Genomic DNA, 57,671 nt, shown 5'->3' with positions numbered 1-57,671 from the left:
GCCCTCCTGCTTTCGCTTGGCCAGCTTACCGATCCGCCGGTGCTGCGCGTGTTCGTCAAGTCGATGATCGTCACGCTGCTCGTCTTCGCGCTGCTCGGTGTCGGCACGTGGTGGGGCACGCAAGCCGCGCTGGCCGCGTGGCTCGACTGGCACGCGGACGGACTCGCGGCGGCGTTCGCGCTGTTCGTCACGATCCTCGCGCTGTGGCTGTTGTTCCGCGCGGTGGCGATCGCAGTCGTCGGGATTTTCGCGGACGAAGTCGTCGAAGCGGTCGAGGCGCGGCATTATCCGGAAGCGCTGAAGACCGCCCGCCCCGTCGCGTTCGCGCGCAGCCTAGCAATGGGGCTCCGCTCGGCCGCCCGCGTTGTACTCGTCAACCTAGTGATGTTGCCGGTCTATATCGCGCTGCTCGTCACCGGGGTCGGCACGGCAGCGACGTTCTTCGTAGTCAACGGCTGGCTGCTCGGACGCGATCTGGGCGACATGGTCGCGGCGCGGCATATGGATGCGGCGGCGATGCGGGGCTGGCGTGCGACGACCAAGGGGAGCCGGTTCGTGCTGGGGCTTGCGAACACCGGGCTGTTCGTGGTTCCGATCCTCAACATCGCTGCGCCCGTCCTCGGCGCGGCGATGGCGACGCATTATTTCCACAGCCAGTATTCCCGCACCCCGTATTCCCGCAAAGGCCGACCATGACGCGACTGATGACGATAGCGATCGCCTTGGCGCTCAGCGGCGGGCTGGCAGGTTGCGCCGCCCCGGTCGCGAAGCCCGCGGTCGGGCGTCCGGCGATCCCCTATACGAGCGTCGGCCTGGAGCGCGTCCTCGGCCAGGATGCCGCCGGCCTGACCAAATTGTTCGGCCAGCCCGATGCCGACGTCCGCGAGGGCAGCGCGCGGAAACTTCAGTTCCAGAGCGGCATCTGCGTGCTCGACGCGTATCTCTATCCCAAGGGATCCGACGCCCCCCGCGTCACCTATCTCGACGCACGCGAACCCGACGGCAGCACGATCGACCGCGCCAGTTGCGTCGCCGCACTGACCCGGCGCGAAGGGGGCAAATAGCGTTAGAAGGCGCCGCAATACGGACATCGCCAAAATTCGATCGAAAAGGGCGACGTCGATTTTGAGAGCAATGAACGGGATGCCGACACTCACCGAGCGCGCCAGGATGGCGGCTGCACCGTAGGAGTTCGGCATGTCGTTTCGCGTACTGGGAATTGATCCGGACCAGTTCAGCCATCTCTACGAACTGGCCGATGACGATCTGGCGGCCGCCGGGGCAAAGCGGTATGTCGTGAATGCAAAACCCGGTTTTCCTGACCGCGTCGAGGTCCGCGATATGGAGATTGGCGAGTGTGCCATCCTGCTCAACTACGAGCATCAGCCAGCCGACACGCCGTATCGGTCGCGGCACGCCATCTTCGTTCGCGAGGGCGCAAAGGTCGCGCTGGACATGATCGATGCCATTCCAGAGGTGATCCGCATTCGGCCCATCTCGCTGCGTGCCTTCAATGAGCACGGGGAGATGGTAGACGCCGACCTATCGGACGGTGAAGTCCTGGTTCCGCTGATCGAACGCTTCTTCAGCGATCCCGACGTCGCATATCTGCACGCGCATTACGCGAAACGAGGGTGTTACGCCGCTCGTATCATTCGGGCCTGACCTTCTCGATCGAGGATCACTGTCTGCAAAACGGCTAACGCCGCTTGGCGCTGGAAAGCCGCCTCTCCGCTGTCCTCCCATCCGCGGACAGGCCGATAACCAGGCTTGCACTGGCTACGATATATGACCCCACTCCGCGACGACGGTGCGGTCGTGCTCCAGGATCGCGATTCGCGCGTGCTCGCTGTGGCAACGCGCCAAGTTCAACCGGCGGAGCGCCCATATTGCCGCACCCCGAACCACCGGGGACTCGTCGGCCAACACCTTTACGACGAGTTCGACCAACGCCTGATCGCCGCTGTTGCCGGCTGCGATCAGGGCGTTGCGGACCATCCGGTCGCGGCCGATGCGTTTGATCGGGGAGCCGGCGAAGACCTGGCGGAAACCGGCGTCGTCCAGCGCAAGGATGTCGGCGAGTTCCGGCGCGACCAACTCCGCGCGAGGATGGAAGGCGAGGTTCGCGTTGGCGGCGGCAGCGAACTTGTTCCAGGGGCAGACGGCCAGACAATCGTCGCAGCCATAGATGCGGTTGCCGATCGCGGCGCGGAACTCGTGCGGGATCGGCCCGGCATGTTCGATCGTCAGGTAGGAGATGCAGCGGCGGGCATCGAGCTGGTATGGCCGTGGGAAGGCGTCGGTCGGGCACGCGGTCTGGCATGCGTCGCAACTGCCGCAGGTGTCGACGCCGCCCTTGTCGGGTTCAAGATCGAGCGTCGTGTAGATCGCGCCGAGGAACAGCCAGCTGCCATGCTCGCGGCTGACGAGATTGGTGTGCTTGCCCTGCCAACCGAGCCCCGCGGCTTCGGCGAGCGGCTTCTCCATCACAGGCGCCGTGTCGACGAACACTTTCAAGTCGAACGGCGGCAAGTCGCGCCCCGCCTCCGCCGCCAGCCACCGTCCGAGCGCCTTCAACTGCCGCTTCACGACATCGTGATAATCCGGCCCCTGCGCATAGACCGAGATCCGCCCTACCCCGCCCTCGTCCGCCAGCCGGAGCGGATCGTCCTTCGGCGCATAACTCATGCCGAGCGCGATCACGCTGCGAACCTCAGGCCAGAGGCCGGCGGGGCTTTCGCGGTGGTGCTTGCGCTCCTCCATCCAGATCATGTCGCCGTGACGCCCGTCGGCGAGCCACTGGTGCAGCCGTTCGCCCGCGCGCGGCGCCGCCCCCGCATGCGCGATCCCGCACGCGACGAAGCCCAGTTCCGCCGCTTTGGCCTTCAGCCTGTGTTCCAGCTTGTCTTGCGCCACGTCCGCCCGCTACCACGACGCCACCCTCGGTAGGAAGATTGCGCGTGAACGATGAATGGGCGGTCACCGCGAACGGGATCGTGAAGCGGTTCGGTGATCGGCGCGTGGTCGACGGGGTGGACATCATGGTGCCGCGCGGCTCGGTGTACGGCGTGCTCGGGCCCAACGGCGCGGGAAAGACGACGACGCTGCGCATGCTGCTCGGGATCATCGAGCCCGACGAGGGATCGCGCACGCTGCTCGGCTACGACAATCCGCGCGATGCGAGCGACCGGGTCGGGTATCTGCCCGAGGAGCGCGGACTGTATCCGGCGATGAAGGCGCGCGAAGCGATCGCGTTCCTGGGGGCTCTGCGTGGGCTTGACTGGAAGACGGGCCGCGAGCGGGCGGTGGTGCTGATGGAGGCCGCCGGACTCGGTCATGCGGTCGACGAGAAGATACGCAAGCTGTCGAAGGGCATGGCGCAGCTGGTGCAGTTGCTCGGCTCGGTGGTGCATCAGCCCGACCTACTAGTGCTCGACGAACCGTTTTCGGGACTCGATCCGGTCAACCAGGAGCGGCTCGAGAAGCTGATCCTCAACGAACGCGACCGCGGCGCGACGATCCTGTTCTCGACGCATATCATGAGCCATGCCGAGCGGCTGTGCGACCGGCTGGCGATCATCGCGGGGGGGAAGCGGCGCTTCGAGGGCACCGTGGCGGACGCTCGGGGTATATTGCCGCAGCGCGTCCACTACACGCCGCATCGCCCCGATCCTGCGATCCGGGGTGTGCTGCCGGTCGATGCGGTGGCGGACGGGGATAGCTGGCGCTTCGAGCTGCCGAACGAAGGAATCGAGAGCTTGCTCGTGAGGCTGATCGACGCGGGATACGGGATTTCGGGGCTGTCGATCGAGCGGCCCGGCTTGCACGAGGCGTTCGTCCGGATCGTCGGCCAGCATGCCGACGTCGCAAAGGAGGACGCGGCATGACCCGCTTCCGCCGCACCCTCCGCCAGACCTTCACGATCGCGCGACGCGACTTCATCGCCACGGTGTTCACGCCGATCTTCCTGCTGTTCCTGTTCGCGCCGGCGATAATGGGCGCGTTCAGCGTGATCGGTGGCATGGGCGCGCGAAGCGCCGCCACTGGCGGACAGGACAAGACGCGGATCATCGCGATCGTCCCCGCAGCCGTCACGCGCCCGATCGCCGAGGCAGATACACGGCTGCGCAGCGTCTTCGGCGAAGACGACATGCCCCCTGGTCTGACGACCGTTGCGCCGACCAACGATCCGAACGCTCAGGCGCGCGCGGCGTTCGAGACAAAGGACATCGATGCGGAGGCTGTGCTCTACGGCCCGCTCGATGCACCGCAAATTCTGTACGGGCCACGGGGACGTCCTTCGGCGGATTATCTCGGGTTGCTCGCGCAGACGACGCTGGCGGCGCAGAAGCTCGGCGGCACGCTGCCGACGATCGCCGCGACCAAGACGCAGATCAAGCGCTCGACCACCTCGGTCGGCGGCCAGCACCAGTCGGCGTTCTTCGCGGTGTTCGGGATCTTCTTCCTGACGCTATTCCTGTCGGGCCAGGTCGTGGGCACGATGGCCGAGGAGCGCAACAACAAGGTGATCGAGGTGCTCGCCGCCGCGGTGCCGCTGGAGTCGGTGTTCTTCGGCAAGCTGATCGGGATGTTCGGCGTCGCGGTGCTGTTCGTCGCGTTCTGGGGCACCGTCGTCACGCAGATCACGTCGCTGATGCCCGCCGCGGCCGCGGTCGCGCTGGGCGACCTGACGCCCGCGGTCGGCGCGCCGATGTTCGCGCTGCTGTTCGCGGCGTATTTCAGCATGGCGTATCTGCTGCTGGGCTCGGTGTTCCTCGGCGTCGGGGCGCAGGCGACGACGATGCGCGAAATCCAGATGCTGTCGCTGCCGATCACGATCCTGCAGGTGGCGATGTTCGGGCTGTCCTCGGCAGCGGTCTCGCACCCCGGCAGCTGGATCGCGACCGCCGCCGAGCTGTTCCCGTTGTCGTCGCCGTTCGCGATGGCTGGGCGCGCGGCGAACTCGCCGGAGCTGTGGCCCCACGTCGCGGCGCTGGCGTGGCAGGCGTTGTGGGTGACGATCTTCATCACGGTCGGCGCGCGGCTGTTCCGGAGGGGCGTGCTGCAATCCGGCAGCGCGCGACCGTTCTGGCGACGGAAGGCGAAGGTGGTGGCGTAGACCCTCACGATCCTCCCCCGCCAGGGGGAGGTGGCTGGCGCTTGCCAGACGGAGGGGGAGGAATGGGATAACCTCTGCTCCGTGTCCTCCCCCTCCGTCGCCTTCGGCGCCACCTCCCCCTGGCGGGGGAGGATCATTCGATCACAACCTCGGCATTCTATTGACATAAGTGTCAGCAAAGCCTCTCCTGCGGCAAAACACGGGAGAGAGACGATGGCGACTCTAGCGAGAAACGTGGCGCAACAGACGGTCGATCCGCTCGACGTGAGCCGCGCCGAACTCTACCGCGACGACCTCTGGCAGGCGCCGTTCGCCCGGCTTCGCGCCGAGTCCCCGGTCCACTATGTCGAGCAGTCCGACTATGGCCCCTATTGGTCGGTCTCCTCCTACAAGGGCATCGTCGAGGTCGAATCTCTCCCCGACCTATACTCCTCCGAAGCAGGCGGGATCACGATCGCCGATTTCGTCGCCGAGCGCGACGTATCGATGCCGATGTTCATCGCGCGCGATCGCCCCGTGCATACCGGCCAGCGCCGCACCGTCGCGCCGGCCTTCACCCCCAGCGAGATGACCCGGATGTCGGGCGATATTCGCAGGCGGACCGCCGACATGCTCGACAGCCTGCCGTGGAACACCCCGTTCGACTGGGTCGATACCGTCGCGATCGAACTGACGACGCAGATGCTCGCGATCCTGTTCGACTTCCCCTGGGCGGACCGGCGGAAACTGACGTTGTGGTCGGACTGGGCGGGCGATATCGAGATCGTGAAGAACGAGGAACTGCGCGGCCAGCGGCTCATGCACATGTTCGAATGCGGATCGTACTTCAAAGGTCTGTGGGACGCGAAGATCGACAAGGCGCCGACGCCCGACCTGATCTCGATGATGATTCATTCGGACGCGATGAGCCACATGGATCACAACGAGTTCATCGGGAACCTCATCCTGCTGATCGTCGGCGGCAACGACACGACGCGCAATTCGATGTCGGCGCTCGCCTATGGCCTCGACAAGTTTCCGGAGTCGCGCACGAAGCTGGAGGCGGACCCCACGCTGATTCCCAACGCGGTGAGCGAAATCCTGCGCTGGCAGACGCCGCTCGCACACATGCGCCGCACCGCGACCGCCGACGCGGAGTTGATGGGGCAGCAGATCAAGGCGGGCGACAAGCTCGCGCTCTGGTACATCTCGGCGAACCGCGACGAGAGCGTGTTCGGCGACGATGCGGACGCGGTCGTGGTGGATCGGCCGAACGCACGTCGGCACCTGGCGTTCGGGCACGGGATCCACCGCTGCGTCGGCGCGCGGCTGGCGGAGATGCAGATCGCAATTTTGCTGGAGGAGATGGCCGCCCGCCGCATGCGGATCAACGTGCTCGCCGAACCGACGCGGGTCGCTGCGTGCTTCGTCCACGGCTATCGCACGCTGCCGGTGGAAATCAGCAAATACTGAAGCTTGGCGTAACCTTATCGGGTGGTTCGGCCGTACCTATATCCGAACCATGGAGACGAACATGACCCAGGACCGCCGCGCTTTCCTCACGCTTGCCGGAGCAGGCGTCGCCGGCTTCGCGCTCTGGGGATGCACGTCGCAACCCGCGCAGGCTGCCGAGCGGTTCGAGGTGACGCTGACCGACGCGCAGTGGCGCAAAAAGCTGTCGCCCGACGCCTATGATACGTTGCGCAAGGAGGGTACCGAGCGGCCCTATTCGAGCCCGCTCAATGGTGAGCATCGTGCGGGGATCTTCTCGTGCGGCGGGTGTGCGTTGCCGAACTTCTCGTCGAAGACGAAGTTCGAGAGCGGGACGGGGTGGCCGAGCTTCTGGCAGCCGCTGCCGAACGCGGTCCGGACCCGGGTGGACTCGACGATGGGGATGGCGCGAACCGAGGTGCATTGTCGGCGGTGCGGCGGGCATCTGGGACACGTGTTCGACGATGGGCCGAAGCCGACGGGGAAGCGGTATTGCATGAATGGCGATGCGCTGACGTTTAAGGCAGCCTGAAGGCGTTCATTTGCCAGGCGGCCACTGCGAATCGCTGCTGAGCAAATAGAGTGTTCCCCCGCGAAGGCGGGGGTCCAGACTGGGCTCCCGCCTTCGCGGGAGAACAAGAAGTTTAGTAGAACAGTGATCTGCCCTAAAGCGCCGCCCCGGCGAAGGCCGGGGTCCAGTTGGGGGACGTCGCTAATGGAGGTGGCGGTCTGTTACCGCGACCTTTCCAACTGGGCCCCGGCCTTCGCCGGGGTGGTGTCGTTAGGATAAGGTCGGTGCACTGAACCGTCGAAGTGTGATCGGAACCGAGACTTCGAGTATTGAGCGTCGACTGTCGATAACGTCAGGCGACCGTCGCAAAGACGAACTTCAGTTCGCCTCGTTCACCAGCGTGAAGATCCCGCGCGGATCGGTCGGGCCATGCTGGATCGTCGCAAGCTGCGTAGCATTGGCGCGCTGCGTTGCAGACACGGTGTGGGTCGCACTCGCCATCTGGAACGACGGCTGCACCGGCGCATCAAGCGTATCGCCAGCAGGCGCGTGGCCCGAATAGATGAAGCCCTTGGTCGGGTAGGCCGAGGTGCCGAGGTCGCCCTGCGGACCGTACCAGACCTTGACCATGCTCCAGTCACCGGCAGCCGAAACGTCGACCGCACGAACGTTGGTCTCGATCGCGCCGGGGCGGGACCAGTTGGCATGCGTAAGGAGGACTTCGCGGTCGCTGACGACCTTCGAGACCATCGCGACATGGCCGACGCGCATCCGCGAGGTCGGCGAGAAGGCGAGGACCGAGCCGGCCTTCGGGGTGTGGCCGCGCTCGTAGCGACCCTCGGCCTGGCCCCACCAGGTGTTGGCGTTCCCGCGGATTTCGATGCCCGACACCGAGCGAGCGAACGTCACGCACTGCCAGAACTGGGCTGCTGCCGGTGTGGCCGTCATCAGGCCGCACGATACCACCAGCGCAAAACGCGCTGCTAACGCCTTGAAATTCATCGAGACCCCCCGGCCAAAACCCGTTTGTCGCATTCTGGCTACGGGAGGTTCGATTTAATTGGAACCCGTGCGGGAACCATATCCGACGAAGCGTGTTACCGCGCCGACCAACGCCCGAAATGGCGTCCAGGCAGGCTCAGTTCATGAGTTTCCAACCGGTTATGCGGTCCACAGTGACCTGCGTGACCGCGTGATAGCCCGGCCGCGCCTTGCCGTAGATGTCCATCGCCAGCTTGTGACCCCAGTCGCCCGAGTCCATCATCTGCTGGAACAGCGGCGCGACGAACTTGCGCCTGCCCTGCGACGTCAGGAACTGCTCGGCCGAGGCGTCGGCGGGCGCATAGTGATTGGCGAGCGCGAGTTGCAGCCAGGCGAAGCGGATCTCGGCATTGCCGGTGGTGTTCCAACCGAACGCGGTATCGAGCGTCTTCAACCGCTCGGCCGGGAGTTTGCGCGGCAATTGCGTGATGAACCGCGTGATCTCCTGTGTGGTCGCCTTGCCAGGGACTGCGGAAACTGGCCCACCTGCTGCGTATGCCTTGGCCGCCGCGTCGACCGCGGGGAACGCGGCGGACGTCACATGCACCGCGTTCGCGGGGATGCCAGGGCTGTAGACCCACGTATCGACGCCGATCGTCCTGGCTTCGGCGGGAGTCAGCAGCTTCGACTTGAGGTCGGCGAGGAAGCCGGCGCTGGTCTGCGGCTGGAAGGCGTGGCGGTCGAAATAGCTGCGGAGATAGGCGTCCCAGCGCGCGCGGCCGACCTGCTTCTCGATCGTGCGGAGGAAGGCGGCGCCCTTGTCATAGGCGATCTGCGTCATGCCGTCGTCGGGATCGCGCGCGGCGTCGAGATCGAGGTGGAGCTGCGTGTCCTTCGCGGCGGGTCCGCCAGCATCCTTCACCGCCGCGAGCATGTCGGTCCAGGCGAGGTCGGCCTCCATGTCGGCGCGGCGCTTGCCGTAGAGCGCCTCCATGATCCGGTTCTCGAAATAGCTGGTGAAGCCTTCGTTAAGCCAGAAATCGTCCCACGTCGCGTTCGTCACGAGATTGCCCGACCAGCTGTGCGCGAGTTCGTGCGCGATCAGCGAGACGAGGCTGCGGTCGCCGGCGATCGCGGTCGGCGTGGCGAAGGTGAGCGTCGGGTTCTCCATGCCGCCGAACGGGAACGAGGGCGGCAAGACCAGCACGTCGTAGCGGCCCCAGCGATACGGGCCGTACAGTCCCTCGGCGGCGGCGACGAATTTCTCGAGCTCGCCGAACTCGTACGCGGCCTTGGGCAAGGTCGCGGGCTCGGCCCAGATCCCGGTGCGCGGCCCGGTCGACTTGAACGCGATGTCGCCGACCGCGAGCGCGATCAAATACGGCGCGACGGGCTTGTCCATCTTGTACTGGAACGTGCAGCGATCGGCAGCGCAGGTCGGCTTGCCGGTCGCGAGCCCGCTCATGACGGCGGTGAGTTGTTTGGGGACGGCGATCTTCGCTTCCCAGGTCTGGCGGATGCCGGGGGAGTCCTGCGTCGGGATCCAGCTGCGGTTGAGGATCGCCTCGCCCTGGCTGAACAGGAACGGCTGTTTCTTGCCCGCGGTCTGCGCAGGGGTCAGCCATTGCAGCGCCTTCGCGTCAGGCGACGAGGCGTAGGCGATGCGGATTTTCTTGGCCCCGTTGAGCGTGACGGTCAGCGGCGCGCCGTGGATCTTGTCGACCGCGCCGACCGAGTAGGGGAGCGGCTTGCCGGCGGCGTCGGTGATGTTGACGATCTTCAGGCCGTTGTCGTCGAGCACGACCTGTTTGGCACCGGGGGCCGCGAGGATATCGAGCGTGGCGATGCCGCGAATGACGTGGGTGTCGAAGTCGGCGGCGAGATCTAGCGCGATATGCGTGACGCGCGCCTCGGCGGGGCGGGCGTAGCTGTGCGAGTCGTGCGCGTCGGGGGTGGTTAGGACGGGAGCAACCGTCTGCGCGACGGCGGGGGATGCGAAGACGAGACCGAGGGCGGTGGCTAGAGCGGGGATGCGCATGGGAACTCCGATGTCGCCGTTCCGAGGGGGAAGGCCAAGCGTAGGTCCTACCGCGCGGGTCCCGTTGCTGGAAGGGTGGGGTTAGCGTGACCTCGCGATCCTCCCCCGCAAGGGGGAGGTGTCGCCGAAGGTGACGGAGGGGGAGGACACGGAACGCACGTTTCGCATGCCCCCCCCTCCGTCTGGCAAAAGCCAGCCACCTCCCCCTGGCGGGGGAGGATCATCGGAAGCCGTGGCTCCTAGCTCTCGTGAACTGTGTTCGTTGCCAGCCGCGCCAACCGTGCCTCATGCTCGACCCGGCCAAACGGAAACCGCGAGAAGAAGAACGCCGAGACGCACGCCAGCACGATATAAAGGCCGGCGTAAATAAACGTCAGCCGGTCGATCGTCCCAACCGGCACCGTCCCCGGCGTCGCTTTGGCCGGGAAGCCCGCCACCGCGAGGATCATCCCCGCGAAGAATATCCCGATCCCGCTGGTGCATTTCTGGACGAAGAACGAGCCGGCGAAGAACACGCCTTCGGAGCGCCGCCCCGTCTTCGCCTCCGAATCCTCGACCACGTCGGCCATCATCGAGGCGCCGAGGATGAACCCGGTGACGTTCGACGCGGTGCCGAGGATGAAGAACCCGAACAGCATCGGCAGCAACGAAGGGTCGCCGACTTCCGGAAACACGCCCAGCATCCGCAGCCAATAGGGCGACGTGTTGAGCGCCGCGCCGAGCAGCACCGCGCCCATCGCCGCCTTGGGCTTGCTCCCCGTTTTGCCGAGCCGGGGCGCGGCGAGAAACGCGAGGAACACGCCCGAGAACAAGGCGATCGTCAGGTAGACGAACACCGGCCCCTTGAAGCCCCACACATAGGTGTAGAGGTAGTTCGACATCGCATAGCTGATGCCTTGGATCGTGTACGCGCAGACGCCCGCCGCCATCAGGATCGCGAACGCGCGGTTCCTCACGGTCTGGCGCAGTTCGGCGAAGGATTCGCGCAAGGTCTGCTTGGCGGTCGGCGGGTTCGGCAGATGCCTGATCTCGTGATGCGTGCCGAGCGCGGAAACGAGGATCGCAACGCCGATGAACAGCGCGCCCGCCAACGCGAAGCCGCCATAGCCGGCGCGGTTGAGCAGGCCGTTCGGGAACGCCGCGGTGGGCGCGAGGAAATACTGGTACGCCGACAGCAACATCAGCAGCCCGCCGACCCAACCGAACAGATAGCGATAGGCCATGATCCGCGTGCGCTCGTCATACCCCGACGTCAGCTCGGGGGTCAGCGCTACCGAGGGGACCTCGTAGCAACTTACCGCGCTGCGCACGATCACCGCCATGACGAACAGCCAAATCAGCGTTTGTGGCTCGGACATCACCGAGGGCGGGTTCCACAGCAGCAGCCAGCCGATCATGATCGGCAGCGCAGACGCGTACATCCACGGATGCCGCCGGCCCCACCGCGTCCGCGTGCGATCGGAGAAGAAGCCCACCGCAGGATCGACGAACGCGTCGATCAGCAGCGCCATCATGATGACGAGCCCGACGGTGGCGGAGGGCAGCCCGACGACCTGGTTGTAGAACAGCAGCAGGAACGTGCCGAACCCGGCGTCCTTCACCCCGTACGCGACCGCGCCGAAGCCGTAGCTTGCCATCGTACCGTTGGAGAGGCGGCGGGCGGGTGCGCTCATGACGCGGCGGTCACTTCAATTTGTCGAGCATGGCGAACAGCGAGGGTTGCGCAGGATCCCAGCTCGGTCGCGTGCCGATCGTCATGCCGCCATCCACAAGGATGTGCGTGCCGGTGATGAAGCTGGCGTCGTCGCTCGCGAGGAACGCGACCGCAGCGGCGATGTCTCCGCCAGTGCCGGGGCGGCGGATCGGCTGCGCGTCGGCAGCGATATGCCCGATCATTGCGTCGGCCTTGCTGGTGTTCGCCGCGTCGAGATCGAGTGCGCGGGTGAAGATGTTGGTGACGATGAAGCCTGGGACGACGGCGTTTACGCGGATCTTGTGCTGGGCGAGATCGGCGGCGGCTTGCTTGGTGAGGTGGAGGACGCCTGCCTTTGCGGTGGAGTAGGCGGTCGGCGCGTAGCCGGTGCCGAGCGCGGACACCGACGAGGTGTTGACGATCGCGCCACCGCCGCGTTTTGCCATGAGGGGTGCTGCGTAACGGATGCCGAGGGCGACCGAGCGGAGGAGAAGCGCCTGGGTGCGGTCCCAATCCTCCGGGGAAATCTCGCCGATCGGGTCGCGCGAGCCGCCGGCGCCGGCATTGTTGAACAGGATATCGAGCCCGCCTGCATCGTCCGCGGTCTGCATCAGCGCCTCGATATCGCCGGCCTGGAGGACGTCGGTGCGCTGGAAGAGGATGCGGCCGCCGGATGCGTCGGCGAGCGCGTGGCCGCCGGCCTCGTCGATGTCGCCGATCAGGACGGTGGCGCCTTCGTCGGCGAGTCGGAGCGCGGTCGCCCGGCCGATGCCGGATGCGCCGCCGGTCACGACGGCACGCTTGCCTGAAAACCTCACCCGCACTCTCCTGCTCTTTTTTGCGAGCATAGTATGGCTTCTGCACTCGTCAATGATGGCGCGTTCGAAAAACGGGTTTGCGGCGGGCGGCGGGCGGGGATACCAAGCGGGCAAACATTCGGAGGATGCGTGATGGATACGACCAACCTGTTCCGGCTCAACGGCCGCGTCGCGCTGATCACCGGCGGCAGCCGCGGGATCGGCAAGATGATCGCGGCGGGGTTCATCGCTCAGGGGGCCAAGGTGTATATCTCGTCGCGGAAGGCCGATGTGTGCGAGGCGGCCGCCGCGGAACTCGGGCCGAACTGCATCGCGTTGCCGCAGGACGTCTCGACGGTGGCGGGGTGCAAGGCATTGGCTGCGCAGTTCGCCGAGCATGAGTCGAAGCTCGACATCCTCGTGAACAACGCGGGCGCGGCGTGGGGCGTGCCGTTCGAGGAGTTTTCCGAGGTCGGCTGGGACAAGGTCATGGACCTTAACGTGAAGTCGCCGTTCTTTCTCACGCAGGCGCTGCATGCGGCGCTGAAGGCGTCAGGCTCGCGGCAAAAGCCCGCGAAGGTGATCAACATCACGTCGATCGACGGGCAGCGGCTGAACCCGTGGGAGACGTACAGCTATCACGCGTCGAAGTCGGCGCTGATCTATTTGACGAAGCGGATGGCGGCGCGGCTGGTAACGGATTCGATCAACGTCACCTCGATCGCGCCGGGGGCGTTTGCGAGCGACATGAACAAGGCGGCGCGCGATCATGGGGACGCGGTGGCGCAGGGGATCCCGGCGAAGCGAGTCGGGGTGGACGAGGATATGGCCGGCGCGGCGATCTATCTCGCCAGCCGCGCAGGGGATTATGTGATCGGGGAGACGATCACGGTAGACGGCGGGTTGGTGCACGCTTCGCTGGGCACAAGCATAGATGCCTGAGCTAATTCCCTCGCCCCTCCGGGGAGAGGGAGGGAGGAGCACTTGCGACGGAAGGGAGAGGGGCCGTTGGGATGAACCGTCCCAAGCCTCACTCCCCTCTCCCTTCCCACGGCAAGCGCCGCGGGCCCCTTCCCTCTCCCCGTAGGGGCGAGGGAGATTAGCGGGCGATGCCACCCGCGGCGAGGACGGCCAGGGTTACCAGTTCGCTCGCGGTCGACGTCATCGGCGCAACCTGCACCGGCTTCTCCATGCCGATCAGCATCGGCCCGATCACCGAGTCCCCACCCAGTTCCCGCAGCAACTTCGCTGAGATGTGGGCGGACTGGAGCCCCGGCATGATCAGCACATTCGCGGGCCCGGAGAGGCGCGCGAAGGGGTAGTTCGCCAGCTGCTTCGGATTCAGCGCAACATCCGGCGCCATCTCGCCCTCATACTCAAAGCCGACCTTCCGCCCGTCCAGCACCGTCACCGCATCACGGATATTATCGAGCCATTCGCCCTTCGGATTGCCGAAGTTCGAATAGCTCAGGAACGCCACGCGAGGCTCATGCCCCATCCGCCGCGCGACTGCCGCGGTCTGCTCGGCGAAGTCGGCGAGTTGCTCGGCGGTCGGGCGCTCGTTGACCGTAGTATCGGCAATGAACACCGTGTGGCTCTGCCCGACGAGCAGGTGGATACCGAACGGCGTCTTCCCCGCGGCCGGATCGATCACGCGGTAGATCTGGCGCATCGTTTCGCCATAGGTACGCGTGATGCCGGTGATCATCGCGTCGCCTTCGCCGAGCTGGAGCAGCAGCGCGCCGAAGATGTTGCGGTCCTGGTTGACCATCCGCTCGCAATCGCGGCGCAGATAGCCGCGCCGCTGGAGCCGCGAATACAGGAAGTCGACCATCCGCGGCACGAGCGGCGAGACGCGGCTGTTGTGGAGTTCGAAGCTCTCGGGATCGGTGACGCCGAGCGCGCGCAACCGGTCGGGTACGTCGTCGCGGCCGACGAGGACCGGGGTGCCGTAGCCGCCTTCCTTGAACGCGATCGCGGCGCGGAGGACGACTTCCTCCTCACCTTCCGCGAAGATCACGCGCTTGGGATGCGCGCGCGCGCCCTCGTACGCCATCGACAGCACCGACGTGGTCGGATTGAGGCGAGCCCGCAAGGAATGGCGATACGCTTCGATGTCGAGGATCGGCTTGGTCGCGACGCCCGAGGCCATTGCGGCTTTCGCGACCGCAACGGGGACGACTTCCATCAGGCGCGGGTCGAACGGCGCGGGGATGATGTATGCGGGGCCGAAGCTGTGGCTGACGCCGTATGCCGCGGCGACTTCCTCGGGCACGCGTTCGCGCGCTAATTCCGCGATCGCGTTGGCGGCGGCGATCTTCATCGCGTCGTTGATGCCGGTCGCGCGGACGTCGAGCGCACCGCGGAAGATGAACGGGAAGCCGAGCACGTTGTTGACCTGGTTCGGATAGTCCGAGCGCCCGGTCGCGACGATCGCATCGGGGCGCGCGGCCATCGCCAGTTCGGGGCGGATTTCCGGCTCGGGGTTGGCCATCGCGAAGATGATCGGTGCGGGGGCCATGTCCTTTACCATTTCCGGCGTCAGCGAGCCCGCCGCGGAGAGCCCCAGGAATACGTCGGCGCCAACTAAGGCCTCGGTCAGCGTGCGCGTTTCCGTCACCGCTGCATGGGCGGACTTCCACTGGTCGACGCCGTCGCGCCCCTGGTAGATCACGCCTTTCCGGTCGCAGAGTATGACGTTGTCGCCGCGCACGCCCATCGCTTTCACGAGTTCGGTGCAGGCGATCGCCGCGGCGCCGGCGCCGTTGACGACGATCTTGACCTCGGACAGTTTCCGCCCCGTCAACAAACACGCGTTGATCAGGCCGGCGGCGGTGATGATCGCGGTGCCGTGCTGGTCGTCATGGAAGACCGGGATGTTCATCCGTTCGCGCAACGCCTGCTCGATGATGAAGCATTCGGGCGCCTTGATATCCTCGAGGTTGATGCCGCCGAAGGTTGGCTCCATCAGCTCGACCGCGTCGATGAAGCGGTTCACGTCCTCGGTCTTCAGCTCGATGTCGATCGCGTCGACGTCGGCGAAGCGCTTGAAGAGGACGGCCTTGCCTTCCATCACCGGCTTGCTGGCGAGCGGCCCGAGATTGCCCATGCCGAGGATCGCGGTGCCGTTCGAGATCACCGCGACGAGGTTCCCCTTCGCGGTGTAATCGTAGACGGTCGCGGGATCGTCGTAGATCGCCTGCACCGGCACTGCGACGCCGGGCGAATAGGCAAGCGCGAGATCGCGTTGCGTCGCCATCGGCTTCGACGCGATGATCTCGATCTTCCCCGGACGGCCTTCCGAGTGGAAGAGCAAGGCTTCGCGTTCGGAGAATTGGAGCGTTTCGTCGGACATGGGCGGGGCCTCGCACGGTCGTTAGGTTTGGAGGACCTTCTAGGCAGGTGGTCGCCGTTCGTCACCCCGGACACTTCGCCCTAGTGGGTCGCCGCCTACCAGCACCACCCGGCGAAGGCCGGGGCCCAAGTGGCAAGGCCGGAGTAACGACGGACTGCGCTTCGTTATTACCGTCCCCCAATTGGGCCCCGGCCTTCGCCGGGGTGGTTCAGGTTGATCTGGGGCAGTAACAACTCCTTCTCCCCCTCGGGGAGAAGGTGGCGCGCCTGCGCCGGATGAGGGGCGGTTGGGGTGCGCGCCCGAGCCTCACTCCCCCTCACCCTCCCACGCTGCGCGCGGGCCCCTCCCTCTCCCCGAGGGGAGAGGGGTTTTATGGGGCGCGGCTTTTCGCTACCCGCACCGTGATGTCGCATCCCGCTCCTACCCCCATGATGACGCAGTATCTCGGCCTGAAGGCGGAGGCGCAGGATTGCTTGTTGTTCTACCGGATGGGCGATTTCTTCGAACTGTTCATGGACGATGCGCGCGTCGCGGCAGGGGTGCTCGACATCGCGCTGACCGCACGCGGCGAGCATGAGGGCAAGCCGATCCCGATGTGCGGCGTGCCGGTGCATGCGGCGACGGTGTACCTGCAACGCCTGATCAAGGCCGGGCACCGGGTGGCGATCGCCGAGCAGGTGGAAAGCCCGGCGGAAGCGAAGGCGCGCGGTGGCTCTAAGGCGCTGGTGGCGCGCGCGATCGTGCGGGTGGTGACGGCGGGGACGCTGACCGAGGAAGCGTTGCTCGACGCGCGGTCGGACAATTGGTGCGTGGCGATCGGCGAGGCTGGGGGGTCTGTCGCCATTGCCGCGGCGGACGTGTCGACCGGGCGGTTCGAGATCGTCGAGGTTGCGGGCGACGCGGTCGAGGCGGAACTCGCGCGGCTGGGCGCTGCCGAAGTCGTGGCATCGGAGGCGAGCCAGTTCGAGGAAGCCGCGACGACGCTGCGTCCCAAGACCGACTTCGACAGCGGCGCGGGCGAGGCTCGCCTCAAGCGACTGTACGGCGTGGCGACGCTCGACGGATTCGGACAGTTCGGCCGCGCGGGGCTCGCCGCAGCCGGAGGCCTGGTCGCGTATCTGGAGCATAATGCGAAGGGCACGATGCCCTTCCTCCGCGCCCCGCGGATCGGCCGGGCGGCGGAGACGATGGCGATCGACGCCGCCACCCGCGAGAGCCTGGAGCTGACCTGCACCACCGGCGGCGTGCGCAAAGGCAGCCTGCTCGACGCGGTCGACCGGACCGTGACGGGGGCCGGCGCGCGGTTGCTCGGCGCGGATCTCGGCGCTCCGTTGATGGACAAGGCGGCGATCGATGCGCGGCTCGATCTGGTACGGCTGTTCCATGACGACCAGGCGGCGCGCGAGCGGTTGCGCTCGACGTTGCGCGCGCTGCCGGACATCGGCCGCGCGCTCGGGCGGCTGGCGGCAGGGCGTGGTGGCCCGCGCGATCTCGGGCAGTTGCGGGACGGGCTGGACGGGGCGTGGAGCCTCGGCGAGCGGATGGACGCGATCGTCGATCCGCCGGTGCTGCTCCGGGACATCGCGCCAAGATTGCGTGGACACGGCGCGCTGATCGACCTGCTCAAGCGCGCGCTGGTGCCGTCGCCGCCGATCGAGGCATCGGATGGCGGCTATATCGCGGCGGGCTATGATGCCGCGCTCGACGACCTGCGCGATGCCGGCGCTGGCGGGCGGCGGGCGATCGCCGCGCTGGAGGCGGAGTTCCGCACCGCGACCGGCGTCACCGCGCTGAAGATCCGCCACAACGGCGTGCTCGGCTATCATGTCGAAGTCCCCGCGCGCGCGGCGGACCCGTTGATGAAGCCGGAGAGCGGCTTCACGCATCGCCAGACTCTCGCCGGCGTGGTCCGCTTCAATACCCCTGCCCTGCATGAGGTCGCGGCGAAGGTGTCGCAGGCCGGCGCGCATGCACTGGCGGCGGAGGCGGCGCATCTCGAGGAACTGACCGCGCAGGCCCTCGCGGGGCGCGATGCGATTGCCGCGACCGCGGATGCGCTCGCGCGGCTCGACGTCGCGGCAGGGCTGGCGGAGCGTGCAGCGGAAGGCGCCTGGGCGCGGCCGTCGCTCGTGGATCACGCGTGCTTCGAGATCGAGGGCGGGCGGCACCCGGTGGTCGAGGCGGCGGTGGCGAAGTCGGGCGACCGGTTCGTCGCCAACGACTGCAACCTGTCTGAGGCGTCGCGGCTGTGGCTCGTCACCGGGCCGAACATGGGCGGTAAATCGACCTTCCTCCGCCAGAACGCGCTGATCGCGGTGCTCGCGCAGGCCGGATCGTACGTGCCCGCGACCAAGGCCACGCTGGGCCTGGTCGATCGCCTGTTCAGCCGCGTCGGTGCGTCGGACAACCTCGCGCGCGGGCGGTCGACGTTCATGGTCGAGATGGTCGAAACCGCGGCAATCCTCGCGCAGGCGACGCCGCGGTCGTTCGTGATCCTCGACGAGGTCGGGCGCGGCACCTCGACCTATGACGGCCTCGCGATCGCCTGGGCGGTCGTCGAGGCGATCCACGAGGACAACCGGTGCAGGTGTCTGTTCGCAACGCATTATCATGAGCTGACGCGGCTCGCCGAACGCTGCGAGGCGCTGTCGCTGCACCACGTCCGCGCGCGCGAGTGGAAGGGGGAGCTGGTGCTGCTCCACGAACTCGCCGACGGGCCGGCGGATCGGAGCTACGGGCTGGCGGTCGCGCGGCTGGCGGGGATGTCGCCGGTGACGGTGGCGCGGGCGAAGGCGGTGCTGGCGAAGCTCGAGGCCGGACGCGCGAAGACCGGCGGGCTGGCGGCGGGGCTCGACGACCTGCCGTTGTTCGCGGCGGCGGCGCAGGTCGAGGAGGCTGCGTGCGACGTGCTGCGCGAGGATCTGGCGAAACTCGATATCGATGCGATGAGTCCGCGGGATGCGCTGGACGCGCTGTACCGGTTAAAGGCGCTGGCGAACGAGGGCTAACCCCCGCCCCGCCCACACCGTCATCCTGGGCTCGACCCAGGATCCAGAGCCAAGAATGTTGCGGTTCGCGGCTCTGGATCCCAGCGTTCGCTGGGATGACGACACTGAAATAGCCAGAGCGTAGGTTCTTGATCCCGCGTCCTAGTATCTCACGATACGTCGATGCTAGGCGGCGGCGGGATTTAGCGGAGTGCCGAGCGTTGGGCGGACATCATCACGGGCACGACCATTCGCATGGTCACTCACACAGCCACGGCGGGGGCCACTCGCACGGCGGCCACAGCCACGCTCCGGCCTCGTTCGACCGCGCCTTCGCGATCGGCATCGGCCTCAACATCGTGTTCGTCGTCGTCGAGGCGATCGTCGGCCTGCGCATCGACTCGGTCGCGCTGCTCGCCGACGCCGGCCACAATCTGTGCGACGTGCTCGGCCTCGTCGTCGCGTGGGGCGGCACGATGCTCGCGCGCACGGCACCGACCAAGCGCTACACCTACGGGCTGAAAGGCTCGACGATCCTCGCCGCGCTGGCCAACGCATTGCTGTTGCTGGTCGCGCTCGGCGCGATCGTGCTGGAGGCGTCGCAGCGCTTCTCCGATCCCGCCCCGACTGCCGGTCTGACCGTGTCGATGGTCGCGGGCATCGGCATCGCCGTCAACGCGTTCACCGCGTGGATGTTCGCACGCGGCCGCAAGGGCGACGTCAACATCCGCGGCGCGTACCTCCACATGGCTGCCGACGCGCTGGTGTCGGCGGGCGTAGTAATCGCCGGCTTCGTGATCTGGCGCACCGGCCTGACCTGGATCGACCCCGCAGTCAGCATCGTCATCGCCGTCCTGATCTTCTGGCAGACCTGGGGCCTGCTCCGCGAGACCGTCGAGATGTCGCTGTCCGCCGTCCCCCGTGGGATCGAGTTCGACCATGTCGACCAGGCGCTGTGCAGCCTGCCCGGCGTCACCGAGATCCACGATCTCCATATCTGGCCGATGAGCACCACCGAACCCGTCCTCACCGCGCACCTCGTGATGCCCGCCGGCCACCCCGGCGATCGGTTCCTCAGCGACGCCAGGACGATGCTCCACGACAAATTCGGCATCGGCCACGCGACGTTGCAGGTCGAAACAGGCAACGGCCACGACTGTTCGATGGCGGACTCGGCGACTGTTTGAATTTCGCCGTTCGAACTTCGGCGTCTGAACTTGGGATTCCAAACCTAGCTGTTTGAACTTTCCGGTGCCGCACGGGTTACTCTGTCACGCATCAGGAGCAAAGTTCATGAAGAAGCATCTTATCGCAGCGTTGATGTCGGTCGCCGTCGCAGCGCCGGCCATGCTGCCGACCGCCGCGACCGCGCAGCGTTACGACGATCGGCGCGACAACAACGATCGTCGCGATCGTGACGATCGCCGTTTGAACAACGACCGCCGCGGTAACGATCGCAACTGGCGCGGCGACGACCGCAACTGGGATCCGTCGCGCAGCTATCAGGACGGCAAGTACCGCGAGCGCCGCCTCGGCCGCAACGACCGGATCTATCGTGGTCGCGACGGCCGCGCCTATTGCAAGCGCAACGACGGCACGACCGGCCTCGTGATCGGTGCACTCGGTGGCGGCGCGCTGGCCAACCTGATCGGCGGCGGCACGCTCGGCACGCTGGCGGGTGCCGGCGGTGGCGCCTTGCTCGGCCGCTCGGTCGACCGCGGCAACGTGAAGTGCCGCTGAGCCTTAGCCGACGCTAGAAACGACGACGGCGGCCGAGCGATCGGCCGCCGTTTTTGTGTCTACGCAATGTGCCGTTCGTGCTGAGCGAAGTCGAAGCACCTGCGCTTTGGTCAGACCCTTCGATTTCGCTCAGGGCGAACGGAAGGGTCTAGTACGCGCGAGCGACCGCGAATTCGACCGCCTCGATCATCGCGTCCTTGGCGGCACCGTTCGCAAAGCCGGCGATCGAATCGATCGCGCGCTGGCCGTAGTGACGTGCCCTTGCAAACGTGTCGTCGATCGCACGGGTCGAGCGGATCAGGCGGATCGCGTGCTGGAGATCGGCGTCGCTGTCGCGGCGGCCTTCGACGGCATCCTTCCAGAACGCACGGTCCTCGGCCGAGCCGCGCGCATACGCCAGGATCACCGGGAGCGTCATCTTCCCCTCGCGGAAATCGTCGCCTGCGTCCTTGCCCATCGTATCCGCGTCCGAGACATAGTCGATCGCGTCGTCGACCAGCTGGAACGCGATGCCGAGGTTGCGGCCGTATGCGTCGAGCGCAGCCTCTTCCGCCTCGGGACGCTCGGCCACCACCGCCGAAATCCGGCATGCAGCCGCGAACAGCGCCGCGGTCTTCGCGCCGATGATGTCGAGATAGCGCTCCTCGCCGAGATCGACGCGGCGCGCGGCGGTGAGCTGGTTGACCTCGCCCTCTGCGATCACCGCGCTCGTCGACGACAGGATCTTCAACGCCTTGAGGCTGCCGGCCTCGACCATCAGTTCGAAGCTGCGGCTGAACAGGAAATCGCCGACCAGCACGCTGGCCGGGTTGCCCCAGATGATGTTGGCGGTGCGCTTGCCCCGACGCAGGTCCGAGCCGTCGACGACGTCGTCGTGCAGCAGCGTCGCGGTGTGGATGAACTCGACTGCGGCGGCGAGCAGATGATGCTGCGTCCCCGCATACCCGATCAGTTGCGCACTCGCGAGCGTGAGCATCGGCCGCATCCGCTTGCCGCCGCCGGCGATCAGATGACCCGCGAGTTCGGGGATCAGCGGGATTTCCGACTGCATCCGGCCGCGGATCACCGCATTGACCTGGTCCATGTCGCCGGTGACGAGTTTGACCATCGGGTCCAGCGACGGCTGGGACTCGGGATTGGGACGTACGGTTTCGAGGCGGTGGACGGTGGCGCTCATCTCCCCGAGCCTCTGCCGCCTATGCCCCTGCAAAGCAACCCTTGCCGACCCTCGGCTCACCCCGGCCCGCCACGACTTGCCCCGCGGACATCTTGCCGATCCGGCCGTATCCTCGCAAAAGGCGCGCCGAACCAACGAAAGGGTGTTTTAGGTGGCTGACGACCTGTTGACCGGATATCGCCAGAGCATCGACAATATCGATGCGGCCCTCATCCACATGCTCGCCGAGCGGTTCAAGGTGACGCAGGCGGTGGGCCGGCACAAGGCGACCCACGGCCTGCCCGCCGCCGATCCCGGCCGCGAGGAGCGCCAGATCGCGCGGTTGCGGCATCTCGCGTCGGAGGCGCAGCTCGATCCGGAATTCTCGGAAAAGTTTCTGCGCTTCATCATCGACGAGGTCATTCGTCACCACGAGCAGCTTGCGCACGATCCGGCCTGAACCGCGCCCGCTTCGCCGGCCGGTCTACCGGCGGCGGCCGTCAGGCGCGACGTGACGGAATCGTCACGGCTGCTCCATCTCGCGATCATCCCGTCCTTGGTAGGGCAGCGATGATGACGGGTCTTCGGCGTGCTCTGATCGGACTCGTGGTCCTGGCGGTGATCGCATCGGGGTTCATGGGCTGGCTGGGCTATTTCGGCGGCCCGGTGTTCACGGACGTCCCCGCGACCAATGCGTCCCCCACCACTGCTAAGCGCCCGTTCGCCGCGGTTCTGCTGACCAGCGATGTCGGCTACCGGATCGGCATGGCGCGAGAGATCGCGCGGCGGCTGGCGGCGGACGGCGTGCCGGTGGTCGCGGTCAACACGCTGACCTATCTGCGCAAGACCCGGACGCCCGCCGACATCACGCGGTTGATCGCGGATGCCGAACGCCGCGCGTTGCGACTGGGCCAGACCGACAAGGTCGTGCTGATCGGCCAATCGTTCGGCGCGGACATGCTGCACGTCGGGCTGATCGACCTGCCCGCCGACCTGCGCGCGAAAATCGTGCGGGTGGCGCTGATCGTGCCCGAGGACAACGTCCAGTTCCGCGCCTCGCCCAGCGAAATCTTCGATCTCTGGACGCCGACGATCGATGCCCTGCCGACCGCGCGGCGATTGACCTGGGTGCCGCTACTGTGCGTGCACGGCCAGGAGGAAACCGGCAGCCTGTGCCCCTTGCTGACACAGCCCAATGTGCAAAACGTGGCGTTGCCCGGCGGACATCCGCTTCACCGCGACGCCGATGCGCTCTACGATGTCCTCGCGCGGTTCGTGTTCGCGCGCTGAGGGGTCGTCGATGAGCTTGCCAATGCCGGACACTATCGGGGCCGGGGAACAGACACGTCCGCCTCGTAGCGGGACTCGGGTTCGGAAACACGGTTTGCGCAGGTCATGACGACGCGACCCACCCTCGTCCGGATCCGCGACTGGATCGTGCATCGCCGCGGCACGCTGATCGCGCTCGCGGTGCTGCTTGTCGCGGTGCTCGGCTTCGCCGCGATCCACAAGCTGACCGCGGAGATCCGCCTGTCCGAGGTGCGTACGGCGTTCGCGGCGCTCGGCTGGCCCGCGCTGTCGGCGTCGATCGGCCTGACCGTCGTCAGCTACATCGCGCTGACCTTCTACGACACCATCGCACTCAGAGTGATCGGTCATCCGCTACCTTGGCGGACCGCCGCCGTCGCGTCGTTCACCAGCTACACGATCAGCCACAATCTCGGGCTCGCGATGCTGACTGGCGGATCGGCGCGCTACCGCGTCTACAGTCGCGCCGGGCTGGACGAGGCGGGAGTCGCGCGCGTCGTCCTGATCGCCGGGGTGACGTTCTGGGCGGGGGTGATCAGCGTCGCGTGCCTGTCGATGGCGATCCATCCGGGAATGCTGCCGATCGTCCACTGGACGCTGCCGCCGCTGCTGGAGCGGGCGTTCGGGATCGGCATCCCGCTGGCGATGCTGGCGATCGTCCTGCGCTATCGCCAGGGCGGCTCGATCGGACTGCTGGGCTGGCGGCTGCCGCTGCCCGACGCGCGCCAGGCGCTCGCGCTGCTGCTGGTGTCGACGGTCGATCTCGCAGCGGCGAGCGCAGCGCTGTTCGTGCTGCTCCCGAACGCCTCCCCCGACCTCTATCCGGTGCTGTTCCTTGGCTATGCGGTGGCGATCGTCGTCGCGCTGATCAGCCATGTGCCGGGCGGGCTCGGCGTGTTCGAGGCGGTGATCATCGCGACCATGCCGCAGAACAACGCAACCATCCTCGCCGCGCTGCTCGCCTATCGGATCATCTATTACGTCGCGCCGCTGATCCTGGCGGCGGTGCTGCTCGCGTTCCACGAGGGCCGGCAATGGCGCAAGCGGGCGCGCGCGCCGGATCAGGGAGGCCGCGGGACCGATCCGCTGACGATCGCGCTGCCGTTGGCGCCGTTGCTGCTCGGCGTGCTCGTGTTCATGAGCGGCGCGATGCTGCTGGTGTCGGGCGCGCTGCCCGCCGCGCCCGGCCGGATGAACGCGCTGGCGACGATCCTGCCGTTGCCAATCAGCGAGATGGCGCATGTCGCGGCTAGCCTCGTCGGGGTCATGCTGCTGTTCGTGGCACTCGGGCTGTACCGCCGGCTCGACGGAGCCTTCTGGGCGGCCCGGACGCTGCTCATCGCCGGCGCGCTGCTGTCGATCGCCAAGGGCCTCGATTACGAGGAGGCGACCGTCCTGTTGCTGACCGCCGCCGCGCTCCAATGGACGCGCGGCGCCTTCTACCGGCGGACGCGGCTGACCGCGGAGCCGTTGTCACCCGAATGGCTGGTCGGGGTCGGCGCGGCGATCGGCCTGTCGGTGCTGATCGGGTTCTTCGCGTACCACCGCGTCGGCTATTCGAGCAATCTGTGGTGGGAGTTCGAGACCAACGCCAACGCCTCGCGGTTCCTGCGCACCAGCCTTGCAGTCGGACTACTGCTGATCGGTGCGGCGATCTGGCGGCTGTTCGCGGCGGCGCCCGTGCCGCTCGTCCACGACGTGCTGCCCGCCGACGTGGCGGAGGCCGCGCTCGCGCATGCCGACCGGACCGACGCGATGCTCGCCTTCACCGGCGACAAGCGCTTCCTGGTGTCGGACAGCCGCGACGCGTTCCTGATGTATCAGGTCAAGGGCGCGAGCTGGATCGTGATCGGCGATCCCGTCGGCCCGGCCGAGGCGTGGTCGGAACTGCTCTGGGCGATCCGCGCGCGGGCCGATGCCGCGCAAGGGCGGCTGCTGCTGTACCAGATCGGTCTGCGCATCGTCCCGATCGCGATCGAGATGGGGCTGAAACTCGTCAAATACGGCGAGGAGGCGACCGTCGAACTCGGCGGCTTCACGCTAGAGACGCCCGACATGCGCAGCGTGCGCAAGGCGAGCCGGGTCGCCGAGCGCGCCGGCGCCGAGTTCGCGGTCGTGCGGGCCGCCGACATGCCCGCGATCCTGCCCGAACTGCAGGCGATCTCGGACTGGTGGCTGGCCGACAAGGATCATGCCGAGAAGAGCTTCAGCGTCGGCCGGTTCGAACCCGGCTATCTGACGACGTTCGATTGCGCGGTGGTACGGATCGAGGAGCGGATCGTCGCCTTCGCCAATATCTGGGCGACCCCGAACGGCCAGGAATTGTCGGTCGACCTGATGCGTCACGCCGAGGACATGCCGCAGGGGGGCATGGACTTCCTGTTCACCCGGCTGATGCTGTGGGGTCATGAGCACGGCTATCGCAATTTCTCGCTCGGGATGGCGCCGCTGTCGGGGATCGAGGCGCGGCGGCTATCGCCGACCTGGTCGAAGGTGGCCGCGTTCCTGTTCCGCCACGGCGAGCGATTCTACGGGTTCGCGGGCCTGCGCGCGTACAAGGAGAAGTTCAGGCCGAACTGGACGCCGCGCTACATCGCCTCGCCGGGCGGCACGTCGCTGCTGCGCGGGCTGATCGATTTGCAGGCTTTGGTGAGTCGGTAAGGCTTGCTAGGGCCCGCCGCCTTGCTAGGGCAGACGGGATGAGTTTCCTCCTGGCAATCGAAGGCGCCGACGGCGCGGGCAAGGCTACCGCTTCGGCATTGGTGGTAGAGCAGTTGCGCGCCACCGGCCGTACCGCCGAGGTCGTGTCGTTCCCGCGCTACACCGAGACGGTCGGCGGCTGGGCGCTTGGCGCGATGCTCGCTGGCACCCTGCCGCGCGGCACCTCGCCCAAGGCAGCGGCGGTGCTCTACGCGCTCGACCGGATGGAATCGCGCGATCACCTGCTCGCGACGATGGCGGCGAACGACGTCGTCGTGTTCGACCGCTACATCGCCTCGAACATGGCGTACCAGGCGGCGCAGGTGCCGGCGCACGAGGCCGATGCGATGATGACGTGGATCGCCGACCTCGAGACCGGTGCGTTCGCGCTGCCGACCCCCGATCTGTCGGTATATCTCGATACCCCCGCCGCAATCGCCCGCGGGTTGATCCTGAAGAAGCGCAAACGGTCGTACACCGACGATGCGTTCGACGCGTACGAAGCGGATACCGGACTGCAGGACCGCGTCCGGACCAATTATGCGGCAATGGCGCAGGCCGGGTTGCTCGGGCGCTGGGCGACGGTGTCGACGGTGAAGGCCGGGGAGTCGCGGCTGCCGGCAGAGATCGCCGCAGAGATCGTCGCGCTGCTCGACTAATGCCGTCATCCTGACGAAAGTCAGGATCCAGGGTAACGAGCGATATCCTGTGTAACTCTGGATCCTGACTTTCGTCAGGATGACGGATTGGTCGTGTAACCATCCGCGCAGACACGTTTTTTCCTTCCGGTCGCGAATTCCGCATTGCAGCATCGGCAAACGTCATTACTTAGCACGCTAATGACTTCTACCCGCGCCCGTCTCGAATCCTCCTATGCCCGCACGCTGATGCCGCTCGCGCGTCTGTGGCGGCAGGCGGCGGATCGCGCGCTCAGCGACATGTGCGTGTCGGCCTCCACCGGATGGGCGCTGGTCCAGGTCGGGCGGCTCGGTGACGACGTCCGCCAGACCGATCTCGCGAACGAACTCGACGTCACGCAGGCCTCGCTGGTCCGTTCGATCGACCAGATGACCGCCGCCGGGCTGGTCGAGCGCCACCGCGACCCTGACGACGCACGCGTCAGCCGCATCCGCCTCACCGACCGCGGTCGCACGCTCGTCACCACGATCGAGTCGAAATTCGCGACCTTGCGCCACGCGATGCTCGACGGCGTGTCCGACGACGATCTCGCCACCGCGCTGCGCGTCGCCGAACGGCTCGGCGCGCGCTTTCAGGCGGATCGCGCGCGATGATGCTCTCGCGGTTCGGCAGCACTGAGGCGCTGTTCACGGTCAAATGCTTCGTCGCGGCGATGCTGGCCTATTACATCGCGCTTCGGATCGGCCTGACGCGCCCCTATTGGGCGGTCACGACGTCATACATCGTCGCGCAGCCGCTGGCGGGCGCGGTGCTGTCGAAAGCGGTGTTCCGCGTCGCAGGCACCGTGCTGGGCGCGGTCGCGGCGGTGGTGCTGGTGCCCAATCTGGTCAACGCGCCCGAGCTGCTGTCGCTCGGTCTCGCGCTGTGGCTGGGCCTGTGTCTCTACATCTCGCTGCTCGACCGCACCCCCCGCGCGTACCTGTTCCTGCTGGCCGGCTATACCGCGAGCATCATCGGCTTCCCGTCGGTCGAAGCGCCCGGCGCGGTGTTCACGACGGCGGCGTTGCGCGTCCAGGAGATCACGATCGGGATCCTCTGCGGCAGCCTGATCCACGGCTTCGTCTTTCCGCAGACCGTGACCGCGGTACTGCTCGGACGGATCGACGCGATCCTCGGCGATGCCGAGCGCTGGTCGCGCGATTCGCTCGCGGGCGAGTCCGATGCGGCACTCGGTCGCGACCGCCGCCGTCTCGCGCTCGACATCAACGAGCTGCATCAGCTCTCCATCCATCTGCCGTTCGATACCGCCCGCCTGTTGCCGCGTGTCCGCACGCTCCGCGCGCTCCAGGCCGAGCTGTCGATGCTGCTCCCGCTGGCGAGCGCGGTCGACGACCGGATCGTCGAGTTGCGACGCGGTGCCGACGCCCCCCGCCCCGAAGCGATCGCGCTGATCGAGGACGTCCGCGACTGGCTGCGCGATCCGCTGCCGCTCGCCGAACGACGCGAGACCGCCGACGCGCTGATCGCCCGTGCCAGGGCGCTCGAGCCTCCCGTCAACGACACGCTGATCTGGCGCGACGCGTTGCGGCTCAGCCTGCTTGCACGGCTGGCCGAGCTGATCGACGCGCATCGCAACGCGCGCGACCTGCGCGACCAGATGCGTTCGCCGTCGCGCACGCCCGTCACGCCCGCCGTGACCCGGCTGCTGGCGCGCACGACGAAGCGCCCGCTCCACCGCGACCGCGGCATCGCGCTCCGCGCCGCACTCGGCACGATCGCGACGATCCTGCTCGGCTGCATCTTCTGGATCGGCACCGGCTGGGCGGACGGCGCGGGCGCGGTGCTGATCGCGGGCGTGTGCTGCGCGCTGTTCGGCAACAGCGACGATCCCGCGCCGTCGATCATGGCGTTCTTCTACGGCACGATCATCGGCTTGGTCATCTCCGCGGTCTATGCCTTCGCGATCCTGCCGCGGGTCACCGATTTCGTGACGCTGATGGCGGTGCTCGCCCCCCCGATGCTGATCGGCGGGATGTACCTCGCGCGCCCCGCGACCTTGCTGGTGACGCTCGGCGCGCTGCTCGGCGGGTTGAACACGGTCGGGCTGAACGACCGCTTCGGCAGCGACTTCAGCGCGTTCATCAACGGCGGCATCGCGCAGCTCGTCGGCACGTTGTTCGCGGTCGTCACGGTCGGACTGTTTCAGACGATCGGCGCGGACACCAGCGCACGGCGTTTGATCCGCGCGGGCTGGCGCGAACTGGCGACGCGGAGCGACTCGCCGGGCCGCCCCGATGCCGCTGGCTGGATCGCGCGGATGCTCGACCGGATCGGGCTGCTGGCACCACGGCTCGCAGCGCAGGGCGAGGACCCGGGCAAGCCGCTGCTCGACGCGCTGACCGATCTGCGCGTCGGCGTCGCGGTCGGCGAACTCAAGCAGTTGCGGCTCGACGGCACGCCCGGCGAGGCCGCGGCGATTACCCCGGTGCTGCGCGGAGTCGGCAGGCACTACCGCGCGTTGCGCCCCGACAGGCCGGCCCCGCCCGAGCCCGATCTGCTCGCCGGGATCGACACGGCGATGGCCGGGTTCGCGACCAGCACGCGGGATCGCCACCGCACCGGCGTCTTGGCTTTGACCTCGCTCCGGCGCAACCTGTTCCCCCAGGCGCCCGCGTACGGAGCAACCCCATGACCGGCGAAATCTCGATCGGCGGCGTCTTCCTGCCGAGCATCCTGCTGCTCGCGGTCGCCGCCGTCCTGCTCACCGGACTGGCGACGCGGTTGCTCGCTTTCGCCGGCTTCTACCGCGTGGTGACCTATCGCCCGCTCGTCGATCTCGCGCTGTTCATCCTCATCCTCGGGCTGCTCGCCCTGCTCACCGGACCTTCCGCATGACCGCTTCCCGTTTCAAATCGCTGCTCGCGCCGCTCGGCCGTTCCGCCGTCACGCTGGTGATCGTCCTGCTGGCGGTGCTCGTCGGGATCTGGCTGTGGAAGCACTACGAGACCGATCCGTGGACGCGCGATGGGAAGATCCGCGCCGACATCGTCCGCGTGACGCCCGACGTCGCCGGGCTCGTCACGCAGGTCGCGGTGCACGACAACCAGGCGGTGAAGCCCGGCGACGTGCTGTTCGTGGTCGATCGCCCCCGCTTCCAGCTGACGCTGGCGCAGTCCGACGCGTCGATCGCGAGCGCGCGCGCGACGCTATTGCAGGCGAGGCGCGAGGCCCAGCGCGATCTGGCGCTCGGCGATCTGGTCGCGAAGGAAACACACGAGCAGAACGTCGCGCGCGTCGCCACCGCCTCCGCGTCGCTCGCGCAGGCCCAGAGCGCCCGCTCGACCGCCGCGCTGAACCTCGCCCGCACGACCGTCCGCGCCACGGTGCACGGCATCGTCACCAACCTCGACCTCCACCCCGGCGACTATATCGCGACCGGCGCCCAGGCGATGGCGCTGGTCGACACCGATTCGCTCCGCGTCGAGGGCTATTTCGAGGAAACCAAGCTCGGCAACATCCGCGTCGGCGATCCGGTGATCGTCCACCTGATGGGCGAACCGCAGGCACTGCACGGCCGCGTCGATAGCATCGCGGCGGGGATCAACGACAGCGAGCGGACGAACACGACGAACCTGCTGCCCAATGTGAACCCGACGTTCAACTGGGTGCGGCTGGCGCAGCGTATCCCGGTTCGGGTGAAGCTGACGCACGTACCGAAGGGGGTACAACTCATCGTCGGACGGACCGCAACGGTAACGGTGCAACCACGCGTCGCACCGGGGACGACGGCATGACGTGCGCCTCCATCCGACCCACCCCCCGCCGTCATCCTGACGAAAGTCAGGATCCAGGGTTACAAGCGATGTCCTGCGTGGCTCTGGGTCCTGACTTTCGTCAGGATGACGGTGTGGGGCCAACAGGGCGAACAGGTCGCCGCGGTATCGCCGCGAGTATTCTCGCCCTCGCCCTCGCCGCGTGCACCACCGCCGGCCCGAACTACGCGCTCCCCGAGTCCGCCGTCGTCAACCGCCCCTCCGCCCAAGGCGCGTTCGACAGCGGCCACGAGAAGGCGTTCGCCAACGCCCCCCTCCCCGACCATTGGTGGCAACTCTACGGCGACGCCCGTCTCGACGCGTTCGTCACCGAAGCGCTCGCCGCCAACACCGATCTCCGCGCCGCCGACGCCAACCTGCGCCGCGCCGATGCGGTCGTCGCCGAAGTCGCCGCCGGCCGCACGCTGTCGACCGTGCTCGGCGGCGGTGCCTCGCTCGACCGCCCCTATACGACCGGCGGCAACCTGCCCGGCACGCTCGACTATAACCTAGGCATTACCCTCGCCTACCCGCTCGACCTGTCGGGCCGCATCCGCCGCGCGATCGAGGCGGCCCAAGGCGATGCCGAGGCGGTCGCCGCCGCGCGCGACAACGTCCGCGTGACCGTCGCCGCGGAGACCGCGCGCAGCTACGCCACCGCCTGCACCGCCAACATGGTGCTAGCCGCGAACAACCGCATCCTCGCGCTGCAACGCCAGACGCTCAACGTGACGCAGCGACTGCAACGCGGCGGCCGGGGCACCGCGTTCGACGTGACTCGCGCCAGGACCGCGGTCGACCAGAGCGAGGCGCTGATCCCGTCGCAGGTCGCGACACGCACCGCCGCCTTGTACCGTCTCGCCACACTGATGGGCCGCACACCCGCCGACTATCCCAAGGACGTCGCGACCTGTGCCAAGCCACCTGCGCTCACCCGCCCGCTGCCGATCGGCGACGGGACCGCGTTGATCCTGCGCCGCCCCGATATCCGCCAGGCCGAACGCACGCTTGCCGCCGCGACCGCGCGGATCGGCGTCGCCACCGCCAACCTCTATCCGCAGGTCAGCCTCGGCGGGTCGGCCGGGTTCACCGGTCCGGTCTCGTCGCTCGGCTCGACCAACGCGTTCCATCTAGGGCTTGGGCCACTGATCAGCTGGAGCTTCCCCAACCGCCCGGTTATCCGCGCGCAAATCGCCCAGGCGGGCGCGGCGGCTGACCAGGCACTCGCGCAGTTCGATTCGACCACGCTCGAAGCGCTTCGCCAGACCGAAACCGCACTCTCCGCGTATGCGCGCGAAGGCGACCGCAACGCAGCCCTCCGCCGCGCGCAGTCCAGCGCCGCACGCGCCGCGGATCAGGCCGGGACGCTGTACCGCTTCGGCCGCACCGACTTCCTGTCGCTGCTGACCGCGCAGGCCGCGCTGACCACCGCGCAGGCCAACCTCGCCGCGTCCGACGCATTGCTCGTCGATCGCCAGGTCGACGTCTTCAAGGCGCTCGGCGGGGGGTGGCAGGCATGAGGCTGCGTCGCCGCGGGCTGGCGTCGATCAACAGCGAAATCCGCGACGGCATCATGCCCGCTGCCGACACCATCGCGCGCGTCGCCAAGGACCCCGACGCGTTGCCGCACACACCGAGCAACTACCGCGTCACCGCGCTGATCATCGCCTGCGCGCTGTTCATGGAGCAGATGGACTCGACCGTGCTCGCGACCGCGCTGCCGACGATGGCGCGCGATTTCGGCGTCCCCGCGACCAGCATGAGTTCGGCGCTGACGTCGTACCTGCTGGCGCTCGCGATTTTCATCCCGGCGAGCGGTCGCCTCGCGGACCGGTTCGGCTCGCGCACTATCTTCCGCGCAGCGATCCTCCTTTTCGTCGGCGGATCAATGCTCTGCGGCCAGGCGACCAGCCTGCCGTTCATGATGGTCGCCCGCTTCCTGCAAGGTCTTGGCGGCGCGATGATGATCCCGATCGGCCGCCTCGTCCTGCTTCGCAGCGTTGCCAAGGAAGACATGGTCCAGGCGATGTCGTGGCTGATCATGCCCGCACTGATCGGCCCGATCCTGGGCCCCCCGGTCGGCGGTGCGATCGTCACCTATCTCGACTGGCGCTGGATCTTCTACCTAAACGTCCCGATCGGCCTGCTCGGCGTGATCCTGGTAACGCGCTTCATCGGCGAGGTCCGCGAGGACAAGCCGGCGCGGTTCGACGTGCCCGGCTTCATCCTGTCGGGCGTGTCGCTCGGCTGCCTGTTGTTCGGATTCGAAATGACCAGCCGCACCGGCGAATTGTCGCGCGCCGTCGTGCTGATCGCGGTCGGGCTGGTTGCGGGCGTGGCGTATATCCGCCACGCGAAACATCGCAGCGACCCGATCCTCGATTTGTCGCTGATGCGGATCCCGACCTTCCGGCTGTCGGTGATCGGCGGATCGCTGACCCGCATCACGCAGGGCGCGCAGCCGTTCCTGCTGCCGATGATGCTCCAGCTTGGCTTCGGCATGACCGCGGCGGCGAGCGGCGCGATCACGATCGCCGGCGCGATCGGCTCGCTGATGATGAAGAGCCTCGCCCCGCGCGTGCTCAGGCGCTTCGGGTTCCGCAACAGCCTGATCGTCGGCGGACTCTGCGCAAGCTCGGGCTACGCAGTCGCGGGGTTGTTCCGCCCGGATTGGCCGATCCCGGTGATCTTCGGCGTGCTGATGATCTCGGGGTTCTTCATGTCGTTCCAGTTCTCGGCGTACAACACGATCGCGTATGACGAGATCCCGTCGTCGCGGATGAGCAGCGCGACCAGCTTCTACGCGACGTTCCAGCAGCTCATGCTCTCGCTCGGCATCTGTGTGGGGGCGGCGTCGCTGCATGTCGGGATGCTCGGCACGGGCGCGACCCGGCCGGCGCTGACGGACTTCACGCTGGCGTTCCTGGTGGTGACCGCGGTGTCGGCGTCGGCAACGATCTGGAACCGACGCTTCGCGGTGAATGCGGGCGCGGAGTTGAGCGGGCACCGGGCGTAACCCGCCGTCATCCTGACGAAAGTCAGGATCCAGAGCGAAGACGGGTGACGCTTAGTTACCCTGGATCCTGACTTTCGTCAGGATGACGGAGGCTAGTTAGAATGCGCCGGCAGCGACGGCCGCGAGAGCACCGAGACATGCTCGCCCGGCTCGACGAACATCCCGTGCGACAGCGCCCACCGCCCCGCCTTCTCACTCGCCGTCAGCATCGTCAGGAACGGACTGAGCAACAGTCCCAGAGTCACCGGCGCGAGCCAGGCCGCGGTGATCGGCGCGAACGGCGTCACCAGCAGCAACGCCACCCCCACCCCGACATGCCAGCGATAGCGCGGCATCACGTCCGGCAACGAAAGTTCGTGCGCATCGCGGTTCTGCGGCGCCCAGCCCGACTTCCGCCCCATCAGGATCCCCGCGAGGTCCATCGTCTGCGTCAGCGCAATCACCGGCGCGGACAGCATCGAGAAAGGTACGTCGACCAGGACCGACCTGACGATCCCGCGCCGCCCGCCGAACCCCGCGCGCCGCTCCGCATTAGAGAACGCCCAAATCACGCTCAACAGCTTCGGCCCGAACAGCAGCAACAGCGTGACGAACAGCACCTGCAGAGACGTCTGCGCCTCGACGATGTTGCGCTCGCCGATCAGCGCCTGCACGACGCTGGTCGCGATCATCAGCAGCCACACCGGCGAGGTGATGAACGCCGACGCGCCCATCAGCAGTTGGAGCCGGCTGACCCAGTGGAACCCCGACGACGTCAGCAGGCTGAGATGCTGGATATTGCCCTGCGCCCAGCGCCGGTCGCGCACCGCCGCATCGATCAGCGTCGGCGGATATTCCTCGAACGTCTCCTCGGTCATCAGCATGTGGACGCGCCAGCCGCGCCGCCGCAGCAACGCTGCCTCGACCATGTCGTGGCTCATGATGACGCCGCCGAAGGGCGCGCGGCCGGGAAGGTCCGGGAGCCCGCAACTCGACGCAAACGCCTCGATCCGGATCAGTGCGTTGTGGCCCCAGAAGGTCGCTTCCGAGCCTGACCACCAGACGAGGCCCGCGGTCGAGATCGGGCCGTAGAGGCGGCTGGCAAACTGCATCCAGCGCTGAAACAGGGTAACGCCGTTGATGACCGCCGGCACGGTCTGGAGCAAAGCGACCGCGGGCCGCCGCTCGAGCACCTGCGCCATGCCGATGATCGTGTTGCCGCCCATCAAGCTGTCGGCGTCGAGCATCAGCATGTAGCGATAGCCGCCGCCGAACCGCCGGATCCACTCCGCGACGTTGCCCGGCTTGCGGCCGACGTTCACGGTCCGGCGACGGTAATAGAGCGCGCAGTCGAGCGTCGGCGCGAGGCGCTTCCACGCCGCGACCTCGGCCGCCTCCGCCGCTTCACCGGAATCGCTCAGGATGAAGATGTCGAACCGGTCGGCGACACCACCCGCGGCGATCGCGCGCGCCATCCACGCGATCCGCTCGAACACCGCATCGATGTCCTCGTTGTGGACCGGCATCAGGATCGCGGTGCGCCCTTCGAGTGGTTCCGATTGTCGCGGGGTCGGGACGAACCCCGGATGGCCGCCGGTCATCAACAGCACGAAGCCGATCGCGGCGTTCATGAATCCGAAGGAAATCCACGCGAACAGCGGGAAGAACAGCGCCAGCAACGCCACATCCCAGAAGCTCAGCCCATCCGCGAGCAGCGATTCCTGCACCGCCGACGACGCCGCGGTCGCCAGCAGGCCGGTCATCAGTACGAGGATGATCCGGCGCGCGAGCATGTCGTCCGACGACACGACCATCCCCGGCCCGGGCTCGGGTGCGGACCAGGGCGGCGGCGGCCCGTCGAAACGCTGCGGGAGCATCTCGATCGGCGTTTCGCCCGGCATCATGGAGGGCATCACGGCGGGAAGCACGGTCATCAGAAGATCGGCGTCAGGACGGTTTCACTGAGCGCACGACCGCCGCGCGTGAGGAACAACCTGACGTCGGCGGGTCCTTGCGCATCGGGGGCCACGTCGGCGGTGACGCGCCAGCGATTCTTCTGGCCGACCACCGGATAGGCCGCGTTGGCGAGCACCTTCCCGCGGACGACATCGATCTTCGCCGTCACGCCGCTCTGCCGATCAAGCCCGGCGAGACCGTCGCCGATGAAATCGACCACGAGCTTCCGCGCGCCCTTCACCGGCTCCGCACCCGGCCGCCCCGCCACGCCCTGCCAGCAGTCGACGACATGCGCCGCACTTGCGACTGCGGTCGGATCGGTCGATTTCCAGCTGAGAATATAATCGAACTGCAACCGCTGCCCTGCTTTCGCAGGCGCGGCCGGCGTCCAGAACGAGACGACGTTATCCACCGTCTCGCTGTTGGTCGGGAACGCATACAGCATCACCGCGCCCTTGCCCCAGTCGCCCTGCGGCTGGACCCACAGGTTCGGCCTGCGATCGTAGAACGCGCCGTCGTCCTGATAGTGATCGAAATTGCGGTCGCGCTGGATCAGTCCGAAACCCTTGGGCGCCTGGTCCGCAAAACTGTCCAGCGTGTCATGCGGCGGGTTGTTGAGCGGGCGCCAGATGCGTTCGCCAGCGCCGGTGAGCAGCGCAAGACCGTCCGAGTCGTGGATCTCGGGACGCCAGTCGACCGCGGCGGCGCGATTGCCTTCGCCGTACCAGAACATGCTGGTAGCAGGCGCGACGCCGAGCCGTTCGATGTCGCGGCGCAGGTTGAGCACGGACGAAACCTGCTGCTCGACGCCCGCACCGGCGACATGCCGCGACTGGATGCGGTACGCGCCGGTGACGCTCGCGCCATCCATCAGCGCGTAGATCGTGTAGGCATCGTTGCCGGTGCGCTCGATCCAGAATTCGGTGAAATCGGGGAATTCCTCGCGACCGGGCAACCCCGTGTTGATCGCAAGACCGCGCGCGGACAGGCCATATTGATCCTGCGCACCGGCGGTGCGGAAATAGGAGGCGCCCTGGAACGCCATCCAGTCGCTGGTGCCGCCCGGTGCCATCGCGCGGAACCCTGCGATGCCGAGCGCGGCGGCGTGGCCTTCTTCGGCCTCGAACAACGCGCGCGAAAATTCGATACGCTGCGCTTGCCCCCCTTCGACGACGTTGATCGCGACCGGCATCGGCGCATAGCGGCCGAGCGGGAAGAGGCGGATGCCGTCGGCGAGCGTCTTGTCGGCGCGGAAGCGGATGCTGCCGACCTTGTCGTAATCGATCGCGGCGGCGGCGGCGACCTTGGCGGGGGCCTGGTACGGCTTGGTGGCGAGCGTTGCGGCGCGCGCCTGCAGCGCCTCCCAGGAGAACGGCTCGGTCTTGCCGGTGGCGGTACGCGCCATCGCGGCGGCGGCCTGCGGGGCGAACCCCAACAGACCCAGCGCGGTCATCACTTCGCGTCGACCGATCATGCCGTGGCTCCCTTGAAAATCATCATGTTGCGACGCGGTAACATATAGCGGGTGCGCGCGCGCGTCGACAGGCCGTGGTTGAGGCGCAGCCTGACCCGCCCCGGGGCTCCGGCGGAGGTATCAGGCGCTCAGAGCCCCTCGCCGCCGACCCATTGCGCGTTCGACAGGCGCCGCGCGAGATCCCAGCTCTGGACGCGGATATCGGGCACCGCGACGACTTCCCACAGCCCGCCACGGGTCATTGGTCCGATGCAGTGGATGCGGTCATCGGGGGTGCCATCGCGCCGGATCGCGCGCGACTGCGCATCGACGTCGACGCCGAGCCGCAGCGGATCCGGCCTGATCGCGCCCGCCGCCAGCAGGTGCTTCACGAGCGGTTCCTCCGAGCGCAACAGGTCGCCTTGCGGACCGGTGCAATTGACGATCCGCGCGGCGTGCGTGACGACGGGTTCGGTCGTGCCGCGCGGTCGCCAGATCAGTTTCGCGCCGGTCCCATCGGCGTCGGCGGAGACGATCTTGCCGGCCGCGAATTTCAGCTGCCCACTGGCGACGAGGGCCTCGACGCGCTCGGCGACCCGCGGCGCGAGGCGGTGACGGTGCACGTCCCAATAGGGGCGGAGATGACGCAGGAACCGCCCGCGCACCTCCTGCGAGGCGGCGGCCCACAGCATCTGCGTGACCGGGCGAAGCTCGTCGACCGCGCACCGCCAGCCTTCGACCGCAGCCCGTGCGCGCACATGGCGGACGAGATTGGTCAGCCCGCCCTGCGGCTTGTCCGAAACCCCGCGGTGCGCGGGCGCGCCGTCGACGTGGCGGCGCGGCGACAATCCGCGACGCGACATGGCGAGGATCCGGCCGGCGAACCCCTGCGCATCGAGTAGCAGCGCAGCATCGATCGCGGTGAGCCCGGTGCCGACCAGCACGACCGTGTCATCCGCGCCCAGTCCCTCGGCAAGGTCGGCCGCCCAAGGATCGGCGCAATACACGCCCGCGGGCAGTGCGTCGGGCTTTAGGCCCGGCGGGGTGTGCGGTGGCAGGTTGCCTAGCGCGAGCACCCCGGTATCGGCGGCGATCGTCCGCCCGTCCGCCATTTTGAGCGTCACGCCGTCTCCTGCGACCGGCTCGATCGCGCAGACCTCGCCTTCGACATGCACCAGCCGGCCGTCCGATTCCGCGATCGCCGCGTCGAGCAGTTCGCGCAGATACGCGCCATAGGTCGTGCGCGGGACGAAGGTCTTGCGGTCGCCCTTGCCATGCGCGTCGAGCCAGCGGACGAAGTGATCGGGATCGTCGGGGAGCGCGCTCATGTTGCCCGCGCGGACGTTGAGCAGGTGGTCGGGATGCGCCGCGCTATACGCGACGCCGCGCGCGAGCTGCCGGTCGCGCCGCTCAATGAGCGTGACGCGCGGCCCCGCGTGCCGCATCAGATTGACCGCGAACAACGCGCCCGAAAAGCCGCCGCCGACCACGACGACATGATCCTCGGGCCCCGCGATCCGCGCCATGGTTGTTTTCTCGTCCATCTGTACGCTCACCCACAGTGTCGCGGGAGGCCATGCCCGATCGGAGCCGGCTAGCCCAGCCCCTGGCGATGAGACGGCCACAGCCCTGCAAGCCCGTCATCCCGAAACCCCGTCATCCTGGCGAAATCCCGTCATCCTGACGAAAGTCAGGATCCAGAGTAACGGTCGGCACGCTTGTGGCTCTGGATCCTGACTTTCGTCAGGATGACGGGATTGGGGAGAAACTACCCAGTCCCACGTCATGCCGGGCTTGTTCCGGCATCTATCGTTCCACTGGATCAATTCTGTCGAGTTCGCAGTCCCACGTCACCCCGGAACAGGTCCGGGGTGACGGCGGGAGGTGTCTCTCGATCGAGTATGCCCACCCCGGCGAAGGCCGGGGCCCAATCGGCAAGGTCGACATGACGATGCACATCCCGCCGTTACCACCGTCCCCCATTTGGGCCCCGGCCTTCGCCGGGGTGGGGCCTATCTTTTAGTCGCCCCGTCTTACGGCCGGAACGCCCCGATGCCTGCAATCGCCATCTTCGGCTGCGCGGTCGCCACCGTCGTGAACCCCAGCATCAGGTACCGCGCCTGCCGAGCCTTCGCGAAGGTGATGCGCTGCGTCGCCCGGGCGTAGGCGATGTTGCCGAACTCGCCCTCGTCCGCCGGCGTCCAGGTCCTGCCGTCCTCGCTCGTCTCGACGCTGTAACGCCCCGGCGGTCCTGCGTCGGGCAGCGCCTGCCGCGTCGGCGTCAGGCTGAACCCGGCGACCTGCTCCGCCTTGCCCATGTCGATCATCAGCATCACAATGCTCGTCGGGGTCGGCGCCGGCGTCGTCCAAACGGTGGCCAGATCGTCGTCGAGCACCGCCTCCGCCCCGGACAATCCGGGCTTCACCACACCTGCCAACGATTTCTCGGCCGCGAAATCCGGCTTGCCCGCCTTCATCGCCAGACTGTGCTGGATCGCGCTGACGATCGTCCACCCGGTCTTCGAGATGATCTTGTTGCCCGTCGCCTGCGAGGCCGCGATCGCGACCGGCGCGACGCTCAGGAACAGCGACAGCTCGGTGATCGCCGGGCACGCGGGCGCCTCGACGATGCGCAGCCGCACGCGCCGTGCGGTCACCGGCTCGGGCAGTCTAATGATCCGCTGCGCGCCAATGCACTCGTGCATCGCAACCTCGCGCCACGCGCCCTTGGCATCCGCCACGTCGATCGCGAACTTCGTCACGCGCACGCCGAGGTCGAGCGCCTCGCGGATCCGGATCAGGTCGAACCGGCGCCCCGGCGGCAGGTCTAGCACCAGCGACGGCGTCTTCACCGCATCGGGCGTACTCCAATACGTCTCGCGATTGCCGTCGAGCACATTGGCCGGCGCGAACCGGGCTCCGCGCGATGGGCCGCTCGCCACCGCGCCCTTGGCCAGATCGGTCTTGAAGCTCGCGCGCAACGCATCGCCGAACGACTTCAACGACGCGAGATCGGGCTCCGCAATAAGACCCCGGCGATCGGGCGGCAGGTTGAGCATCATGTTGGTGCCGCGCCCGACCGACTCGTCGTGGAACTGCATCAGCCGCTGCGGCGACTTCACCTGGAGATCCTCGTCGGCATGATAGAACCAGCCCGGACGGATCGACGTGTTGGTCTCCGCCGGCCACCAGAGCGGCGCACCGCGCACGCCCGAATTGCCCTCGGACTGGACATAGGGATGGTTCGGCATCGTCGGCCAGCACGGATCGCCCGCGTGACCGTCCTCGTTGCCGACCCAGCGGATATCCGCACCGAGCGGATCGAAGGTGCACGCCATCGGCTGCAATTTATGGACCAGCGCGATGATCGACGGCCAGTTGTAATATTTCGGCGCATCGATCTTCCGCGCCTCGCGCGCGCCGCCATAATAGCCGTCGCCGCCGTTCGCGCCGTCGAACCACACTTCGAACAGCTCGCCGTAATTGGAGCAGAGATCGGTCAGCTGCGCGCGGAAATACTCGACGTACGACGGTTTCCCGTAATCGGCGCGGTTGCGATCCCACGGCGACAGATACAGCCCGTAGGAAATCCCGCCGCGCCGGCACGCGTCGCCCATTTCGCGGACGATATCGCCCTTGCCGCCCTTGTACGGGCTGTTGCGGATGCAATGCTCGGTGAGCTTTGTGGGCCAGAGGCAGAAGCCGTCATGATGCTTGGCGGTCAGGACGAGCCCGGTCAGCCCCGCGCTTTTCGCCGCCGCGACGATCTGGTCGGGATCGAACGCGGTCGGGTTGAACAGCTTCGGGTCCTCGTCGCCATAGCCCCATTCCTTGTCGGTCCAGGTGTTCAGCGTGAAGTGGACGAAGCCGTAGCGCTCGCGCTTGTGCCACGCGAGCTGGCGGACGCTCGGCGTCGCGCCCCATGGGGCGGGTGCACCGACCGGGGCGGCTGCACCGGCCCGGCCAGCAGCAGCGGTAGCGAGCGTTCCGGCGATCAACGCGCGGCGGTTCAGGTCTAACGTCATCGCGAAACTCCGGTGGTTGCTGGCGGCCGGTCGGCAGGCGCGCGGCCAAAATTGCGGTTGGGCTTGTCGCCCATCTCGAACACGAGCCGCCCGCCGCGAACGATATCGGCATGCGCGATCCAGCTCTTCGTCCACGGCTTGCGGTTCCACGTCACCGACTGGACGTACGGGCGGTCGGGCGCATTGCCGCGTGCCTCGACAACCAGCGTCCTGCCGTTGCCGACGCGCATCTCCGCCCGGTCGAACAGCGGCGAGCCCAGCACATAGTTCGCGCTTACTGGATCGACCGGGTACAGCCCGAGCGCGCTCAGCACGAACCACGCGCTCATCTGCCCGCAATCGTCGTTGCCGATAATGCCGTCGGGCGCATCCTTGTACATCTCGGTCAGCAGTCGCCGGACCATGCCTTGCGTCTTCCACGCCGCGCCGCAATAGGCGTACATATACGCGACGTGATGGCTGGGTTCGTTGCCGTGCGCATACTGACCCACCAGACCGCTGATGTCGGGCGGCGCATCCTTCGGCAGGACCGACGACGCGGTGAACAACGCATCGAGCTTGGCCTCGAACTTCGCATCGCCGCCCATCGCCGCGATCAGGCCGTAGACGTCGTGCTGGTTGAGGAACGTCGCCTGCCAGCTATTGCTCTCGGTATAGTCACGCCACGTCGCGGAATGGCCAAGCGCGACGGGATCATACGGTTCGATCCATGTCCCGTCTTCGCGCTTGGGTCGCGCGAAGTTTATCGTGCTGTCGAACACGTTCCGCCAATTGCCGCTGCGCTTGCGGAGTCGTGCGGCATCGGCGGTCGCTCCCGCCGCATCGGCCAGGTGCGCCGAGGCGTAATCGTCATACGCATATTCGAGCGTACGCGAGACCCCCTCGAACACCTTGTCGGCGGGAACATAGCCGATCGTATCATAGGGTTCGATCCCGAGGCTGTTGTCGAGATCCGGCATCGCGAAATCGAACGAACGACGACGGACGTTCGGCCACGCCGCCGCATAATCGGCGCGCACGCCCTTCGCGCGGGCCTCCGCCATCACCGACACCGAATGCCAGCCGATCATGCACCCGGTTTCGATCCCCTGCAGCGGCCAGACGGGCGGGCCATAGCGGCTCTGCTGCGTCTGGCGGATCAGGTCGCCGACCAGCTCGGCGGTCCGCTTGGGCTCGATCAACGTCAGCAGCGGATGCAGCGCGCGGTACGTGTCCCACATCGAATAGGTGCTGTACGCGCGATCCTTGCCCGACAGCCTGTGCACCTGTTTGTCGAGGCCGAGATACCGCCCGTCGACATCGGAGAACAAGGTCGGCGCAAGCTGCGCATGGTACAGCGCGCTCGCCATGATCGTGCGCTGCGCCGGCGTCCCGCCCTCGACGGTGACCGCGGCGAGCGCCGGCGCCCAGCGCTTGGCGGCCTGCGCATGGTACCGGTCGAAGTCCCAGTGCCGGGCCTCGGCGGCGAGGTTCGCGCGCGCGCCGGCGACGTCGACCCCGGAGATGCCGGTGCGGATCACGATCGGCGCGGCACCGGCGTCGTCATAGTGCAGCACCGCCTTCACGCGCTTGCCCGCGACACCGCGCGCGCCGTCAGATTGCGCGACGTCGCCATCGCCGTAGAACACGATGCGGTCGGGCTTGCGCGACACCTGCATCGCGAAGTGGATGCGGCGCCCCTTGGCCCAGCGGAACACGCGGCGGCTGCCGGTCAGCGTACCGCTGTCGTCGATCGCCAGCGACGCCTCGTCGATCAGCACGCCCCGGTCGGACTCGTCGAGGATCAGGTGCGACATATCGATCAGGACATGCCCCGCGCCGCGCGGGAAGACATGGCGCTGAATGCCGGTCCGCTCGGTGACGGTAAGCTCCGCGCGGACACCCGTTTCCAAGGCCACACGGTAGTAACCGGGCTCCGCATGCTCATCGGAAAACCGCTGGCGATAGCCCGCACCGGGATCTTCGAGCGTGCCGGGGGTCAGCTGGACCGGACCGCGCGTCGGCACCACCAGCACGTCGAGCATGTCGCCGATCCCGGTGCCCGACAGATGCGTATGGCTGAACCCGATGATCGACGTGTCGGTGCGGTGATACCCCGAGCACGCATCCCAGCGCTCGACATCGGTATCGGGGCTGAGCTGCACCATCCCGAACGGCAACGTCGCACCTGGATAGGTGTGGCCGTGGCCACCGGTGCCGACGAACAGATCGGGCGCGGTGGTCGTGCGCGGCGAGGCGGCGAAGGTCGCGCGCGCGGTCAGCGCGAGCGCGCCGCTACCGGCGAGGAGCATACGGCGGGAGATCATGCGCGGACTCCGAGAAGGGCGGGACGTTTGGCGGCGATGTCGACGATCAGTTCGCCGAACAGCCCGTTGGCCCAGGCGAACCAGGCGCGAGTAAATTTCGCGCCGTCGTCCTGGTTGAAGGATTCGTGCATGAACCCGGTGCCGCCATGCGTCGTCTGCAACGCGGCGAGCGACCGCGCGACGGTCGCGTCGTCACCGGTCTCGAGCGCATTCAACGCGTGCATCACGATCGACATCGGCCAGATCTCGCGCAAGCCCGTATGCGGACTGCCAATCCCCTCCGCCGCCTTGCCGGTGAAGAAATACGCGTTGTCCTTGCTCCACGCGCGCGCGGCAGTGCGCCGCCAGAGCGGATCGTCGGCCTTCACCGCACCGAGATACGCCAGCCCCGACAGGCTCGGCACGTTCGCGTCGTCCATGAAGATCGCGTTGCCATAGCCGTCGACCTCATACGCCCAGACCGGCTGGCCGTCGGGCCCCTTGGTCATGCCGTGCAGCCGCAACGCCGCCTCGACCTCGTCCGCCAGCGCAGACGCATCCGCCGCCAGCGCCGCGTCGGGCCGTGCGCGCGTCGCGAGTTCCGCCAGTTGCCGCAGCGCGCGGACCGCGAAGATGTTCGACGGGATCAGGAACGGGAGCACGCACGCATCGTCAGAAGGCCGGAACCCGCAATGGATCAGTCCGACTGGTCGCGACGGCGGACCATAGCCGTCGAGCGCCATGCTCTCGCCGACGATCGGTGACGACCGGCGGAAGCGATACGGCCCCGGCCCGTCCTTGCGCTGCTGCTCGCGGAACGTCCGGATCGACGCGCGCGCGCCGTCGGCCCACAGCGCGTCGAACGGCGCGGTATCGCCGGTCGCCTGCCAATAGGCGTGCGCGATCCACATCGGGTAGCAGAGCGAATCCACCTCCCATTTGCGCTCGCCGACACCCGGCTTCATCACCGTGTCGTCGGTCAGCGACCAGCTCAGATTGGTCTTCGCCGACGGGTCGTGCATGAACGCGTTGGCATAGGGGTCGATCAGGATGCACCGCGCCTGCCGCGCGATCAGCCCGCGGAACAACGTCCGCAGCGCCGGGTCGCGCTTTGCCAGCGGCAGATACGGATGGACCTGCGCCGAGCTGTCGCGCAGCCACATGCAGTCGATATCGCCGGTGATCACGAACGCATCGGGCTTGCCGTCGACCGCGCCCATGAACACCGTCGTATCGAGCGTGTTCGGATAGCAATTGCCGAACATCCAGGCGAGTTCCGGATCGCCGATCTTCGCCGACACACGCGCGATCTCTGCCTCGACCGCGCGGCTGGTGAAGCGACGATCGCCAAGCTTCGGGCGCTTGCTGACGAGCGACGGTGCGGCCGCCCGCAGCGGTCCCGCAAGCCCCAGCGCCGCAGCACCGGCGATCAGCGAACGGCGGTCGATCATTTCGGCAAATCCTGCGTTCCCGTCACGGTGAAGACGGTATCGACACCCGGTCCGTCGCCGGGCTGGCCGCCACCGATATGCAGCCGGTATTCGCCCGGTACGACGCGACGCGTTCCCGCCGCATCGACGCTGCTCATGCCGCGAGGATCGATCGTAAATGCCACGCGTGCCGTCTGGCCCGGCTTCACTGTCTGGCGCCTGAACCCGACGAGCTGCCGTTGCAGCACGGGATCGTTGAAGCGCGGCTTCACCGCCGGCTCGGGCGGCACGAGATACGCCTGCACCACCTCGTCGCCCGCAACCTTGCCGGTGTTGCGCACCGGCACCTCGACGGTGACGCTCTCTCCCGCCGCGATGGTGCTGCGCGCGAGTTTGGGCGCGGCATAGGCGAACTGCGTATAGCTCAGCCCGTGCCCGAAGCCCCACAGCGGCGTACCGGTGAAGTAGCGATAGGTCCGCTCACGCATGTTGTAGTCGATGAACGCGGGCAGATCGCGCGTCTTGGCGTAAAACGTCACCGGCAGTCGCCCGCCCGGATTGCTCCTGCCAACCAGCGTATCGGCGATCGCCTGCCCGCCAGCCTGCCCTGGATACCAGCCGACTAGAATCGCATCGGCATGCGCCTTCGCCCAGGTCATCGCGACCGCGCTGCCGGTCATCAGCACGACCACCAGCGGCTTGCCGGTCGCCTTGGCCGCTTCGAGCAGCCGAACTTGCGCCGCCGGAAGCCCGATATCGGTCCGATCGCCGCCCGAGAATCCGGCGACCTCGATCTGCAACGCCTCACCCTCGACCGCGGGCGACAACCCAACGAACGCGACGATCGCATCCGCCTCCTTAGCGGCAGCAACCGCCTCGGCGACCTGCGCATCGGCAGGCGCGGTCCAGGTCAGCCGCAGCCCCTGATCCTCACCGCTATGCGCAAGCTCGACGCGGATCGCATGCGGGCCCGCCGCCAGCGTCACAGCCGCCTCGACGTTCTTCCCGCTGCCGTCGTCGTCAGCGACCAACTTGTCGTCGATCCACAGCCGCGACGGATCATGCCCCTTGCAGTCGAAGCAGCGCGGCACGTCGAGCCGGAACACATACTCGCCGGCAGCCGGCGCGGTGATCGTGCCGCTCCAGCGCACCGAGAACGTGGCAGGATCGATCCCCGGGGCGGGCGCAGTGCGGTCCCAGTCGAAGTCGATCAGCCGGTCGGCGCGTACCACTGACGTGCCGGTGAAATTGCTCCGCCGGAAATACTCGCCGCGTAACGACAGCGCTGTGTCGGGTACCGGCACGGGCACGCCCTCGGCGATACTCGACCCTTGTGCGTACCGCACGCCCGCAAACGATGTGCGCAGCGCCGCCAGTGGCGTGATCGGCGCCGCGGCCGTGCCGTGATAATTCGCCTCAAGCACGTCGACGCTGTCGGCATTCGGCCCGATCACCGCGATCTTCGCCGACGGCTTCAGCGGCAGCACGCCGTTGTTCTGGACCAGCACCATCGCCTTCCGCGCCGCCTCCAGCGCCAGCGCGCGGTGCGCCGGCGTGTCGAACTCAGTCGGCTTGATCCTGTCCCACGGGCTCGTCGCGCCGAACGCCCCGCCGAGCATCCGCCGCACCGCGAACGTCCGCGTCAGGCTCGCGTCGAGCGTCGCCTCGGGCACCAGCCCGCGCCGCACCGCATCGCCGAGCGCCGCGTAGGTCTTCCCGCAGTTGAAATCCATGCCCGCGGCAATCGCCGCCGCCGATCCGCTCGCAGTATCGGGCCGATAATAATGGTAGTTCGAGATATTCCCGATCGCATCGCAGTCGGACACGATCAGCCCCTTGAAGCCCCATTGCTTCCGCACGGTCTCGGTCAGCAACGGCTCCGACGCACACACCGGCACGCCGTGGATCGCGTTATACGCGCACATCGTCGACAGCGCCTTGCCCTCGGTCAGCGCAAGCCGGAACGCAGGCAGGAACGTCGCCTCGCGATCATGCGGCGAGATATCGACGTCGAACCCGTCGCGCCCCGCCTCGGGTCCGCTATGCGCGGCAAGATGCTTGGGCGTACCGATCACCTTCGGGTGCGCGAGGTCGGGCCCCTGCAACCCGCCGATGAACGCGACGCCGAGCCTGCCCGTCAGGTACGGATCCTCGCCATAGGTCTCCTGCCCACGACCCCAACGCGGATCGCGGAAGATGTTGATGTTGGGCGACCAGATCGTCAGCCCCTGATAGCGCGTCCGGTCCCCCGCCGGCAGCGCGTTGGACTTCGCGCGCGCCTCGGTCGACACGACATCGCCGACCCGCCGCAGCAGCGCCTCGTCCCACGTCGCGGCCAGCGCGATCGCCTGCGGGAACACCGTTGCGACGCCGTTGCGCGCGAGGCCGTGCAGCCCCTCGTTCCAGTAATCATACGCGGGCAAATTCAGCCGCGGGATCGCCGGCGCGACGCTCTGCAACTGCGCCGCCTTCTCGTCGAGCGTCATGCCCCGCACCGCCGGATCGACGGTTTGCGCAAGCGCTGACGACGCGAGCAACAGCCCCGGCACAAATGCTAGACGAGCAAGCCTGGTCGAGAGGCGCCCTCCCCCCCCATCCGTCATCCTGGGCTCGACCCAGGATCCACAGCCACGGGCGGCGGCGTCCGTAACTCTGGATCCCAGCGTTCGCTGGGATGACGGCGGGGTGGTATGCTCGCAAACTCTCTGGGCCGACGAGGCTGCGGGGGCGTAATCGCGCATCACGACTTCACCGCCGCGACACCCGCCAATGTCCGGACCGACAAGGCACGCTTCAGCGCCGCCGCGGACGCCTTCGAAGCAACAGTCACCGTAACACTCTCCCCCGGCAGCAGATCGAACGCATTGTCCGACGGCGTCGCCTCGACCTTGCCGAAATCGAGCCAGACTGCGCGCGCCAGCTTGGTCGCGGTCAGTGTCAGGCGATTGGTCTCCCATGTCGCGGTCAGCCCTGGATCGGGCAGTGTCATCGTCTTGGGCGCCGCCGACACCAGCACGCGCGACGTCACGCGGCCATCGACGAGCAACTCCGCCACCGCGATCGTGCGCGCTGGATCGCCGCCCGCGAACAGCGTCGCATCGGGCAACGTCGCTACCGCCGTTGCGGACAACGGCGCCAACGTCGCCGGCGTCTCGGTCGTCGCGAGAACTTTCCCGTCGACGTCGAGCGTCCGCATCCGCCACACCGCCTCGGTCGGCACCGTCGCGTCCGAAACCAAGCTCACCTTGGTCGCGCCATCCTTGCGCTCCGCGGCAATCGCCAGCGGTGCATAGAAATGCCGAGCGCGGAATTGCAGCGCCTTCCAGCGGCCATAATAATCGATGCTCGCCCATGACGCGCCCGGCCAGACGTCGTTGATCTGCCAGAACAGCGACCCCATCGTCACGGGCCGGCACGCGCGGTGGTGCAGCGCGGCGAGTTCGATCCCCTCGGCCTGCATCACCTGGCTCAGATACACGAACTCGGCGAAGTCGCGCGGCTCGCGGTATTTCTCGCGGATGTAGAACAGCAGCCGGTCGTTGCCCTCGCCCTTGAGGAACTTCTGGTGCGCCTTCATCACCGGCGACGTCGGCGAGAAGTCGGCGTCGGTCGCGAACGTCCGGATCGTCTTCATCTCGGGCATCGACTGCAGCCCGTATTCGGACATGAAGCGCGGGCAGCTGTCGAGATACGCCTCGACCGGCTTCTTGCCGCCCCAGACGTCCCAGTAATGCCGGTCGCCATCGCCATCGATGTCGGGCTTGTCCTCGTAATTGTTGCTCGGCGAACCCGGCCAATAGACCGCATCGGGATCGCGGCGTTCGGCAGCATCGCGCAGCACGCGGTCGAAGATCACCGCCATGCCGACGCCGATCCGCTCCTGCTCGTCCGCGCCGACAGCCTTCTTGAAGGCGATCCGGTCGGACCAGTTCGCCCAGCCGCTGAGCACTTCGTTATTGCCCGACCACAGCACGATCGAGGGATGCGCCTGGAGCCGGTCGACCTGTTCCTCCGCCTCGATGCGGACGGTCTCGCGGAAGTCGCGATCGGGGGGCGTGACGGCGCCGCCGAACATGAAGTCCTGCCACACCATCAAGCCCATCTGATCGGCGAGGTCGTAGAACGCGTCGTCGAGATAATAGCCACCGCCCCACACGCGGATCATGTTCATGTTGGCGTCGCGCGCGCCGGCCATGACGGTGCGGATCTGGCTTTCGGGCACGCGCGCGGGAAACATGTCGAACGGGATCAGGTTCGCGCCCTTGGCGAACACCGGAATACCGTTGACGACGAACGCGAAGCCCCGCCCCTGCGCGTCCTTGTCGCGACGCAACTCGACCGTGCGCAGGCCGGTACGGCGCTGCGCGGTGTCGATCGTCGTGGTTCCGTCGATCAGCGTCGCCTTCACGGTATAAAGCGGCTGTGCGCCATAGCCCGCAGGGAACCAACGCTGCGGATTGGCGACGCTCACCGGTACCGCGACATGGCTCGCGCCAGCCGCGACGGTGACGGTCCGCGCCGCCTGCGTCACGCGACCATCCGGCCCCGTGACCGCGACCTGCACCGTGACCGGCCGCTCTTGGCCAGCCACCACGTCGAGTTCCGCGGACAGCCGCGCTTCGGACTTGGTCAGCCCTTCCTGCGTCACGCGAAACGCCTCGATCCGCGCATCGTCCCACGCCTCGATCCGCGCCGGGCGCCAGATCCCCTGCGTGACGATCCGGGGACCCCAGTCCCAGCCATATTGGTATTTCGGTTTGCGGATATAGGGCGAGGTCTGCTTGCCCATCGGCTCGTCGCCGTAGATCGAATCATATTCGCCGGGCAGCGGGTTCTTCGCCTTCAGCACCATAGGCTGCAACGTGCGGATCGGCGAGCGGAACGTGACGAGCAACTCGTTCGCGCCGGGCTTGAGCACCGCCTTGACCGGCACGCGCCAGCGCCGATGCGCATTGTCCGCCGCCAGCAGCTTGGTCCCGTTCAACCGCACCTCGGCGAAGGTATCCAGCCCGTCGAACACCAGGTCGATATGATCGCGTGCGAGCAGTTCGGGCGTCGCGCGCACGACGGTGTGATATTGCCAGTCGGTCAGCCCCACCCACTGGATCTTCGCCTCGTTCAGGCCCTTGTACGGATCGGGGACGATCTTCGCGGCCATCAGGTCGGTCTGTGCGCTGCCCGGCACGGTCGCGCGCAGCCAGCGTGCCGCCTTCGGATGCGCCTTGGCCGCAGCGGTATCAGCGGGATCAATCCGCATCGACCAGCCCTTGTCGAGCACGACGCTCGTGCGTGATGCCGCCCAGGCCGGCGTCGCGAAGACGGCCGCGAGCAGCAGAAGGACTGTCGGCCGCATTACTTCTTCTCCGACAGCTGCATCGATTCGACCGCATAGAACGGCGACTCCATCGACGCCGTGAACAACAGGCAGATGTCCGCATCGCCCTTCCCCTCGGGCAGCGTGCCGCGGAAGCTCATGCGGTTCGGGCTCGTCGCCGGGTTCGGCAGCGGGAAGGTCGCCGCGATCGTGCCCGTGCAACCGCCGGTGCGCACCACCAGTTCGCCGTACGTCGTCACCGCATAATGCCGCCGCAGCGCCTTTTCGTCATGCGCCAGCCCGTAATGCCGCGGCAACCGCGCGACATCGACGGTGAAGCTCCGCGCGATATCGAGCGGGGCGGCCGGATACATCGTGCACGTGTCGAAGATGTTGACGTTGAATACCGGCGTATTCCCCGTCGCCTCCGACGTCAGCGGCACGCGCAGCCCGATCGCGCCATCGGGGCACGCGACCAGCTCCGAACTCGACCGGCGCAGCAGCGCGACCCGGCTCGTCTCGAACAGACGCGGTTCCGCGGTCGGACGACCGTCGCTGGTGAAGGCCGCCGCGCGGACCGTGGTCCCCGGCCTGAGCGACAACGGCGTGGCATAGGCCTTCGATCGCGCGGTCGGCGCCTTGCCGTCGAGCGTGTAGCGGATCGTGCCATAGCCCGTCTGCGTCGCCAGCGTCACCGGCACCTTGCCGCGGCGCAGCGCATCGCCGCGCGTGCCGGGAATCGCAAAGTCGACCGCGAACGCGCTGTCCGCCGCGGCGATACCAGCGCGGGCATAGCGACCCATCTGCGGCTCGAGCCGCGCCACGAAGTCGTCGAAATTACGCGCGGACTTCGGCGACCAGGTCCGCTCGGCAAGCGCAGACAGCCGCGGGAAGGTCGCGTGCTGAAGCTGCTCGGGCGTCACCAGATATTCGCTGAACGCGTTGATCTGCGCGCCCAGCACATGCTTCGCCTTGTCGGGCGCCAGCCCCGCCGGCTCGGGTTCGTACGCATACAGCCGGGCGAGCGGCACGATCGCATCGCCGTTCGCGATGCGGCCCGGCGGCTCGTCGCTGCGATTGCTCTGCAGGCTGTCGAGATACAGGATCGGCGCGGGGCTCAGCACCACGTCATGCCCCTGGTTCGCCGCATCGACGGCCCCCTTCTCGCCGCGCCACGACATCACCGACGCCGATGGCGGCAAGCCACCCTCGAGGATCTCGTCCCAGCCGATCAGGCGGCGGCCGTGCTTCGCCAGATACTCGCCGAGCTGGTCGATCATCCAGCTCTGCATCTGCATCTCGGTCTTCAGCCCGAGCGCCTTCATCTTCGCCTGCACCGCGGGCGACCGCTCCCACTGGTCCTTGACCGCCTCGTCCCCGCCGAGATGGATGAACTGCGACGGGAACACCTCCATCAGCTCGTCGAGCACGTGCTTGATGAAGGTCATGCTGCGATCCTCCGGGCTGAACAGCCACGGGTTCACGCCCCAATCGTGACCGACCGCGGGCCGATCGCCGAGCACGCCGACTTCGGCCGGATACGACGCCACCGCCGCCTGCGCATGACCGGGCAGATCGATCTCCGGCATGATCGTGATCGCGCGCTCCTGCGCATACGCGACCAGCGCCTTCAGCTCGGCCTGTGTGTAGAACCCGCCGACCTTCTCGCCCGGCGCGCCACCCGCAGACGGTGGCGTCCGCCACGCGCCGATCCGGGTCAGGTTGGGATAGCGCTTGATCTCGACGCGCCAGCCCTGATCGTCGGTCAGATGGAGATGCAGCACGTTCATCTTCTGCGCGGCGAGTTGATCGACCATGGCGTACAACGTTGGCATCGGCACGAAATGCCGCGCCGGATCGATCATCAGCCCGCGCCACTTGAAGCGCGGGGCATCGCGGATCGTCATCGCCGCCAGCGTCACGGGCTTGCCGACCGCCGCATCGGGGCTGAGCAACTGCGCCAGCGTCATCGCCCCGTGGACGAGGCCCGCATCGCCGCTCGCCGCGATCGTCACGCCCTTCGCATCGACGGTCAGCGTGTAGGCCTCGTCCCCCGCCACGCTCGCATCGCGCACGAAGCGGATCGGGCCGGTACCGGCGTCGCTTGCAAGCGAGAGCCCGCGCACGACCTTGACCTGTTGCGCGAGCAGCTTGGCTGCGGTCTTCGTCCCCGCATCGCTCGCGACGATCCCGGCACCTTCGCCGATCGTCAGCGTGCCGGCATGAGTCTCGATCGACGCCGGCATCGGAATCAGCTTCGGCCCTTCGGCCACCGCCGCGGTCGAGGACATCAGCAGCGCGAGCACCAGAGGGCGGAAACGGATCATTTAGGGTCCTTCGGCAATTGCGCTGGATCGGGTGGATAGACGGCGGAGCCGGCCTTGAACGGTTCGTAGTCGCGGACGACGCCGCCTGCGCGCGCGCCCTCCGCGGTGAGGATATCGACGGTCACCGTGACGGGCGTAAGACGACCGGTCCAGGCCGCGGACACCGTCGCGGTGCCGCCCGGCGCGATGACCGGAAGCGCCTGCTCGCCCTCGCCGAGCACGACGCGATCGCCGCCGATCGCGCGCCAGTGCAGCCGCGCGCCGATCAGCGGATAGGAGGGCAACGCAGCCTTGGCCGCGCCCATCACGGTCGCGGTGAAGCCGGTCGGCGTTTCGCCCGCCATCGTCAGATCGACCTTCGCGGAGACGTCGCGGTTGGCGGCTTCCCACGCGAAATAGCTCGGGCGGCGCTGGCGATCCGCATCGACGAGGCCGTGATCGACATAGCCATCGGCCATGCCGGCGAAGAGGTTCTTGTTCGAGCGGTAGTCCGCATAGCTCCAGAAGATCGCGCCGCCGACCCAGGGCCGCGTCCCGAACGCCGCGAGCTGGTCCTTGAGGTTTTCGGTGCGCGCGATGTCCGCGCTCGCGGAATCGTGCGAGAACGGCCCCGGCCAGCCGAATTCGGAGATGACCAGCATCCGGTCGGGATACGCCTTGTCGAACGCGTCGAGCCACGGGCCGACTTTGCCCGCGGCGCCGCTCCAGGTGCCGAAATAAGCGTTGGCCATCACGAAGTCGGCCTCGACCAGGGCGGGTACGCGTACGGCACGCTCCGCGATCTGCGAATCCGCGAACGTCACGAACCGGCCCGGATCGATCGCGTTGATATGCGCCTTCATCGCCTTCACGAACGCGAGCCCCTGCGGCGTCGCGGCCTCGCTCTCGTTCATCACGCTCCACGCGAGCACGCTCGGATGGTTGCCACTCTCGGCGATCATCTCGGCCATCATCGCCTTGGCACGCACCAGCAGCCGGGGATCGCCCAGCTGCGCCGCGGTCATCTGCCAGATCGGGATTTCGGGCACGAGCAGCATCCCCGCACGGTCGGCGGCGTCGAACACGCTCTGCGGCTGCGGATAATGCACCGGCCGCGTCAGCGTGACGTGCAGCGCGGCGAGATCGCGCATGTCGTGGAGGATCGTACCGCGCGTTTCGGCGGCACCTTCCCACGGCGAATCCTCGTGCCGCGTCACCCCGGTCAGCCGCACCGCGACACCGTTGACGTAGAGTTTCCGGTCACGGAGCGCGAGCGTGCGCAGACCTACCGTGTCCTCGCGCCGGTCGAGCACGACGCCCTTCTCGTCGCGCAGTTCGGCGACGATCCGGTAGAGCTTGCCCGCGCCGATCTGCCACAGTTGCGGCCTGGCGATCGTCAGCGCGGCGTCGGGCGTTGCCGCCGACGACGCGGCCACGGTCACGCTCTTTTCACCCCGCGCGACCTCGCGGCCGTCGGGATCGATCGCGACGGACGTCAGGGAATAGGTGTGCGGCGTGGCATCGACATTCTCGATCGCGACACCACTCGTGACGGTCGCGCTTTCGGCCTTCAGGACCTGGCGGATCCGCTGGCAGCGGATCAGCCCGCCCTCGGCGATCCGCAGCGACACGTCGCGCGTGATCCCGCCGCTGTGCCACCAGTCGTACCAGACGTTCCCTGAGCCAGCGAGGCGCATCGCATAGCCCGGAATCGTCACGAACCCCGACCGGTCATCGGCCGCGACGACGATCCGGTTCGCGCCGGGTTTCAGCACCTTCGAAACGTCGAGATCGAACGCGGTATGCCCGCCTTCATGGGTGCCGACGAGCGTCCCGTTCACCCAGACGCGCGCCGCATAGAACACAGCGTCGAAATGCAGTTCGAGATGCTTGCCGACGATCGCCTCGGGCACGACCAAGGTCCGCGCGTACCAGCCGACGCCTTCGGAATTCGCACCGCGCGACAGCGGCCAGCTATGCGGGACACTGACGCTTTCGACCTTCGCGGGATCGGACTTCAGCCACGCCGGATCGGCCGGCGCGTCCTTTGCCAGCCAGAACGTCCACCCCGCATCCAGATCGATCCGCTCGGCCGCGGCCGGCGTCGCCAGACCCATCGGAACGAGAAATGCGGACAGGACACCGAGATGCCCCATCCGCTTGCGCACTGCCTTGATCCAAACTGATATCATGCGGCGATATCGTGCCCCCTTTGGACGGGGGTGGCGCACCCCGAGGGCGCGCCACCCGGTGATGCTACATCCTGAACGAGAGCGATGCCGAGAAGGTACGGCCGTTCTTGTAGAACGCGGTCGGACGATCCGGCGTAGCGTTATACTGGAGATACGTCTCGTCGAGCAGGTTCTGTGCGTTGACCGACAGCGTGACCGCCGGCGTCACGTTGAACCCGGCCGAGAAGTCGAGCTGGTTGTACGGCGCCACCATCTCGCGCGAGCCGAGACGACCGATCGTCCGGAAATACGCGGTCCGGTAGTTGTAGCTCAGCCGCGCCTGGAACGGGCCGCTCTCGAAATACGGGATCACGTTGACGGTGTGCTTCGACAGATACGGCAGGTTGAGCGCCGCACCGCTGACGTCGACCGACGAGGTGTTGCTGTCCTGGTACGAATAGTTCGCCTGGAGACCGAACCCGCCCCAGATCTCGGCCTGGCCCGATACCAGCACGCCGTTGACCTTGGCCTTGGCGCCGTTGATCGGCTGGCTGACGTTGTAGGTCGTGATGCGGTTCTGCAGCGCGTTGAAATAATCGACGTTCTGGCGCGAACTGATGATGTAGTTCTTGATGTCGCGACGGAACAGCTCGACGGCCAGCAGCGTGCCCGAGCGCGGATACCATTCCGCGGTCAGCTCGTAGTTGGTCGATTCATACGGCTTGAGGTTCGGATTGCCGCCACCGCCATCGAGCGTGACGTCGTTGAGCGTCGTCGCCGCCGCCAGATCCTGATAGCGCGGCCGCGAGATGACCTTGGCCACCGCGCCACGCACGATCACCGTCGGCGATACCGAATAGGCGATGTTGAGGCTCGGCAGGAACTTCAGGTAATCGGTCGAGGTGCGCGTCGGCACCGGCTGCGGGTTGACCTGCGCGCTCGGCGTGGTCGCATAGTTCGAGATGTCGCGGGTATAGACGACGCGACCGCCGATGTTGCCGCGGAACCCGCCCTGGTCGAAATTGGCCTGCGCATAGGACGCGATGACCGTCTCGTGGACCTTGGTCGACGCGCCGATCTTGGTGACCAGCGGCGAGTTGATCGCGCCCGACAGGATATCGATCACCGACTGCTGCGGCAGGTTCAGATACTGCGTCGCGTTGCCGAGCCCACCGCTGCCGTCGAACGTGCCGCTGGGGGTGACGAGCGCGGTCGCACCGAGCTGAGGGATGGTCTGCGACGACTGGAGGTACGTGTTGATCCCGCGCGCGTCGATCTGGTTGACATGGTCGGTCGCGCGGCTGCCGAGCAGGATTTCCTTGAACGGACCGAACTCGACCGGGATGGTCGCGTCGTAGCCGCCGAAGATGTCGCGGTCGGTCGTGACGCTGAAGTCCTGCCCGCCGATCTGCGCAGCGTTCAGCTGAGTCCCGTTGACGATCACCGGGCGCCCTTCGATCTGCGCCGGGTTGTTGTTCGGGTTGGTGAAGTAGTTCGCCGGGTTGGTCGGATCGCCGACGAAGTTCACCGTCGCGGTGTTGTTGGTGAACGCATAGCTGTACGGCAGCTTGGTCTGCACGTTGAACAGATATTCGGGATCACGTCCGCCGACCGCCTTGCTCCAGCCACCCGCGAACGAGATCTTCGCCCCGCCGTCGCCTTCGTAGTCGGCGAAGAAGTTGAGGTTGTCGGTCTTCAGCTTGGTCTTGCGCACCAGCGTGTCGAGCTGCGAGCCCTGGTTGGTCGCCGCGCCGAACGAGGCCGAATTGACCACGCCGTTGCTGATGTTCGCCGATTGCAGCACGTCGCCGGTCCATGCACCGGGGATCGTGTACATCGACTGGCTGTAGTTGTTGTAGTTGCCGTTGATGTGCAGGCCGTTGAGCGTGAGCGTCAGATCGGACGTCGGCCGGTACTGGACCGTGCCCGACACGCTCTTGCGCTCGCGGGTCTGCTGGAAATAGGCGTAGTTGATGCCGAACGGCGACGCCGCCTTGTAAAGGTCCGAAATCGTCCCGCCGGTGATCGTCGCGCCAGGGCTCTTGAGGCTCAGCGTGCCGTCGGCAGCGCGGTTGACGAACGGGCTGTTGTAGGTGCCGTCCGCGTTAGGTGCGACGTTGTCGTAGCCGAAGAACTCGACACCGGCGCGCGTCAGGCTCTGCTTGTCGTAGGTGGCCGCGACGAGGAAGCCGAACGTCTCGTCCTTGTTCTTCCAGCTGTACAGCCCCGAGCCGCGGACGTTACCCTTGTCCGAGCGGTCGTTGTACGAATAGCCGCCCGACGCAAAGATCGCATTGGCCTTCAGGTCGAGCGGACGGCGCGTGCGGACGATGACGGTGCCGCCGAGGCTGCCTTCCTCGATGCGCGGCTCGGGCGACTTGTAGACCTCGAGGCGATCGACCAGCTCGGGCGCGAGCAGCGAATAGTTGAAGGTGCGGCTCGACGGGTCGTTGTCGTTGCCGCCCCAGTCGGCCGAGGCGAGCGCGTGGCCATCGAGCAGCATGCGGTTGAGCGCGGGATCGGTGCCGAGGATCGCGACCTTCTCGCCCTCGCCGAAGCGACGATCGATGCTGACGCCGGGAATGTGCGACAGCGATTCAGCGACGTTGCGATCGGGGAACTTGCCGATGTCCTCGGCGGAGATCACGTCGACGACCGCGTTGGCGTTGCGCTTGACCGCGATCGCGCTGCGCAGGCTGCCGCGGATGCCGGTGACGACGATATCGTCGCCGGTTGCGGATGCTGGCGCGGCGGATGGCGCGGGCGACTGGGTCGCCGACGGGGCGGCATCCTGTGCGACCGGCGTCGTCGACGGTGCGGGATCGGTCTGCGCGAACGCCGCTGGAATGATCGCGACGCATACCGCTGCGCTCGACGCCAACAAAATCTGCTTCCGGAAAATCATTGTCGAAACCCCTTCCTAATCGACGCCGCAGCGCCTTCCCCCGACGCTGTCGGCGTCGCTTCGATCACCTGCCACCTGGTACTGTTTTGGTTACTCTTTGAGTGGCTCGGCAGGCGTAATGTATAACCAATTCATTTTCAGAATCCATCGGAAATTACAGTTTGGTTACCACCCCAGGACACCAATCAGGCGATCGTATAATATACAGTCGTATCAATAGCCTAGCGGATTCCGCAGTTTCGTTTTGACACACATGCGCGGCTGCGGTGCCAAGTTATTGTAATACCACTTCTTACAAGAAACTGTCGGTTCGGGATTGAACCCGGCGATTCGATCGGCCAAACGTAATATAATTACGACGATCGGGAGGGCATCCATGGCGCTGGAGATATGCGTCGACGATATCGCGGGATTGGACGCCGCCATTGCCGGGGGCGCAGATCGCGTCGAACTCTGCGCCGCGCTGGCGCTGGGCGGCCTGACGCCGTCACCTTCACTGATCGCCGCGGCGGCAAGCGCGCCAAT

At 67.3% G+C, this 57,671-nt stretch carries 40 protein-coding genes (2 of these 40 running past the window's edge); 22 read left to right on the top strand and 18 right to left on the bottom strand.

Annotation, left to right across the window (positions count from 1 at the left end; translation table 11 throughout):
- The 3 genes from C8J43_RS05870 to C8J43_RS05860 form a co-directional block, all read left to right on the top strand.
- On the top strand, nucleotides 1-696 hold the 3' portion of the coding sequence (locus tag C8J43_RS05870; protein WP_133030150.1) for an EI24 domain-containing protein. Its footprint begins 9 nt before the window's first position; only the last 696 of its 705 coding nucleotides appear in the window; the start codon falls outside the window, past its left edge; its stop codon occupies nucleotides 694-696.
- On the top strand, nucleotides 693-1,064 hold the full coding sequence (locus C8J43_RS05865) for a hypothetical protein (RefSeq protein ID WP_243645448.1): 372 nt from the start codon (nucleotides 693-695) through the stop codon (nucleotides 1,062-1,064). Before C8J43_RS05870 ends, C8J43_RS05865 begins: the two co-directional genes overlap by 4 nt.
- Nucleotides 1,065-1,197: 133 nt before the next feature.
- A complete protein-coding gene (locus tag C8J43_RS05860) occupies nucleotides 1,198-1,665 on the top strand; it encodes a DUF1203 domain-containing protein (RefSeq protein WP_133030149.1) in 468 nt (155 codons plus the stop codon).
- 114 nt (nucleotides 1,666-1,779) lie between these two features.
- On the opposite strand, the gene queG is transcribed toward C8J43_RS05860, so the two are convergent.
- On the bottom strand, nucleotides 1,780-2,916 hold the full coding sequence (gene queG / locus C8J43_RS05855) for a tRNA epoxyqueuosine(34) reductase QueG (protein WP_133030148.1): 1,137 nt from the start codon (nucleotides 2,914-2,916) through the stop codon (nucleotides 1,780-1,782).
- Nucleotides 2,917-2,960: 44 nt separating this feature from the next.
- Between queG and C8J43_RS05850 the strand changes: the two genes are divergently transcribed.
- From C8J43_RS05850 to msrB, 4 genes are all read left to right on the top strand, one after another.
- Nucleotides 2,961-3,887, top strand: a complete 927-nt coding sequence (locus tag C8J43_RS05850; RefSeq protein WP_133030147.1) for an ATP-binding cassette domain-containing protein — start codon at nucleotides 2,961-2,963, stop codon at nucleotides 3,885-3,887.
- On the top strand, nucleotides 3,884-5,119 hold the full coding sequence (locus C8J43_RS05845) for an ABC transporter permease (protein ID WP_133030146.1): 1,236 nt from the start codon (nucleotides 3,884-3,886) through the stop codon (nucleotides 5,117-5,119). The genes C8J43_RS05850 and C8J43_RS05845 overlap by 4 nt, the downstream gene beginning before the upstream one ends.
- Nucleotides 5,120-5,332: 213 nt before the next feature.
- A complete protein-coding gene (locus C8J43_RS05835; RefSeq protein ID WP_133030145.1) occupies nucleotides 5,333-6,571 on the top strand; it encodes a cytochrome P450 in 1,239 nt (412 codons plus the stop codon).
- A gap of 61 nt (nucleotides 6,572-6,632) precedes the next feature.
- The gene (gene msrB, locus C8J43_RS05830; protein WP_133030144.1) at nucleotides 6,633-7,121 is read left to right on the top strand and encodes a peptide-methionine (R)-S-oxide reductase MsrB; all 489 of its coding nucleotides are present in this window, start codon (nucleotides 6,633-6,635) and stop codon (nucleotides 7,119-7,121) included.
- A 357-nt stretch (nucleotides 7,122-7,478) separates the two neighbouring features.
- Here the strand turns inward: msrB and C8J43_RS05825 are convergent, their stop codons facing one another.
- The 4 genes from C8J43_RS05825 to C8J43_RS05810 all read right to left on the bottom strand — a co-directional run bounded on the left by C8J43_RS05825 (nucleotide 7,479) and on the right by C8J43_RS05810 (nucleotide 12,630).
- Nucleotides 7,479-8,102 carry a CHAP domain-containing protein gene (locus tag C8J43_RS05825; protein WP_133030143.1) on the bottom strand — a complete coding sequence of 208 codons (624 nt, stop codon included), beginning with the start codon at nucleotides 8,100-8,102 and terminating at the stop codon, nucleotides 7,479-7,481.
- 136 nt (nucleotides 8,103-8,238) lie between these two features.
- Nucleotides 8,239-10,119: a M1 family metallopeptidase gene (locus C8J43_RS05820; protein ID WP_133030142.1), complete on the bottom strand. Its 1,881-nt coding sequence runs from the start codon at nucleotides 10,117-10,119 to the stop codon at nucleotides 8,239-8,241.
- 239 nt (nucleotides 10,120-10,358) lie between these two features.
- Nucleotides 10,359-11,792: an MFS transporter gene (locus C8J43_RS05815; RefSeq protein ID WP_243645447.1), complete on the bottom strand. Its 1,434-nt coding sequence runs from the start codon at nucleotides 11,790-11,792 to the stop codon at nucleotides 10,359-10,361.
- Between the two features lie 10 nt (nucleotides 11,793-11,802).
- On the bottom strand, nucleotides 11,803-12,630 hold the full coding sequence (locus C8J43_RS05810) for an SDR family NAD(P)-dependent oxidoreductase (protein WP_133030141.1): 828 nt from the start codon (nucleotides 12,628-12,630) through the stop codon (nucleotides 11,803-11,805).
- A gap of 132 nt (nucleotides 12,631-12,762) precedes the next feature.
- On the opposite strand from C8J43_RS05810, the gene C8J43_RS05805 reads away from it, so the two are divergent.
- Entirely contained in the window at nucleotides 12,763-13,551 is a 789-nt protein-coding gene (locus C8J43_RS05805) for an SDR family NAD(P)-dependent oxidoreductase (RefSeq protein WP_133030140.1), read from the top strand.
- Nucleotides 13,552-13,708: 157 nt separating this feature from the next.
- On the opposite strand, the gene C8J43_RS05800 is transcribed toward C8J43_RS05805, so the two are convergent.
- A complete protein-coding gene (locus C8J43_RS05800; RefSeq protein ID WP_107963836.1) occupies nucleotides 13,709-15,964 on the bottom strand; it encodes an NADP-dependent malic enzyme in 2,256 nt (751 codons plus the stop codon).
- Nucleotides 15,965-16,392: 428 nt separating this feature from the next.
- On the opposite strand from C8J43_RS05800, the gene mutS reads away from it, so the two are divergent.
- The 3 genes from mutS to C8J43_RS05785 all read left to right on the top strand — a co-directional run bounded on the left by mutS (nucleotide 16,393) and on the right by C8J43_RS05785 (nucleotide 20,691).
- On the top strand, nucleotides 16,393-18,972 hold the full coding sequence (gene mutS / locus C8J43_RS05795; RefSeq protein WP_133030777.1) for a DNA mismatch repair protein MutS: 2,580 nt from the start codon (nucleotides 16,393-16,395) through the stop codon (nucleotides 18,970-18,972).
- A 200-nt stretch (nucleotides 18,973-19,172) separates the two neighbouring features.
- A complete protein-coding gene (locus C8J43_RS05790) occupies nucleotides 19,173-20,138 on the top strand; it encodes a cation diffusion facilitator family transporter (RefSeq protein WP_133030139.1) in 966 nt (321 codons plus the stop codon).
- Between the two features lie 106 nt (nucleotides 20,139-20,244).
- Nucleotides 20,245-20,691: a hypothetical protein gene (locus C8J43_RS05785; RefSeq protein WP_133030138.1), complete on the top strand. Its 447-nt coding sequence runs from the start codon at nucleotides 20,245-20,247 to the stop codon at nucleotides 20,689-20,691.
- Nucleotides 20,692-20,839: 148 nt separating this feature from the next.
- On the opposite strand, the gene C8J43_RS05780 is transcribed toward C8J43_RS05785, so the two are convergent.
- A complete protein-coding gene (locus C8J43_RS05780; protein WP_133030137.1) occupies nucleotides 20,840-21,868 on the bottom strand; it encodes a polyprenyl synthetase family protein in 1,029 nt (342 codons plus the stop codon).
- 151 nt (nucleotides 21,869-22,019) lie between these two features.
- Between C8J43_RS05780 and C8J43_RS05775 the strand changes: the two genes are divergently transcribed.
- The 10 genes from C8J43_RS05775 (at nucleotide 22,020) to C8J43_RS05730 (ending at nucleotide 33,322) form a co-directional block, all read left to right on the top strand.
- Nucleotides 22,020-22,307: a chorismate mutase gene (locus C8J43_RS05775; RefSeq protein WP_060526366.1), complete on the top strand. Its 288-nt coding sequence runs from the start codon at nucleotides 22,020-22,022 to the stop codon at nucleotides 22,305-22,307.
- 113 nt (nucleotides 22,308-22,420) lie between these two features.
- The gene (locus tag C8J43_RS05770; protein WP_243645446.1) at nucleotides 22,421-23,137 is read left to right on the top strand and encodes a virulence factor; all 717 of its coding nucleotides are present in this window, start codon (nucleotides 22,421-22,423) and stop codon (nucleotides 23,135-23,137) included.
- 105 nt (nucleotides 23,138-23,242) lie between these two features.
- On the top strand, nucleotides 23,243-25,816 hold the full coding sequence (gene mprF, locus C8J43_RS05765; protein ID WP_133030135.1) for a bifunctional lysylphosphatidylglycerol flippase/synthetase MprF: 2,574 nt from the start codon (nucleotides 23,243-23,245) through the stop codon (nucleotides 25,814-25,816).
- A 38-nt stretch (nucleotides 25,817-25,854) separates the two neighbouring features.
- A complete protein-coding gene (locus tag C8J43_RS05760; RefSeq protein ID WP_133030134.1) occupies nucleotides 25,855-26,514 on the top strand; it encodes a thymidylate kinase in 660 nt (219 codons plus the stop codon).
- Between the two features lie 180 nt (nucleotides 26,515-26,694).
- Nucleotides 26,695-27,147 carry a MarR family transcriptional regulator gene (locus tag C8J43_RS05755; RefSeq protein WP_207893339.1) on the top strand — a complete coding sequence of 151 codons (453 nt, stop codon included), beginning with the start codon at nucleotides 26,695-26,697 and terminating at the stop codon, nucleotides 27,145-27,147.
- Nucleotides 27,144-29,186 carry an FUSC family protein gene (locus C8J43_RS05750; protein WP_133030133.1) on the top strand — a complete coding sequence of 681 codons (2,043 nt, stop codon included), beginning with the start codon at nucleotides 27,144-27,146 and terminating at the stop codon, nucleotides 29,184-29,186. Before C8J43_RS05755 ends, C8J43_RS05750 begins: the two co-directional genes overlap by 4 nt.
- Nucleotides 29,183-29,389, top strand: coding sequence for a DUF1656 domain-containing protein (locus C8J43_RS05745; protein ID WP_056052175.1), 207 nt, complete (start codon nucleotides 29,183-29,185; stop codon nucleotides 29,387-29,389). The genes C8J43_RS05750 and C8J43_RS05745 overlap by 4 nt, the downstream gene beginning before the upstream one ends.
- A complete protein-coding gene (locus C8J43_RS05740; protein ID WP_133030132.1) occupies nucleotides 29,386-30,288 on the top strand; it encodes an efflux RND transporter periplasmic adaptor subunit in 903 nt (300 codons plus the stop codon). Before C8J43_RS05745 ends, C8J43_RS05740 begins: the two co-directional genes overlap by 4 nt.
- A gap of 113 nt (nucleotides 30,289-30,401) precedes the next feature.
- Nucleotides 30,402-31,826 (top strand): TolC family protein, encoded by a 1,425-nt coding sequence (locus C8J43_RS05735; protein ID WP_243645445.1) that lies wholly within the window; start codon nucleotides 30,402-30,404, stop codon nucleotides 31,824-31,826.
- A complete protein-coding gene (locus C8J43_RS05730; protein ID WP_133030130.1) occupies nucleotides 31,823-33,322 on the top strand; it encodes a DHA2 family efflux MFS transporter permease subunit in 1,500 nt (499 codons plus the stop codon). The genes C8J43_RS05735 and C8J43_RS05730 overlap by 4 nt, the downstream gene beginning before the upstream one ends.
- A gap of 92 nt (nucleotides 33,323-33,414) precedes the next feature.
- On the opposite strand, the gene mdoH is transcribed toward C8J43_RS05730, so the two are convergent.
- The 11 genes from mdoH to C8J43_RS05675 all read right to left on the bottom strand — a co-directional run bounded on the left by mdoH (nucleotide 33,415) and on the right by C8J43_RS05675 (nucleotide 57,146).
- Complete coding sequence (gene mdoH / locus C8J43_RS05725; protein WP_243645444.1) at nucleotides 33,415-35,235, bottom strand: glucans biosynthesis glucosyltransferase MdoH; 1,821 nt, start codon at nucleotides 35,233-35,235, stop codon at nucleotides 33,415-33,417.
- Nucleotides 35,235-36,731: a glucan biosynthesis protein gene (locus C8J43_RS05720; protein WP_133030129.1), complete on the bottom strand. Its 1,497-nt coding sequence runs from the start codon at nucleotides 36,729-36,731 to the stop codon at nucleotides 35,235-35,237. The genes mdoH and C8J43_RS05720 overlap by 1 nt, the downstream gene beginning before the upstream one ends.
- Nucleotides 36,732-36,859: 128 nt before the next feature.
- A complete protein-coding gene (locus tag C8J43_RS05715) occupies nucleotides 36,860-38,254 on the bottom strand; it encodes an FAD/NAD(P)-binding protein (RefSeq protein ID WP_243645443.1) in 1,395 nt (464 codons plus the stop codon).
- Between the two features lie 489 nt (nucleotides 38,255-38,743).
- Nucleotides 38,744-40,735, bottom strand: coding sequence for an alpha-L-fucosidase (locus C8J43_RS05710; protein WP_133030128.1), 1,992 nt, complete (start codon nucleotides 40,733-40,735; stop codon nucleotides 38,744-38,746).
- Entirely contained in the window at nucleotides 40,732-43,041 is a 2,310-nt protein-coding gene (locus C8J43_RS05705; RefSeq protein WP_133030127.1) for a GH92 family glycosyl hydrolase, read from the bottom strand. Before C8J43_RS05705 ends, C8J43_RS05710 begins: the two co-directional genes overlap by 4 nt.
- A complete protein-coding gene (locus C8J43_RS05700; RefSeq protein ID WP_133030126.1) occupies nucleotides 43,038-44,471 on the bottom strand; it encodes a glycoside hydrolase family 125 protein in 1,434 nt (477 codons plus the stop codon). The genes C8J43_RS05705 and C8J43_RS05700 overlap by 4 nt, the downstream gene beginning before the upstream one ends.
- Nucleotides 44,468-46,936 (bottom strand): glycoside hydrolase family 3 C-terminal domain-containing protein, encoded by a 2,469-nt coding sequence (locus C8J43_RS05695; protein WP_243645442.1) that lies wholly within the window; start codon nucleotides 46,934-46,936, stop codon nucleotides 44,468-44,470. Before C8J43_RS05695 ends, C8J43_RS05700 begins: the two co-directional genes overlap by 4 nt.
- A 254-nt stretch (nucleotides 46,937-47,190) precedes the next feature.
- The gene (locus C8J43_RS05690; protein ID WP_133030124.1) at nucleotides 47,191-49,803 is read right to left on the bottom strand and encodes a glycoside hydrolase family 2 protein; all 2,613 of its coding nucleotides are present in this window, start codon (nucleotides 49,801-49,803) and stop codon (nucleotides 47,191-47,193) included.
- Nucleotides 49,803-52,091, bottom strand: a complete 2,289-nt coding sequence (locus C8J43_RS05685; protein WP_133030123.1) for a family 20 glycosylhydrolase — start codon at nucleotides 52,089-52,091, stop codon at nucleotides 49,803-49,805. The genes C8J43_RS05690 and C8J43_RS05685 overlap by 1 nt, the downstream gene beginning before the upstream one ends.
- Nucleotides 52,088-54,262, bottom strand: a complete 2,175-nt coding sequence (locus C8J43_RS05680) for a glycoside hydrolase family 2 TIM barrel-domain containing protein (protein WP_133030122.1) — start codon at nucleotides 54,260-54,262, stop codon at nucleotides 52,088-52,090. Before C8J43_RS05680 ends, C8J43_RS05685 begins: the two co-directional genes overlap by 4 nt.
- A gap of 64 nt (nucleotides 54,263-54,326) precedes the next feature.
- On the bottom strand, nucleotides 54,327-57,146 hold the full coding sequence (locus tag C8J43_RS05675; RefSeq protein ID WP_133030121.1) for a TonB-dependent receptor: 2,820 nt from the start codon (nucleotides 57,144-57,146) through the stop codon (nucleotides 54,327-54,329).
- 376 nt (nucleotides 57,147-57,522) lie between these two features.
- On the opposite strand from C8J43_RS05675, the gene C8J43_RS05670 reads away from it, so the two are divergent.
- Nucleotides 57,523-57,671 carry the start of a copper homeostasis protein CutC gene (locus tag C8J43_RS05670; RefSeq protein ID WP_133030120.1) on the top strand. 628 nt of this gene lie beyond the right edge of the window, so the window shows 149 of its 777 coding nt (coding positions 1-149); it begins with the start codon at nucleotides 57,523-57,525; the stop codon falls past the right edge of the window.

Origin of the sequence: Sphingomonas sp. PP-CE-1G-424 (assembly GCF_004341085.1) — a bacterium.
Lineage (GTDB): Bacteria > Pseudomonadota > Alphaproteobacteria > Sphingomonadales > Sphingomonadaceae > Sphingomonas.
This window is presented reverse-complemented; position numbering and strand designations above follow the sequence as displayed.

Excerpts from the sequence above, each read along its gene's own strand:
- C8J43_RS05865 (WP_243645448.1), top strand. The coding sequence starts at position 693 with ATGACGCGACTGATGACGATAGCGATCGCCTTGGCGCTCAGCGGCGGG.
- C8J43_RS05860 (WP_133030149.1), top strand. The coding sequence starts at position 1,198 with ATGTCGTTTCGCGTACTGGGAATTGATCCGGACCAGTTCAGCCATCTC.
- C8J43_RS05845 (WP_133030146.1), top strand. The coding sequence starts at position 3,884 with ATGACCCGCTTCCGCCGCACCCTCCGCCAGACCTTCACGATCGCGCGA.
- C8J43_RS05835 (WP_133030145.1), top strand. The coding sequence starts at position 5,333 with ATGGCGACTCTAGCGAGAAACGTGGCGCAACAGACGGTCGATCCGCTC.
- msrB (WP_133030144.1), top strand. The coding sequence starts at position 6,633 with ATGACCCAGGACCGCCGCGCTTTCCTCACGCTTGCCGGAGCAGGCGTC.
- C8J43_RS05825 (WP_133030143.1), bottom strand. The coding sequence starts at position 8,102 with ATGAATTTCAAGGCGTTAGCAGCGCGTTTTGCGCTGGTGGTATCGTGC.
- C8J43_RS05820 (WP_133030142.1), bottom strand. The coding sequence starts at position 10,119 with ATGCGCATCCCCGCTCTAGCCACCGCCCTCGGTCTCGTCTTCGCATCC.
- C8J43_RS05815 (WP_243645447.1), bottom strand. The coding sequence starts at position 11,792 with ATGAGCGCACCCGCCCGCCGCCTCTCCAACGGTACGATGGCAAGCTAC.
- C8J43_RS05805 (WP_133030140.1), top strand. The coding sequence starts at position 12,763 with ATGGATACGACCAACCTGTTCCGGCTCAACGGCCGCGTCGCGCTGATC.
- C8J43_RS05800 (WP_107963836.1), bottom strand. The coding sequence starts at position 15,964 with ATGTCCGACGAAACGCTCCAATTCTCCGAACGCGAAGCCTTGCTCTTC.
- mutS (WP_133030777.1), top strand. The coding sequence starts at position 16,393 with ATGATGACGCAGTATCTCGGCCTGAAGGCGGAGGCGCAGGATTGCTTG.
- C8J43_RS05785 (WP_133030138.1), top strand. The coding sequence starts at position 20,245 with ATGAAGAAGCATCTTATCGCAGCGTTGATGTCGGTCGCCGTCGCAGCG.
- C8J43_RS05780 (WP_133030137.1), bottom strand. The coding sequence starts at position 21,868 with ATGAGCGCCACCGTCCACCGCCTCGAAACCGTACGTCCCAATCCCGAG.
- C8J43_RS05770 (WP_243645446.1), top strand. The coding sequence starts at position 22,421 with ATGACGGGTCTTCGGCGTGCTCTGATCGGACTCGTGGTCCTGGCGGTG.
- mprF (WP_133030135.1), top strand. The coding sequence starts at position 23,243 with ATGACGACGCGACCCACCCTCGTCCGGATCCGCGACTGGATCGTGCAT.
- C8J43_RS05760 (WP_133030134.1), top strand. The coding sequence starts at position 25,855 with ATGAGTTTCCTCCTGGCAATCGAAGGCGCCGACGGCGCGGGCAAGGCT.
- C8J43_RS05755 (WP_207893339.1), top strand. The coding sequence starts at position 26,695 with ATGACTTCTACCCGCGCCCGTCTCGAATCCTCCTATGCCCGCACGCTG.
- C8J43_RS05750 (WP_133030133.1), top strand. The coding sequence starts at position 27,144 with ATGATGCTCTCGCGGTTCGGCAGCACTGAGGCGCTGTTCACGGTCAAA.
- C8J43_RS05745 (WP_056052175.1), top strand. The coding sequence starts at position 29,183 with ATGACCGGCGAAATCTCGATCGGCGGCGTCTTCCTGCCGAGCATCCTG.
- C8J43_RS05740 (WP_133030132.1), top strand. The coding sequence starts at position 29,386 with ATGACCGCTTCCCGTTTCAAATCGCTGCTCGCGCCGCTCGGCCGTTCC.
- C8J43_RS05730 (WP_133030130.1), top strand. The coding sequence starts at position 31,823 with ATGAGGCTGCGTCGCCGCGGGCTGGCGTCGATCAACAGCGAAATCCGC.
- mdoH (WP_243645444.1), bottom strand. The coding sequence starts at position 35,235 with ATGACCGTGCTTCCCGCCGTGATGCCCTCCATGATGCCGGGCGAAACG.
- C8J43_RS05720 (WP_133030129.1), bottom strand. The coding sequence starts at position 36,731 with ATGATCGGTCGACGCGAAGTGATGACCGCGCTGGGTCTGTTGGGGTTC.
- C8J43_RS05715 (WP_243645443.1), bottom strand. The coding sequence starts at position 38,254 with ATGGACGAGAAAACAACCATGGCGCGGATCGCGGGGCCCGAGGATCAT.
- C8J43_RS05710 (WP_133030128.1), bottom strand. The coding sequence starts at position 40,735 with ATGACGTTAGACCTGAACCGCCGCGCGTTGATCGCCGGAACGCTCGCT.
- C8J43_RS05705 (WP_133030127.1), bottom strand. The coding sequence starts at position 43,041 with ATGATCTCCCGCCGTATGCTCCTCGCCGGTAGCGGCGCGCTCGCGCTG.
- C8J43_RS05700 (WP_133030126.1), bottom strand. The coding sequence starts at position 44,471 with ATGATCGACCGCCGTTCGCTGATCGCCGGTGCTGCGGCGCTGGGGCTT.
- C8J43_RS05695 (WP_243645442.1), bottom strand. The coding sequence starts at position 46,936 with ATGACGCTCGACGAGAAGGCGGCGCAGTTGCAGAGCGTCGCGCCGGCG.
- C8J43_RS05690 (WP_133030124.1), bottom strand. The coding sequence starts at position 49,803 with ATGCGGCCGACAGTCCTTCTGCTGCTCGCGGCCGTCTTCGCGACGCCG.
- C8J43_RS05685 (WP_133030123.1), bottom strand. The coding sequence starts at position 52,091 with ATGATCCGTTTCCGCCCTCTGGTGCTCGCGCTGCTGATGTCCTCGACC.
- C8J43_RS05680 (WP_133030122.1), bottom strand. The coding sequence starts at position 54,262 with ATGATATCAGTTTGGATCAAGGCAGTGCGCAAGCGGATGGGGCATCTC.
- C8J43_RS05675 (WP_133030121.1), bottom strand. The coding sequence starts at position 57,146 with ATGATTTTCCGGAAGCAGATTTTGTTGGCGTCGAGCGCAGCGGTATGC.